The sequence below is a fragment of the Rhodococcus sp. SJ-2 genome (genome assembly GCF_053750035.1).
Genome location: NZ_CM132340.1, coordinates 2,746,723 through 2,804,099 on the forward strand (window position 1 = coordinate 2,746,723; position 57,377 = coordinate 2,804,099).

Sequence of the window (57,377 nt, forward strand, 5' to 3'; positions counted from 1 at the left end):
ACCGGAGTTGTTCACCCGAGTGGTCGAGGCGCTCCGGGGTGGGCGGCGCGCAGTGATTCCCGTCCTGCCGGTCGCCGACACCATCAAGAGCGTCGACTCCGACGGGGTCGTCACCGGCACCCCTGAGCGGGCGTCCCTGCGAGCGGTGCAGACACCGCAGGGGTTCGATGCAGACCTGCTCGATCGCGCCAATCGCGATACGGGCGACGCGACCGACGATGCCGGGCTGGTGGAACGGCTCGGCGAGCTCGTGCAGACCGTGGCGGGCGACCCGCTCGCCTTCAAGATCACCACACCGCTGGATCTGGTGCTGGCCCGAGCTTTGCTCGCTGCCGGCGAACGGACACAAGAGGGGAACTGAACACACGTGCGTGTCGGAATCGGAACAGATGTGCACCCGGTCGAACCGGGGCGTCCGTGCTGGATGGCCGGTCTGCTGTTCGACGATGCGGACGGTTGCTCGGGGCACTCCGACGGCGACGTCGCCGCACACGCATTGTGCGATGCGTTGTTGTCGGCGTCCGGCCTCGGCGACCTGGGTTCGGTGTTCGGGACCGATCGTCCCGAGATGTCGGGAGCGTCGGGGGCCTCGATGCTCACCGAGGTACGGCGGCTGCTGACCGAAGAAGGCTGGACCATCGGCAACGCGGCCGTGCAGGTGATCGGGAACCGCCCGAAGATCGGGCCGCGACGCGACGAGGCGGTGCGTGTGCTGTCCGATCTGCTCGGCGCACCCGTGTCGGTGTCGGCCACAACCACCGACGGACTCGGGCTGACCGGCCGCGGGGAAGGTGTGGCGGCTATCGCCACCGCACTCGTATTACCTGACGTCGATCAACGGTAGGATGGTCTGTCGTGACTTTGCGCCTTTTCGACACCGAAACACGAGCCGTGCGGGATTTCGAACCGCTGGTGCCCGGACACGCCTCGGTGTATCTGTGTGGCGCCACTGTTCAGGGTGAGCCGCATATCGGCCACGTGCGCAGCGGCGTCGCGTTCGACGTTCTGCGACGATGGCTCGCAGCGAAGGGACTCGACGTCGCGTTTGTGAGAAACGTCACCGATATCGACGACAAGATTCTCCGCAAGGCAGGCGAGGCGGGCCGCCCCTGGTGGGAATGGAAGACGACCTACGAACGCGCTTTCACCCGCGCCTACGACGCTCTCGGTGTATTGCCGCCCTCCGTGGAGCCTCGCGCGACCGGGCACATCACCCAGATGGTCGAGCTCATGCGTCGTCTCATCGACGCGGGTCATGCTTACGCATCCGGCGGCAACGTCTACTTCGACGTGATGAGTTTCCCCGAGTACGGCGCGTTGTCGGGGCACAAACTCGACGACGTCCATCAGGGTGAGAGCGCCGGACAGGGCAAGCGCGACCCTCGCGACTTCACCTTGTGGAAGGCCGAGAAGGCCGGCGAGCCGTCGTGGCCTACGCCGTGGGGCCGTGGCCGTCCGGGCTGGCATCTCGAATGCTCCGCGATGGCGGAGTTCTATCTCGGTTCCGCGTTCGATATCCATTGTGGCGGCATGGATCTGGTTTTTCCGCATCACGAGAACGAGATCGCGCAGGCCCGCGCCGCGGGCGACGGCTTCGCTCGTTACTGGTTGCACAACGGCTGGGTGACCATGGGCGGCGAGAAGATGTCCAAGTCGCTCGGCAACGTGCTGTCCATCCCCAACGTCCTCACCCGCGTGCGCGCCCAGGAGCTGCGTTATTACCTCGGCAGCGCCCACTACCGGTCGATGCTCGAATACTCCGACACGGCGCTGGCCGAGGCGGCCGCGGCCTACCGGGGACTCGAGTCGTTCGTGACCAAGACCCGTGACCGCGCCGGCGACGTTCCCGTCGGAACGTGGACCGACGCGTTCGCCGAAGCACTCGACGACGATCTCGGGGTACCCAAGGCGCTCGCCGAGATCCACGGTCGACGCAGCGAGGGCAACAAAGCGCTCGACAACGGAGACCTGACCGAAGCGGTGCGCATCGCGTCCCAGATCCGTGCGATGCTTTCTGTCCTCGGCGTCGATCCACTCGATGCACACTGGCAGGAGAGCTCCGGCGACGAGTCGGGTGCGCTCGCCGCCTTGGATGTGCTGGTGGGAGCAGAACTCGATCGTCGACAGAGCGCCCGCGCCGAGAAGAACTGGGCGGTCGCCGACGAAGTACGTGACCGGCTGACAGCGGCGGGGATCGAAGTAACGGATACGCCGAACGGACCCGAGTGGTCCCTGAAAGCAGGGCAGTGATGGCAGGCAATTCCCAGCGACGCGGAGCGATTCGCAAGGGCGGAACGAAGAAAGGCCAGGTCGTCGGCTCGGGCGGTCAGCGTCGGCGCGGTCTCGAAGCCCGTGGCGCGACCCCGAAGGCCGAGGATCGTTCGTACCATCCTGCGGCCCGGCGCGCTCGCGCAGCGGCGAAGGCCGCCGACAACCGAGGCCGCCGTCCGGGGGGACGCAAGCCGGAGGACGGGCCGGAAATGGTCCTCGGCCGCAACCCCGTAGTCGAGTGCTTGCGGGCCGAGGTCCCGGCGACCGCGCTCTACGTCGCGGTCGGTGCGGAAGCCGACGACCGGCTCAAGGAAGCAGTGCAGCGCGCCGCTGATGCCGGCATTTCGATTCTAGAAGTGCAGCGCAGCGAACTCGACCGGCTCACCGCGAACGGTATGCATCAGGGCATCGGCCTGCAGGTGCCGCCGTACCGCTACGCGCATCCCGACGATCTGATCGTGCGCGCCAAGGAGAGGCACGAGCGACCTCTGCTGGTGGCGCTCGACAACATTTCCGATCCGCGCAACCTCGGTGCGATCATCCGGTCCGTCGCGGCGTTCGGTGGCCACGGCGTGGTGATTCCGCAGCGTCGGAGTGCGTCGGTGACCGCTGTCGCATGGCGTACCAGCGCGGGTGCCGCGGCACGGCTTCCAGTTGCCCGGGCGACCAACCTGACACGCACGCTCAAGGACTGGCAGTCTCAGGGCGTCCGCGTCGTGGGACTCGATGCCGGTGGTGATACCGACCTCGACACTTTCGACGGCACCGATCCCGTCGTCGTGGTGGTGGGGTCCGAGGGTAAGGGACTCTCGCGGCTCGTCCGGGAGACGTGCGATTCGATCCTGTCCATCCCGATGGCCGGCGATGTGGAATCGCTCAACGCGTCGGTCGCGGCAGGCGTCGTGCTCGCCGACATCGCGCGTCGCCGCCGGTCCTGAAGGCCAAGTCCTGAAGGCCAAGGGCGTACCCGCGGGAACCGATCGGGTCCTCGCTGCGTCTGTACCGGTAGGGCCGGACGGAAGCGGAGGCACACAGTGGCATACACAACGGCGTTCGACGGGCGTTTCGAGATCACACCGCCGTTGAGTCGGCCCGACATCGACTTCCTCACCGGGTTCGCGGGTGCTGCGAGTGGTCCGCACAACGCGGGCCGCGACGGTCTGCCGACAGAGGGACGGCCGCTGTCGAGGTGTCAGTGGGTCCCGAGCAGTGACGGATGCGCCCTCGAGTGGGACGGCGACCCGGTCTTCTACCGGTACTCCGAATGGCTTCAGTACCTGATCGCCGCGTTCCTGGCATCCCGGGGCCATGAGGTGTCGGAGACGGTGGAGGTGCGCACCAGCGCCGGCGACCACGGCCTGATCACTGTGCGTGACAACGACGTCACAGTTCAGATCAGCCGGACGAACCGCACACGCCGTCCCGGACGTAATTGCGCCGCAGTGGGAAGGTCCGCTGTCGTCACCACCGCGATCACCGGATAACCGCCGGTGACGGGATGATCGGCGAGGAACAACACCGGATGACCCTCCGGTGGCACCTGGACGGACCCGGCAACCATACCCTCGCTGGGTAGTTCGTCATTGCGTGAGCGGTGTAGCGGTCCGGGGCCTCGGAGCCGAATCCCCACCCGATCGAGTTGCGGAGTCACCGTCCACGATTCGTGTAGGAGGGCGCGGACCGAGGCGGGAGTGAACCAGTCGTCGCGGGGCCCTGTTCGCACGCGGAGCTCGACTGGATCGCCCGCGGGCGCAGGCGGAGGGATCTGCTCTTCGCAGGGGAGTTCGTCGGCGAGTGCGCCGACAAGCAGCCGGTCACCGGTGTGCACCGGCGCTGGGCCCGTGCCCGACAACGTGTCGGTCGAACGGCTTCCCAGTACCTCCGGAACGTCGATGCCGCCGCGGACTGCCAGATACGACCGCAATCCCTCGGACGGCGCTGAGACCGAGACGACGTCCTGATCACGGAGACGCACCCTCGCGTAATCACCCACGGAGCGGCCGTTGACCGTCACGTCGACGCGCGCTCCGGTGATCGCGACGATCGTGTCGCCGACGCTTCGGACCGAGAGTCCGCCACCGGTCACCTCGAGGGCCGCGGCGTCCGGGTGATTGCCGACGAGGCGATTCGCAGCGTCGTGCGCCGTGCGGTCCGCAGCGCCGGATGCGGTCACGCCGTCGGCCCCGTATCCGATGCGTCCGTGATCCTGCACAGTTGTGAAGATTCCAGGGTTGACCACCTCGAGCCATGCCATGGATCCATGGTCTCGCAATCCGGGGCGGCGGTGAGGACTGTTCGGTGAGCGCAGCCGGCGCGCGTTAGGTTGAAGTGCCGCAGTTCGAGGGAGACACGATGAGCCGGAACGATCCGACCACCAGTATCGAGGCCACCCGGGTGGAGGCGACCCGGGCAGTCGAGGGTGCGTTGGACGACGGCGATCTGGCTGCGGCGCACGCCGCAGTAGCCGACCTGAGCGTGGAACTGCTCGTCGACGTGCTCGAGCGGTTGGACCACACCGATCGCGCGGTGCTCTATCGGTTGCTTCCCAAGGATCAGGCGATGGAGGTGTTCGAGCAGCTGGATCCGAGTCTGCAGAGCGCCCTCGTCGGCGGCCTGCAAGACGATCAGGTCGCGTCGATCTTTGCTGATCTCGAGCCCGACGATCGAGTCGAACTGCTCGACGAGTTGCCGGCCACCGTTGCGGCGAAGCTCATGCGCGGCCTCCCGTACGACGAACGTGAGATGACAGCGACGATCCTCGGCTACAGGCAGGGCGCTCTCGGACGGCGCATGAGCCCGGAGTTCGTCTCGCTGCGCCAAGACATGCCGATCGAGCGAGCCCTCGCGATGGTCCGTAGCCGCCTCCACGATGCCGAGACGGTCTACACCCTGCCGGTTGTCGACAGGAATCGGATCCTCGTGGGTGTGGTGGGCTTGCGAGATCTGATGGGCGCCCCGAAGGACGGCGCAGTCGGCGACATCATGAGCGAACCGTATTTCGCGCGGGCCACCGACGACGCAGAGGAAGCTGCCCGCCGCTGTGCCGAGCTGAAATTGCTGGCGTTGATCGTCGTGGACAGCGAAACACGACTGGTGGGCATCCTCACTGTCGACGATGCGTTGCGCATCCTGGAGTCGGCCGAGAGCGAGGACCAGGCCCGGATCGGCGGCACCGAGCCGCTACGCCAGCCCTATCTCGCCACGCCGGCGAGACAATTGGTGCGTTCGCGGGTCGTGTGGCTGCTCGTGCTGGCGATCGGAGCGACATTGACCGTGCAGGTGCTCGAGGTATTCGAATCGACCTTGGAACAGGCCGTGACGTTGGCGTTGTTCGTGCCGCTGCTCATCGGCACCGGTGGCAATACGGGAAATCAGGCGGCGACCACCGTCACGCGGGCATTGGCTCTCGACGACGTGAGTCCCCGAGATGTCGGCCGTGTCGTCGTCCGTGAACTCAGGGTGGGGTTCTCGCTCGGGGTGCTGCTCGGTTCCGTGGCGTTCGTCCTCGCAACTGCCGTCTACGACATGTCGGTGGGCGCGGTGATCGGGCTGACCCTGGTCACCGTGTGCACCCTCGCAGCCACTGTCGGTGGAGCGATGCCGTTGGTCGCCAAGGCTATCCGCGTGGATCCCGCAGTGTTCTCCAATCCGTTCATCACGACGTTCGTCGATTCGACGGGATTGGTACTGTATTTTCTCATTGCGAAAGCCGTGCTGGGAATTTGACGAGACCGCTTGGTGTTCAGTAGGACTCGAATCGGACTGCGGCACCGGGGTGCAACAATGCAGGGGGAGTCCGATCCGGTTGCCACAGAACTTGTTCGGTGGTGCCGATCAGCTGCCAGCCTCCCGGAGAGCTTCGCGGATAGATCCCGGAGAACTCGCCTGCCAATCCCACGGCGCCCGCGGGCACCGAGGTCCGCGGGGAGTCTCGACGCGGTACCTGCAATCGGCTGTCGCCACCCGTGAGATAGGCGAAGCCGGGAGCGAAGCCGCCGAACGCCACCGTCCAGGCGCGTCCGGTGTGCGCGGCGATCACACCGCTGACCCCCAGTCCGGTTCGTTCACCGACCTCTTCGAGATCGGGACCGTCGTACCGCACGCCGATCACCACTTCGGCCCCCGGGGCGGTGTCGGTGCGCATCGGCTGCGTCTCGACGAGCCAGCGGCGCACCGTGTCGGCGTGGGTCGTTCGCGTGTCGAAACGGACGAGCAGTGTGCGGGCAGCGGGCACCAGATCGACGACACCGTGTATCCGATTCGCGTCGAGTGCGCGAAAATGCGCGAGTACGTCGTCGAGTGAATCGAACTCCGCGAGTACTGCGGAGTCGCCGTTGCGCAGAATCCTCACGTGCCGCCGCCTAGACGAAAGCGCGGACGTCGATGTTCTCGGCATCCAGCAGGGCCCGGACGGCTACGGCCATGGCGGTGGCGTCGGGGGAGTCGCCGTGGATGCACACGGACTGAGGGTCCACACGAACATCGGTGCCGTCGATTGCTGTGACCACGCCTTCGGTGACCATGCGCAACACGCGCTGGGCCACCAGATCCGGATCGTGCAGCACGGCACCCGGTTCGCGCCGCGACACGAGGGCCCCGCCGGGGGTGTACGCGCGGTCGGCGAACGCCTCGGTCACCACGATCAAACCCGCGCGTTCGGCCTCCTCGAGGAACGCCGATCCGGGAAGCCCGAGAACAGGTAGTGAGGCGTTGTACGAGCGGATCGCCGCCACGACCGCGCGGGCCTGCTCGCGGTGGTGAACGATCGCGTTGTACAAAGCGCCGTGCGGTTTGACGTATCCGACCGTTGAGCCCGCAGCCCGGGCGAGGCCGTCGAGGGCGCCGATCTGGTAGATGACCTCGGCGGTGAGCTCTGCCGGCTCGACATCGATGAACCGTCGACCGAACCCCGCCAGATCGTGGTACCCCACCTGGGCTCCGATGCGTACGGTGTGATCCACTGCGCCCCTGCAGGTTTCGAGCAGATTCGACGGATCACCCGCGTGGAACCCGCACGCGATGTTGGCGCTCGTGACAAGCGAGAGCATGGCCTTGTCGTCGCCGAGTCGCCACTGCCCGTAGCTCTCGCCGAGGTCGCTGTTCAGGTCGATGCGTGTCACGTGTCCGATTCTAGGCGTGCGTCGGATGGTCGCCTCGAAGGCGCATGTCAGATTACTGCCCCCACGTCCTTCGCGACGATATTGTCGAGCGCGCGTTCGGCGACAGCGGCGATGGTCATCGACGGGTTGCACGCACCCGACTGGCCGGGAAGCAGTGCACCATCGAGCACGTACAGGCCGCGCTGGCCGTGCACTCGTCCGTCGAGGTCGCAGACGCCGCCCATGCTCGCACCGCCGAGCGGGTGCCACGTGGACGGCACGATGGCGTTGGTGTCGGTGGCGATACCTGTGTTGCCGACGATCCTGCGCACCGTGGGATCGATGTGACCGTTCTGGATCGCGACGTCGCCGTCCTTCGGCCAGTGCAGAATCGCGTCGTCGTTCGCGGAATCGTAGACGAACGAACCGCGGCTGTCGCTGATGCCGTAGCCCACGAGCACGGTGCTGTGGGCGTCGAGTCCCATCGCCGGAATCGACGCCTGGATCACCGTGAAGGCGGCGTTGGGGTCGTCCCAATTCTTGCTGCCGTAGACGACCGGACCGCCCTGCAGTGCACCGAAGTCCTCACGCATGTCGGACCAGAGGTAGATACGGTCGGCGTTGCTCCCCCAGTTGCGTCCGAGATCGTCGGGGAGATCCGGGATCTGCCCCTTCTGCGCCGCCCGGACCAGCAGCCGGGTCGTGTTGAGGCTACCGGCGGCCAGGATGAGCGTGTCGGTGGTGAGGATCTTGTTCTCGAGGAGCTGCCCGGAAGTGTCGATCCGGTCGACGTACACGGTCCACCGGCCGTCGGACGCTCGTTCGATGTCCTTGACTTCATGCTGGGCCTGGACGGTCACCAGACCGGTCGCCTCGGCAGCGGCGATGTAGGTGACGTCGACGGAATGCTTGCCGCCGTTGTTGACACCGAGAGCGCCGGAGCCGTCCGTGTACGACGGAGCCATCTCGCCGCGCAGTTCGGCGAGCGCGTAGTCCCAGTCGATCGGCATGGGAATCTTCTCGAGTGGAAGCCCCGCCTGTTTCACGCGCTCGGCGAATATCCGCGCGGCGGCGTAGTTGGGGTGGGAGACGAGTTCGTCGGGGGCGGTCGCGAGTCCCAGCATCCGCGACACACGTGGGTAGTGGACGCGATTCATCGTGGCCCAGTCGAGCTCGTTCGGGAAGTGGGTGTTGAACACTTCCTCGCTGGGCTGCAATGACATTCCCTGGTAGACCAGCGAGCCTCCGCCGACGCCTGCGGCACACAGGGCGGTCATGTTCTGTCCGACGACCGCCTCGACCAGGCCGGTGTGCGGCTCGACCATGACGGGCCTGCCGAAGAGTTCGGGTGCGGAGCGGAACCACAGCATGCGCCCGTCGGGTGCGTCGACTCGCGGGAAGGTCGTCGCGTCGGGTCCGGTGGGCCAGCGTTTTCCCCGCTCGAGGATGGTGACGGGCACCCCGGCTTCGGCCAGACGGAGTGCGCTCACCCCGCCGCCGAACCCGGAGCCGATGACGACGACGCGATGTTCTTCGCGTGTCAGCGGAACCTTGTTCGTTCGGGCAGCGATGCCCGACGAAGCGGCAATACCGCTGGATGCATGGGCGACGGCCGGCCCCGCCAACGCGGCGCCGACGGTGGCTGCTCCTGCGAGAAAAGTGCGTCTGGTGATGCTCGACAAGATCTCGACCCCCCAAGAGTCTGCTCCGGCCCGGTCTTCTCCGGGCCGCGTGCAAAACTAGACAGAAGGGTGTCGAGTGTCAAGGTTTAGGCATCGTAGGACCCAGCCATCTGGTGAGAAATCGCCGCAATTCGTCGTCCGAATGCATCTGCGGATCGTCGAACAGAACTACCGACAAACCGAGAAAGAGCGTGAGATCGGCGATGTCGTCGAAGAACGGAATCACCTCGGGGTGCCTGTCGGTCATGGGCGTAAGCAGTTGGTGGACGACCGGTTTCGCGCGGCTCACCATGCCTCTGTCGAAGAACGGATGCTCGCGACCCGAGCGGTGCAACGCGGAGAGCACCGGGTTGCTACGCACCGCCATCCGCCCCGCGACCAGAAGTTCGACCACGTACTCGCACGGCGTCGTGGTCCCGGCCAAGCGCGTGCGGATGTCGTCGAGGCCCCCAAGGGCAGCGCTCGCGACCGCCTGCGACACCAGATCTTCCCGGCTGCCGAATATCGAGTACACGGTCTGCCGGGAAACACCTGCGGCCTTCGCGACCCCCGCGATGGTGACGGCATCGAACCCCTCGTGGGTGATGAGCGCGAGCGTCGCGTCGAGGACCTTCGTACGGGAGCGCATTCGATGATTGTCCCGCACCGAGTGGACGTCAGGCCGCCGGTGTGAGAACCCGCCCCGCGCCCCGGCGGCGCTGCACCGACCCGATAGCCCGGCACACGAGGTAGATGACGAAGGCGATCGTCGTGATGAAACTCGACACCGGGACTCCGGGTGCGAGCGCGAGCAGGATGCCGCCGACGGCCGCGACCTCAGCGAAGATCACCGACAGGATCGTCGCGGCGAGTGGTCCGCGCGTGACCCGCGCTGCTGCTGCGGCAGGCGTGATGAGCAGGGCCATCACGAGCAGTGCGCCGACGATCTGCACACCGAGCGCCGCGGTGATGCCGACGAGCACCGCAAAGACCATCGACAGTGCTCGCACCGGGACGCCGCGTGCGGCGGCAACCTCTGGGTCGGTGCTCGCGAACAGTAGCGGACGGTACATCAGGAGCAGTGCGCCGATCACGAGGACCGCGCAGCCTGCGAGCAGCGAGATGCCGGTTCCGCCCGGCGCCACGATCTGGCCGGTCAACAGTGAGAACGCGGCGCCGGTTCGTCCGTCGTACGCCCACAGCAGCAATACCGCGAGGCCGAGGCCGAACGCCATGACGACGCCGATCACCGAGTCCCGTTCGCGGGCACGAGTTCCGAGCAGCCCGAACAGGATCGCGGCGACCACGGCGCCGACGACCGCTCCGAGCCCGACGGACACTCCGACCAGGAGCGCAGCGGCAGCGCCGGTGAGCGACAACTCGGAGGTGCCGTGCACCGAGAACGCCATCTGGCGACTGATGATCAGGGGGCCGATGACACCGGCGAGAAGGCCGAGGATGGCGCCGGAGATCAGCGCCTGCTGCACGAAGTCGTACTGCAGCAGCTCGGCAGTGGCCTGAAAATCGAACAGCCGTGCCATAGCGTCCGTGAACTTGCTGCTCATGACTGGTCCTCCGGGTGGTGATGGTGGACGCCTTCGCCGGGGCGGAGCCCGCCCGCGCTGCCGAGCGCATCGATGGCGTCACCGGTCCCGACGACGACGAGCCGCCCCCGCATCTCGAGCACCTCGACCTCGGTGCGGTACAGCTCGGAGAGCACCTCGGAGGTCATGACCTCCGAGGGTGTACCGATGCGGAACTGGCCGTCGACGAGATAGAGCACCCGGTCGACGAGGGGAAGGATCGGATTGATCTCGTGGGTGACGAACAGCACGGCGGTGTCGTGGTCCTTGCGCCGCTGGTCGATGAGCGCCGACACGAGATGCTGATTGGCGAGGTCGAGGCTGAGTAGCGGTTCGTCGCACAGCAGCACTTGCGGATCACCGACGAGTGCCTGCGCCACCCGGAGCCGTTGCTGTTCACCTCCGGACAGGTCGCCGACCAACGCGTTCGCGTACGACTGCGCACCGACCTGGGTGATCGCGGCGTTCACGGCGGCTTTGCGGCGCTTGAAATGTCGAATGCCGGTGCCCCACAGGTGTCCGTCCACGCCGAGTCCGACAAGGTCGCGGCCACGCAACGGGACACCTACGTCGAGGGTCTTCTGTTGCGGTACGTATCCGACATGAGGGCTGCCGGTATGGACCGGTGTGCCCGCGATGGTCGCCGTTCCAGCGCTGAGCGCTAGCTGACCGAGCAGGACTTTGAGGAGGGAGGTCTTTCCGGCGCCGTTCGGCCCGAGGACCGCGACGAACTCTCCGGGGTGCACCGCGAGGTCGAGGTGGTCCCAGAGGATGCGTTCGCCGAATGCCAGGCGGGCGCCGCTCAGCTCGACCGCGTGAGGTTCGACCGCGCGGGGATGGTCGGAGGGGGAAGATGTCACCGGAGTTCGCGTTCTCGAGCTGTGGTCAGGGACTGTGGTGAGGATTTACGACGCAGAATCGAGTCCGGTGGCGAGCGACTCGGCGGTCGTGGTCTGCCACTGAATGTAATCGACGCCCTCGGGCAGGGTCTCGAAAACCTCGACGACGGGAATGCCCGAAGACTCGGCAGCCGAGCGCATCTCCCTGCTCACCTTGTCCTCGGTCTGCGGGTTGTAGAGCAGGACTCCGACCTTCTTGTCGAGCAGCAGTTGCCGAGTCTCGGCGATGCTCGCGGGCGACGGGTCGGTGCCGTTCTCGATCGCGTTGGTGAAATCGGTGGGAGTCACGTCGTCGAGACCGGCCGCCAGCACGAGGTATTGGCCGATGGTCTCGGTCTGGACGATGGGCGCGTCGGCGTGGGTCTCCGCGATCCGAGCCGTGACGTCCGAGATGCCGTGCAGGCTCTCGTGGAACGCCGCGGCGTTGTCGCGGTACACCTGCGCGCCGTCGGGGTCGAGGCCTGCGAGCTGCTCGGCGACGGCGTGCGCGACCGCGTCCGCGGTCGCGAGGTCGTACCAGACGTGTTCGTTGATGCCGCTGTGATCGTGGCCGTCATGATCGTGGCCGTCATGACCGGGGGCGGCCTCGTCCGTCGCCGGAGCATCCGAGGCGGGGGCGTCGTGGTCCGTGCCGTGGTCGTGGCCTGCGTGCAGGTCGCTGTATTCACCCGACTCGAACAGTGCGAACGCCTCGACGGTGGGGACGTCGCCACCGACGGACTCGAGGATGTCATCGACGAAGTGGTCGTATCCGCCGCCGTTGTAGACCACCAGCGACGCGTCGCTGATGGCAGCGGCATCGAGTGGACTGGCCTCGTAGGAGTGTGGATCTGCGCTCGGTTCGGAGATCAGCGACTCGACCTCGATCCGGTCGCCCGCGACGGCCTGGGCGATCGAGCCCCACACGTTCGTCGACGCGACCACGCTCAGTTCGTCGTCCGAGCCCGAGTCGCCGGTCGTGCCGGAGCCACACGCTGCGAGGACGGTGGCACACGACAGGGTGGCCGCAGCAAGCGCGGCGCGGGAGGACATACGCACTGTTGTTCTCTCCTGAATCGGGGCGCGGGGGAAGGTGATGAGGCCACCCTAACGCTATTGGAAACCGTTACCGTTCCACTTTAGCGGACGATTCCGCGCATTCCGCCCAACCCGCCTGGTCGTGAGCATCGACACAGGACTACGGTCCGATCATGTCCAGGTCCCGTCAGCCGCGCCGACAGGCAACCCTGGCGTCGATCGCCGCCGAGCTGAAAATCTCTCGCACCACGGTCTCGAACGCGTACAACCGGCCCGACCAACTGTCCACTGAACTGCGCGAACGAGTCTTCGAGGTCGCCAAACGCCGGGGCTACGCCGGCCCCGACCCGATGGCCCGATCCCTGCGTACCCGCAAGGCAGGCGCGGTCGGAGTACTACTCACCGAAGCGCTGAGCTATTCGTTCCGCGACCCGGCAGCGATGAGTTTTCTCTCCGGCCTCTCCGAAGCCTGTGAGGCTGCCGGGCAGGGCCTGCTGCTCATTCCGGCGGGGCCGGGCCTCACCGACACCGAGGCCGCGCAGGTCGTGCATCGCTCGTCCGTCGACGGGTTCGTCGTCTATTCCGTGCCGCCCGAGGATCCGTATCTGGCCGCTGTGCTCGAACGACACCTGCCGATCGTTGCATGCGACCAGCCTCGCGGTATCGGGGCGGCGCCCGTCGTGGGCATCGACGACCGCTCGCCCATGCGTGACCTCGCCGCCCACCTGATCGAGCTCGGTCACTGCGAGTTCGGGATCGTCTGCATGCGGCTCGGTCGCGAACGACACGACGGTGTCGTGGACCTCGCTGCGCTCGAAGACACGGGCTTCCACGTCCAACATGAGCGGATACTCGGCGTGCGCGACGCCATGCGCGACGCCGGGCTCGACGATTCCGCGCTCACCGTCGTCGAGCGTTTCACCCACACCTCCGGCGACGGGCAGTCTGCTGCGGCGCAGATCATGAGCGTCAATCCGCGGATCACTGCGCTGATGTGCACCACCGACGTGCTGGCGCTCGGTGCGCTCGCATGGGCCGACCAGGCGGGGCTCGACGTCCCCGGACACCTGTCGATCACCGGGTTCGACGGCGTCGACGAGGCACTGCGCGAAGGTCTGACCACGGTGAGCCAGCCTCAGAAGGACAAGGGACGTCGCGCGGGTGAGCTCCTGCTGGCCTCGCCCGTGCACTCGGGCATCCCCGAGATCGAGACCCTCGACACCCAGCTCGTCTTCGGTAAGACCTCTGGGCCGGTCGAGAGCACCGGCTGGTACGCCGAGTAGGCCGGCTCAGGCGGGGTTGGCGGCGAGCAGCTGCGCGCAGCGCAAGAGGCCGATGTGGCTGTAGGCCTGCGGGTGATTGCCCAGCGACCGCTCGGCGACCGGATCGTACTCCTCGCTGAGCAGTCCGGTCGGGCCTGCCGCGGCGACGAGTTGTGCGAACAGTGCCTCCGCGTCGTTGCGCTGCCCGATGAGCAGATACGCCTCGACGAGCCACGCCGCGCACAGGTGGAAGCCGCCTTCGATGCCCGGTAGCCCGTCCTCATGGCGATACCGGTACACCGTCGAACCGCTTCGCAGTTCCGCTTCGGTGGCGCGGACCGTCTCGCGGAACCGCTCGTCCGTGGGATCGATCAGTCCGGTCAGCCCGATGAACAGAGTTGCCGCATCGAGGTCGGAGCCGTCGTATGCGGCGGTGTAGGAGCGGACGTCGTCGTTCCAGCCCTTCTCGAGGACCTCCTCCGCGATTTCGTCGCGCAGGGATTCCCACCCTTCACCGGCGGGGCGGGAGAACGTATCGGCGAGAGTGAGGGCCCGGTCGACGGTGAGCCAGCCCATCACCTTCGAATAGACGTGGTGTCGAGGGTTGTCGCGGATCTCCCAGATGCCGTGATCAGGTTCGAACCAGCGGCGCTCGACCGCTGTGACCATCGAGCAGACCAGCTCCCAGTCGCGATCGGTGAGCGCAGAGATCCGGTCGGCGCCGAGTGCATCACGCCGGTGAGCGATTGCGGCGATCAGGTTCACGATGGGACCGAACACATCGAGCTGAACCTGCTGGTTGGCCGCGTTACCGACGCGCACCGGTCGTGAACCGGCGTATCCGGGAAGGGAATCGAGAACGGCCTCCGGTGGCAACGGGCCACCCGCAAGCGTGTAGAGCGGGTGCAGGCGCTCGGGCCCGGGTAGGGTCTCGAGGACGTCGTGCACCCAGTCGAGGTAGTTCTCCGCCTCGACGAGGGAGCCCACGTCGACGAGCGCATGCGACGTCAGTGCCGCATCTCGCAGCCAGCAGTACCGATAGTCCCAGTTGCGTACCCCGCCGATCTCCTCGGGCAGTGAGGTGGTCACCGCAGCGAGAATCGACCCGGTCGGCTCGTGAACGAGGCCGCGCAACGTCAGTGCCGACCGCTTGGCGAGATCCGGCTTGAGTGTGGGGAGGTCGAGTTCGGCGGCCCACTGCCACCAGTACGCTTCCGCGTGTGCCCGCCGTTCCACCTCCGATGTCGGGTGCTTCTCGAGATCATCTGTACCGCAACGTAATTCCAAGACTATGTCGCCGTCGGCAGGATCGACGACAGCGTGGGCGGTCTGGTGGACGCCCTCGCTGGTGATGTCCCAGCGGACTCCCGGCGACCGCAGGACGAACGGTTCGTTGAAGCCGTGCACCCGTAGGCCTTCGTCGACGGCTTCGAGGACCACCTGGCCCTGGCCGAATTCGGGACGCGGTGCAAATGTCACGACCGCCGTTGCCCGGCCGGAGATGACCCGTGTCAGGTCGGTGCGGCCGGCCTCGACGTCGTGCGGCAGGTAGTCGATCACCGCGAGGCTCGCCCAGCGGGTCACGACCGTCATCGTCGAGTCGATGTACCGCTGACTCAGCGGAAGTGCTTCGCGCGTCGGTCCGATAGTGAAATGACCAGCAGCGTCGCCGCCGAGGAGATGCGCGAAGATCGCGGCCGAATCGGGCTCGGGATGACACAGCCAGGTGATGGTGCCATCGGGGGTGACCAGCGCCTTCGAACGCGGGCTTGCGAGCATGGTGAGTCGCTCGATCGGGCTGGCATGCGCACCCGAGAGCCACGTGCGGCGTTCTTCGAGAAGGAATGCCAGCGCCGCGATCACGTCCTCGGAGCGGTCCACCCGGTACTCGGCGACCGTCGCGCCTTCGCCCACCTTGATGCCGACGTCGGGTCCGCGCAAGGAAGCGAATGCCTTCTCGTCGGTGACGTCGTCGCCGAAGAACACGGCGGCGCTGGAGGCTTCCTGGTGCCGGATGATGTCGAGTGCGCTGCCCTTGTCGGTCGGGACGACGGACAGCTCGATGACGGCCTTGCCTTCGGTGACCTGGATGCCGGGCAGCAACGCGAGGTCGCCGCGTACCGCAGTCAGGGCGTGTTCGGCGTCCCCGCACTCGGCGTTGCGTACGTGGAGGGCGGCGCTGGCGGGTTTCGCCTCCACCCTGGTACCGGGGAATCGGCTCGCGATGGCCTCGAGTCCCGTGACGATGTAACGGAGCCGGCTCTTGGATTCGTCGTCGATCGCGTGCACGAATCCGACATCGAACTCGGAGCCGTGACTTCCGACGAGCTTGACCTCCACCGGCAGACGTGAAAGCGCTGCCAGATCCTTGAGCGCGCGCCCCGAGATCACCGCCGCGGACGTCGCAGGCAGAACCGCGAGGCCCCGCATGGCGCGGACTGCTTCGGCGTGCGGATGAGCGTTGTCGGGATCGGACACGATGGGAGACAAGGTGCCGTCGTAGTCGCTCGCAACCAGCAACCGGGGCGCGCGTGCGACGGCGGCCAGCGCCCGGCGCAGCTCGATGGGGAGGTCTAGTGCGCTCACCTGTCCCAAGGTAGGCGAAAAAGCCGGTGCACCCACCCGTGTGGAGGCAATCGCGGGGGTGTTTCGCGTTACACCCGCGAAGTGCTGGATGAAAGAGTCGTTCTGCTCAGGAATCGCTGCGCGACTCGGCGCCACCCGGCGTGGAGTAGACCTCGCGGGGGGAATCGCCGAGCAGCAGGTCGACGGTCAGTTCCAGGCGGCGTGCAACGTCGGTGGCCGAAGACCGGCGAGTCAGCCACGCCACGAGGTTGGACAGCCACACATCGCTGATGACGCGCGCTATCGCGAGTTCTTCCTCGGTGGGTTCGCCTTCGTTCATCGCCTTGGCGAAGAGTCGGTCCATGAGCTTGCCCACCTGGTCGACCTCGGCGGCTGCCGACGCGTCGGCGAACATGAACGCCCGTGTCATTGCCTCGGTGAGCAGCGGGTCGCGTTGCATGGCCTTGGTGATCAGGCTGAGGATCAGGTGCATGCGTTCGAGTGGACTGTGTCCGGGCGGGATCTTCCCCCTGCCCTCGATGCGGGCGAACTCACGTCCGAGTGCCGAGACCAGCAGGTGCACCTTCGACGGGAAGTACCGGTACAGCGTGCCCACCGCGACATCTGCGCGTTCCGCCACGGCGCGCATCTGCACGGCCTCGTATCCACCCTTGGACGCGAGCGTCAGGGTGGCATCGAGTATCCGCTTGCGCCGTTCCTTCTGGGCGTTGGAACTGAGATCGTCCTCGGTGAGGGCGGCCAGGGTTCCGTTGCCGTTGGAACGCGAGCGGGACGGGGTGACCATAGATCGTTTCCTCACACCTTGACTCTGGACCGGTGTCATATTAGAACACGTTCTAGGTAATGATGTCATTTCGAAAGGTCGGAGTCCCGCTGTGAGTATTGCCATGACAGAGGAGCAGCGGGCCGTTCAGGCCTCTGTTCGGGCCTGGTCACGAGGCGTGGAGCCGGTGTCGAGGATACGTCGCGACCCCGGTGACGCCTGGCGCGAGGGCTGGGCATCGCTCGCCGAACTCGGCCTGTTCGGTGTTGCTGTTCCGGAAGAGGCCGGCGGGCTCGGTGCCACTGTGGTCGACCTGGCCGTCATGCTCGAACAGGCCGCGCACGAACTTGCCCCAGGACCCGTCGTGACCACCGCGGTCGCAGCGCTCGTGTTCGGTCGCGGTGGGGACGCAGTAGGGAAGACGGCCACCCTGCTCGCCGAAGGCGCACTGCCCACGGCCCTCGCACTCGACCCGGTCGCCGCGGAACTCACTGCCGACGGGGCTGTGCTCACCGGCGGAGCCGGTGCCGTGATTGCGGCGGAGTCCGGTGTCGCAGTTCTCGTCCGCCTCGACACCGATGCCGATGGGGCCGAGTGCTGGGCGTTGGTGGACTCCGATGCGCCGGGCCTGCATCTGGACGCGCTCGAGACGATCGACAAGTCTCGACCCCTCGCACGGGTACGACTCGGCGGGACGGTTGTTCCCGCCGAGCGAATGGTGCAAACCCCACCGGGATTCGTCCGCGATCTCATCGTTGCGCTCTCGGTAGCCGAACTCGCCGGTGTCGCAGGCTGGGCACTGACCACCGCCGTCGAATACGCCAAGATCCGCGAGCAGTTCGGCAAGCCCATCGGCTCGTTCCAGGCCATCAAGCACTTGTGCGCGGAAATGCTTTGCCGCACAGAGAAGATCCGAACCCTCGCCTGGGATGCGGCTGTCGCCGCGGATTCAGATGCGGCAGAGCTGCCTGTTGCGGCTGCTGTCGCTGCCGCGGTGTCACTGGACGCTGCCGTGGAGACCGCCAAGGATGCGATCCAGGTACTCGGCGGAATCGGTTTCACGTGGGAGCACGACGCGCACTTCTACCTGCGGCGTGCGGTCGCCACGCGGCAGCTGCTCGGGGGTTCGACCACGTGGCGCGCACGCCTGACCGATCTGACCCGCGGAGGTGCGCGCCGTCATCTCGGCATCGATCTGTCGGGGCATGCCGCCGATCGTGAACGCATCCGCGGCGAGATTGCGGCGATCGCTTCGCGTCCTGAATCCGAGCACCGGGTAGCACTTGCCGAATCAGGTTGTCTCGCACCGCATTGGCCGGCTCCGTACGGGCGCGGGGCCGGGCCGGCCGAACAGCTGCTGATTCAGGAAGAGCTCGCTGCCGCGGGTATCTCGCGTCCGGACCTCGTGATCGGCTGGTGGGCGGTGCCGACCATTCTGGAACACGGAACCGCCGAGCAGATCGAACGTTTCGCGATGCCCACCCTCCGCGGCGACATCGTGTGGTGCCAGCTGTTCTCCGAGCCCGGTGCCGGATCGGACCTCGCGGCACTGCGTACCACAGCGGAGAAGGTCGACGGCGGTTGGAAACTGCAGGGGCAGAAGGTATGGACTTCGCTCGCGCACCAGGCGGACTGGGCCATCTGCCTGGCTCGCACCGACCGGGACGTTCCGAAGCACAAGGGCATCACATACTTCCTCGTCGATATGAGATCTGCGGGCATCGCCGTCGCACCGCTTCGGGAGATCACCGGCGACGCGTTGTTCAACGAGGTGTTCCTCGACTCGGTGTTCGTGCCCGACGACTGTGTCGTCGGTTCACTCGGCGGCGGCTGGAAACTTGCTCGGACCACATTGGCGAACGAGCGGGTCGCGATGGGCGGAAAATCGTCGCTCGGTCCCGCGATCGAAGAGCTCCTCAGCCTGGCTGCACCGGGCGACGCGGTGGCCGACGACCGCATCGGCGTCCAGATCGGTGAGGCGCTGGTCGGTTCGCTGCTGGACCTGCGCACTACGCTCGCGCAACTCGAGGGACAGGACCCGGGGCCTGCGTCGAGCGTGCGGAAGCTGATCGGAGTGCGTCAGCGGCAGGACACCGCGGAGCTCGCGATGGATCTTGCGGGGGAGGCCGGGTGGGTGGAGGGCCCCCTGACCCGCGAGTTCCTCAATCTGCGCTGCCTGAGCATCGCGGGCGGCACGGAGCAGATTCTGCTCACCGTCGCCGCTGAACGCCTCCTGGGGCTACCCAGGAGCTGACGGAACGGAGTCCCGAAGGTCGGGACGAGCTCGACGGTGACTCCCCGAGGCGTGCACGATACGGGCAGATGGCGGTTTCGCCGACACCGGAATGGTGCTACAACTAGAACACGTTCTAACTAGAAGGCGGTTACGGTGGATTTCGCACGTGACGAGACGCAGGAGGAAGTGGCCGGAGTTGCCGCCGACCTGCTCGGTCGGGGGCTCGACTCCGACGAATTGTGGTCTGCGCTCGCGGGCGCGGATCTCCTTTCGCTGGCACTACCCGAACGACTCGGGGGTTCCGGACTCGGAGTCGCCGAGGCCCTCACCGTCCTCACCGAGGTCGGCCGCGCTGCGGCACTGGTCCCGGCGCTACCCACCATCGGGTTCGGTGTGCTCCCGGTACTCGCACTCGCGACCGAAGAGCAGCAGGACGCGCTGCTGGGCGAGGTTGCCTCCGGAGGAGTCCTCACCGCAGCACTCGCCGAACCGGGCCGGCCCTTCCCGCAGACGCCCTCCGCCACAGTCGTCGAGGTCGACGGTGGTATCGCAGTCACCGGTTCGTTCGTCGCGGTGCCCTACGCGGATCGCGCGCAGAGCATCCTCGTTCCCACCAACGCCGGAGTCGTCGCAGTAGCGCCGGACGCCGACGGAGTGACCCTGCTCGAGAGCCCCACCTCGGCGCACACCCCCGAATTCTCCGTCCGGCTCGAGTCCGCAGTCGGTACGCGGCTCGGCGGCGGCGACGCAGCGTCCGACGTCCAGACCCTGTACAGCCTCGCGACAACGGGGATCGCCGCGTATTCCGATGGACTACTCACCGGAGCCACCGAACTCACCGCGAAGCACGTGAGCGAACGCCACCAATTCGGCAAGCCGCTCGCGGCCTTCCAGGCCGTCGCACAGCAGATTGCCGACGTCTACGTCACCGCCCGTACCCTGCACGTTGCGGCACTGTCGACGATCTGGCGGATCTCCGAGAATCTCGACGCTGCAGATGATCTCGACGTCACTGCCTACTGGATCGCCGCGGAACTGCTCCCGGCGATGCGCGTGCTGCATCACCTGCACGGCGGCATCGGCGTCGACGAAACCTATCCGATGCACAGGTATTCGTCTCTGGCCAAGGATATTGCGCGCCTGCTCGGCGGCGCTTCGTACCGACTCGACCTCGTGGGGGCCCGGTGTTCATCGAACTGACCGAAGACCAGCGCGCACTGCAGACCGAACTGCGCGGCTACTTCTCCAACCTGATCTCGCCCGAGGAGGCCGAGATCATGCGCACCGAGCGGCACGGACCCACCTACCGAGATGTGATCCGGCGCATGGGCAAGGACCGCTGGCTGGGCGTCGGCTGGCCCAAGGAATTCGGCGGCCACGGTTTCGGTGATGTCGAGCAGCAGATCTTCGCCAACGAAGCCGTCCGGGCCGACGTGCCCCTGCCCAGCGTCACTCTGCAGACCGTAGGCCCGACCCTGCAGGTGTACGGCACCGACGAGCAGAAACAGAAGTTCCTGCCTGCAATCCTCGCCGGTGAAGTCCATTTCGCCATCGGCTACTCCGAGCCCGAAGCGGGAACCGACCTCGCGGCGCTGCGCACCACTGCCGTCCGCGACGGCGACGAGTATGTGATCAACGGCCAGAAGATCTTCACCACCGGCGGTCACGACGCCGACTACATCTGGCTCGCCGCTCGCACCGGTTCCGCGGATTCCCGCCACCGGGGTATCTCGGTGTTCATCGTCGACACCAGCGATCCCGGCTTCAGCTGGACCCCGATCATCACCGCCGATGGCGCCCACCACGTCAACGCCACGTACTACAGCGACGTGCGAGTGCCCGCGAGCATGCTCGTCGGCGAAGAGAACAAGGGCTGGCGCCTGATCACGACGCAGCTCAACCACGAGCGCGTCATGCTCGGACCGGCAGGCAAGGTTGCGGGCATCTACGAGCACCTCGTCGAGTGGGTGCGCGAACACAAGCTCACCGACGAACCCGAGGTGCGCCGCGCACTCGGTGAGATCCACGCGACGTACCGGCTCAACGAACTGCTCAATTGGCAGGTGGCGTCGAGCGACGGAGACGCCGTGGACATCGCCGACGCGTCGGCCACCAAGGTTTTCGCCACCGAGCGCATCCAGCGGGTCGGCATGCTCGCCGAAGAGATCGTCGGACGCTACGGGGATCCCGCCGACCCGGATACCGGTGCGCTGCTCAGCTGGCTCGACATGCAGGCCAAGCGGAACGTCGTCATCACCTTCGGCGGCGGCGTCAACGAGGTGATGCGGGAACTGATCGCAACAGCCGGTCTCGGGATGCCCCGGGTGCCGCGATGACGGAGGCGAACACGATGAGCACAGCCGAAGAGATCCTCGCCTCAGCCGACGCGGTTCGTGCCGATGGGGCCTCCTCCCCCCGCTGGGGGCGCGACCCGGTGAACATGCCGATGGTCCGAAACTGGGTGGAGGCGCTGGGCGACGACAACCCCATCTACACCGACGAAGCCGCGGCCATTGCGGCCGGTCACGAAGGTCTCGTCGCACCTCCCGCGATGGCGCAGGTGTGGACGATGCGCGGCCTCGGCGCCGAACGGGAGAAGGATGATCCACTCGGCCGGATGACCGCCATCCTCGACGAGGCCGGTTACACATCGGTGGTCGCGACCAATTGCGACCAGATCTACCACCGCTACCTTCGCCCGGGTGAAGAGGTGACGATCGAGTCCACGCTCGAGGACGTCGTCGGACCCAAGAAGACCGGACTCGGTGAGGGGTGGTTCTTCACCACCCGCAACATCTGGAAGGTCGGCGACGAAGCGGTCGCCGAGATGATCTTCCGCATTCTGAAGTTCGCGCCCCCCGCCTCAGATGGTGGAGCATCGAAGACGGTTGCAGCGCAGCAGGTACCGGAGGATCTCGACCCGACCCGCATGCTCCGCCCGTCCGCGTCGCACGATACGAAGTTCTTCTGGGACGGTGTCGCCGAGCACGAGCTGCGGATCCAGCGCCGGCCCGACGGGTCACTGCAGCATCCGCCGGTGCCCGCGCTGTGGCTCGACAAGAACGAGACGACCGACTACCTGGTTTCGAGCGGTCGCGGCACCGTGTTCAGCTTCGTGGTGCACCACGCGCCGAAGGCCCCCGGAAGGCAACTCCCGTTCGTGGTGGCGCTGGTCGAACTCGAGGAGGGGGACAGGGGCGAGCGAAGCGACGGGGGAGGAATCCGCATGCTCGGCGAGCTGCGCGACGTCGACCCATCCGACGTGAAGATCGGAATGCCCGTACAGGTCACCTATCTCGACTTCCCCGGCGACGACGAGACCGGCGGAAGCCCCTGGACTCTCTACGCATGGCAACCCCGTGAGGAGGACGCGTGAGCACACCCGCGACGACGGTGGGGGAGAAGCTCCCACCTCTGTCCATCCACGGCGACCCGACCTTCGTCATCTCGACGGCATTGGCCACCAGGGATTTCCAGGACGTCCACCACGACCGTGACCTGGCTCAGCAGCGCGGCTCGAAGGACATCTTCGTCAACATCCTCACCGACACCGGACTGGTCCAGCGGTACCTGACCGACTGGGCCGGACCGCGTGCCGTCGTGAAGTCCATCTCGCTGCGCCTCGGTGTCCCGTGGTACGCGTACGACACGCTCACGCTGAACGGCACCGTCGCCGGCATCGCCGACGACGGAGTCATCACCGTCGATATCGTGGGCAGCAACTCACTCGGCAACCACATCGTCGCGAAAGCCACGTTCCTCGCAGGTGAGGGCGCATCCGAAGGGGGAACCGCATGAGCGGGCTGTCGCGTAAGGCTGCGATCGCCGGAATCGGCGCGACCGATTTCTCCAAGGACTCCGGGCGCAGCGAACTGCGCCTCGCCGCTGAAGCGGTGACCGATGCCCTCGACGACGCCGGACTCACGCCGGCCGACGTCGACGGACTCGTCTCCTTCACGATGGACACCAACACCGAGGTGGCAGTCGCGCGGTCGGTCGGTATCCCGAGCCTGAAGTTCTTCTCCCGCATCCACTACGGCGGCGGGGCTGCGGCCGCGACTGTGCAGCAGGCCGCGATGGCCGTCGCGACCGGTGTCGCCGACGTCGTCGTCGCCTACCGTGCTTTCAACGAACGCTCCGGTGCCCGCTACGGGCAGGTGAACGGTGCCCTTGCAACCCAGGTGAATTCATCGGGTACCGACAACGCTTTCTCCTACCCGCACGGCCTGAGCACCCCCGCCTCGTTCGTCGCGATGACCGCGCAGCGCTACATGCACGTCACGGGCGCCACCAGTGCAGACTTCGGTGCCGTCGCGGTCGCCGACCGCAAACACGCGGCGACGAACCCCAAGGCGTTCTTCCACGGTAAGCCGATCACGATCGAGGATCACCAGAGTTCCCGGTGCATCGCAGAGCCGCTGCACCTGCTCGACTGCTGCCAGGAATCCGATGGTGGTGTGGCGCTTGTGATCACGACTCCGGAGCGTGCCGAAGACCTGAAGCACGCGCCGGCGATCATCACGGCGGCTGCGCAGGGCAGCGGGCCGGATCAGTACATCATGACCAGCTACTACCGGGACGGCCTGACGGGACTGCCCGAGATGGGCATCGTCGGCAATCAGCTGTGGGAGCAGTCGGGTTTGACTCCGCAGGACGTGCAGACCGCGGTGCTCTACGACCACTTCACCCCGTATGTGCTGATGCAGCTCGAGGAACTCGGCTTCTGCAAACCCGGCGAAGCGAAGGACTTCATCGCCGACGGCGGAATCGAACTCGGCGGGCACCTGCCGCTCAACACCCACGGTGGCCAGCTCGGTGAGGCCTACATCCACGGCATGAACGGCATCGCCGAGGGCGTCCGCCAGATTCGCGGGACGTCCGTGAACCAGGTGGAGACCGTCGAAAATGTACTCGTCACCGCGGGGACCGGTGTCCCGACGTCGGGTCTGATGCTGTCCCGGTCCTGACCCGGCGTACTCCCGGTCGGCGGGAGAATTCCGGGCGCGACACCGGACTGTGGTGTAGACCGGGTCAGTAGCCAGGAATCGAGAAGGGAACGGCATGAGCAACTTCGAGGGCAAGGTCGCGTTCGTCACGGGAGCCGCTCGCGGCCAGGGGCGCTCGCACGCACTGGCATTCGCGGAGGCGGGAGCGAATCTCGTCCTGTGCGACCGTTGCGAGGATTCGCCCGTCGTGCGCTACCCTCTCGCCACCGAGGACGACCTCGCGGAAACGGTGCGTCTGGCCGAAGCCGCAGGTGCGAAGGTCGTCTCGGAGAAGCTCGACACCGCGGATCGCGCCGCGATGGACCGGCTCGTCGCACGCGCCCACGACGAGTTCGGCCGCATCGACATCGCGGTCGCCAACGCCGGGGTGTCGACGGCGGCGCCGGTCCAGTCGATGCCGCAGGCCATGTGGGACGAGACGATCTCGTCGAACCTCACGGGTGTGTTCAACACGATCGCGTCCGTTGCCCCGGGGATGATCGAGCGCGGATACGGGCGGATCGTGACGATCTCGTCGATGCTCGGGCGCGCCGGAAACACCAACATGGTGGCCTACGGTGCATCCAAGTGGGGTGTCATCGGCCTGACCAAGAGCGCCGCGCTGGATCTCGCGCAGAACGGGATCACCGTCAATGCCATCGCACCCGGCAATATCTCCACTCCGATGATCCACAACGACGCGCTCTACGGCATGCTCCGGCCCGATCTGGAGAATCCCACCGCCGACGATGTCGCTCCGGTCTTCACGTCGCTGCACGCGCAGCCCGTGCCGTGGCTCGAACCTGCCGAGATCACGCGCGCGGTGTTGTTCTTCTGCGACGAGGCGTCCGCACACATCAGCGGAACCGTGCTCCCGATCGACGCGGGGAACGCCGCGCGCGTCACCGGATAGGTCTGCTCACGGCTCCGACCCGACGGCTCGGGTCGGTAGTCGACCCGTCCCGAACAGTGCCGCGACCGCAATCAACGCTGTCACGGCGAACGCCACCTGCAGGGCCTCGAGGCGCGCGTCGCTGTTCACGGCAACGACGGCGTCGCGCGTCGGCTCGTCCAGGCCCGTGGTCACCAGCGCGTTGTCGAGTTCGGTGTTCGACAAGAACGGCACTCCGTTCGTGATCTGCGTGGTGGCCTGTTGCTGGACGGATGCCGGGATCTCCGGGTTGTCCTCGATGCCTCCGGCGACCGAGGTGGTCAGCGTCGCGATGAGGATCGAACCGATCAGTGCCGTGCCGAGCGAAGCGCCGAGGTTGGTGGCGGTGTTCTGCACACCGCCGACCTCTGCGCTCTGCGCATCGGGCACCGCGGACACCGTGATCGCCCCGAGCTGTGAGGACAGGGCCCCGAGGCCCAGGCCCATGAACAGCATCGGAATCGCGACGACCGCGGCGTTCGCGCCGGGATCCATTCCGGCGGTGAGGATCGTGATTCCCACGATCATCGACGCGAGTCCGAGTCGTACCACCCGTCGAGGGTTCGCGTGTGGCCGGAGTTTGGGGATACCGGCCGCAGCCAGGACGAGTGCGATCGAGAGCGGAAGGATTCGCACGCCGGTCTCGAGTGCGCTCAATTCCAGCACCACCGACAGGAACAGCGGGACTGCGAAGAACACCCCGGCCTGTACTGCGAACTGTGCGAAGAACATCGTCACTCCACCGGTGAGCTGGCGGTTCTCGAACAGCGCCGGATCGACGAGTGGATCGCGGCCCTTGCCGATCAGCGCGTGCTGCCGTCGCATGAGCAGATAGAGCACGAGCAACCCGCCGAGCACCAGCCAGATCACCGGTGACATGCCGATGACCTGCGGACCGGAGGGCGATGCGAGCACCCATCCCCATTCGCTCGACCGCAGCACGCCGTACACGATCATCGCGAGCCCCGCGACGGACAGGATCGCGCTGGGCACATCGATCGAGACCGGCGACGGCGGGACATCTCGAACCCGCCGCAGCACGAGCAGGATCAGCGCCACCACCACGACCTCACCGAAGAATACGTACCGCCACGAAGCGAAGGTCGTCACGGCGCCGCCGAGCAGGGGACCGACGGCGACGGCCATCGCGCCGGCCGCCGCGACGAGACCGTAGGCTGCGGCGCGACGTTCCGGTGGGAAGTTCGCGGCGACGAGCGAGACGATCGCCGGCATGATCAGGGCCGCGCCGATGCCTTCGAGGAGCGACCATCCCACCAGCAGGATCGGAAGATTCGGGGCGAGCCCGGTGACGAGCGAGCCGACGCCGTAGATCACGAGACCGATGCCGAAAGCGCGGCGTCGCCCGAGTGCCGCGCCGATCTTGCCGCCCGTGATCATCAGGGACGCCATCACCAGCGTGTACAACGTGATCGCGGTCTGGATACCGGTGATCGTCGTATCCAGGTCCTGCGCGACAGTCGCCATCGATACGTTCATCACCGAACTGTCGAGCGTCATCAGGAATTGGCCGGACGCCAACACGGCCAGGATCAGAGCGGAGCCGGATCGACTGTCCGGCGCCGAATCGACACCACCCGAATCGCGACCAGTACTCATGGTGAACCGGCTTCCGAGTCCAGAAGTGAATCCCGCAGTGCACACAAAGTACAGCAGCCCGGCGCGGCAAAGGAGTGACTCGATCGAACTCCACGCCGGGCTCGCGGGCAAAAATCGGTCGCACGTGTCGGTGCCCTGGTGCACACTGGGCGAGCACCCGAAATCCAGGGGAGAACATATGGCCGACGCCATTGTCGTAGAAGGATTGATCAAGCGGTTCGGGAACTTCACCGCGCTGGACGGAATCGATCTCCGTGTTCCGGAGGGCACGATCACGGCGCTGCTCGGTCCCAACGGCGCCGGGAAGACCACCGCGGTCCGCGTACTGACCACACTGCTCGTCCCCGACGGTGGCCGCGCCGAGGTCGCCGGATTCGATGTGGTCGCCGAGGCCGCCGCTCTGCGGACCCAGATCGGGGCGTCCGGTCAGTACGCCGCGGTCGACGAATACCTCACCGGATACGAGAACCTCGAAATGGTCGGCCGTCTCTACCATCTCGGTGTCAAACGAAGCCGTGAGCGGGCACGCGAGTTGCTCGGCCAATTCGACCTCGTCGAAGCAGGCGATCGTCCCGTGAAGACCTATTCGGGTGGAATGCGGCGCCGGCTCGACCTCGCCGGCGCACTGGTCGCCGAGCCTCCCGTCCTGTTCCTCGACGAGCCCACCACGGGCCTCGATCCCCGCGCCCGCCTCGATTTGTGGGACATCATCGAGAAACTCGTCGAACGTGGCACCACTCTGCTGCTCACCACGCAGTACATGGACGAGGCGGAACGTCTGGCCGACCGCATCGTCGTGATCGATCGGGGCACCATCATCGCCCGGGGGACCGCAGACGAACTCAAATCGCTCGTCGGCGGTGAACGTATCGAGCTGGCAATTCCCGACGCCCGGCAGATCGAGACCGCTCGTGAAGCTCTGGCGGAGCTTGCTGCCGGAGATATCCGCATCGAATCGGGCCGGGTGATCGTGCCCTCCACCGGCGGCACCGAACTGCTCGTCGCCGCGCTCGGGCGGGTCGCGGAGGCCGGTGTCCAGGTCACCGATGTCACGTTGCGTCGGCCCACCCTGGACGACGTGTTCCTCACCCTGACAGGTCACGAGGCGGAGGAGAAAATCGAGGAGAGCGCGACGTGAACACTCTGCAGATGACCGCATCCGACGGTCTGACCATCGCCAAACGCAACATGATCAAGATCAAACGTGTACCCGACCTGATCGTCTTCACGACGCTGTCGCCGATCATGTTCGTACTGCTGTTCGCGTACGTGTTCGGCAGCGCGATTCAAATCCCCGGTACGTCGTACCGGGAGTTCCTCATTGCGGGCGTGTTCACGCAGACGGTCATCTTCGGCGCGACATGGACGGGCCTCGGCATGGTCGAAGACCTCCAGAAGGGCATCATCGACCGATTCCGGACGTTGCCGATGGCGCCGTCGGCGGTGCTGATCGGCCGCACCTCCACCGACGTGCTCATCAACATCGTGAGCTTGGTCGTCATGTCGCTGACCGGTCTGATCGTGGGCTGGCGCATCACCTCGTCGCCGCTCGAGGCGCTCGGTGGTTACGTGTTGCTGCTGCTGTTCGCGTACGCCCTGTCCTGGCTCATGGCGGTGGTGGGCATGTGGATTCGCACGCCCGAGGTGTTCAACAATGCCAGCTTCATGGTGATCTTCCCGCTGTCGTTCATCGCCAACACATTTGTCGACACCTCACAGATGCCGACCGTCCTGCGCACGTTCGCCGAATGGAACCCGGTGTCAGCGGTGACCCAGGCCGTCCGCGAGTTGTTCGGCAACACGAACCCGATGATGCCCGTGCCGGAGGTGTGGCCCCTGCAGAACCCCATCATTGCGTCGCTGTTGTGGACCGCGCTGATGCTGGTTGTGTTCGTGCCGTTCGCGATCCGTCGCTACAAGAAGGCGGTGAGTCGGTGATCAGCCGCGCTGTGCGGCCCATCCGTTGATCGCGGTCGCGAACTCGGTCGATGCGGGCAGCAGCACCGGGCCGTCGGCGCCGCCGGCGGGCAGCGGGCCGAGCTCTTCGAGCGTGTGATTGGCAGTCGTGAAGTGCCCGAACTGCAGATCCGTGTGTTCGAGCGAGACCCGCAGCGGCTCGATCTGATCGCAACTGATGTTGAGGTCCTTGTCGGAGCACGTCAGCAGGACGGGGGTGCCGTCCGGGAGTGACGCGGCCAGCTCCGGGGGATCGAGTGCGTCGGCCTCGGCCAGGAACGTCGCGGTGAAATCATTGAATCCGAACTGCGCCATGATCGGGCTCAAGCCCTCCGGGACGGTGCCGGTGGTGCGGAGCGACTCGATCGCGCGGGGAATGTCGGTGCGCAGTGCGTCGGCGTCGGACTCGGGGAGCTGCCCCGAATTTGCGAGCGACTCGAGCTGGCCGCGCAGCAGGTCGAGGTAGCGCATCGACAGCGGTGCAAGTAGCCCGTAGCCGTCGCCGACACCGCGTTGTGCCAGTGCGAGCGCGGTGAGACCGCCTTCGCTGTGACCCAGCACCAGGATGTCGTCGGTCGTAAATCCGGTGCGCTCCGAGAGCAACTCGGCAGCGGCCTGAGCGTGATCGACCTGATCGGTGAACCCGTACACCTTTCCGGTCTCGGGAGCGTACGACCCGAGACCGGTGGCGCCCGCACCGATCTTGTCGAAGCGGAGGCTCGCGATCCCGTGGGCGGCGAGCGAGTCGGAGACACGAAGCAGGGTGTCTGCCACCATCAACGGTGCCTGGTTGCCGTTCCGGTCGGTGACTCCGCTGCCCGGCAACAACAGCGCTGCGCCCTTGATCTCACCGTCGGGGTTGCGCAGGCTGCCGTGGAAGGTCGTCCCCGACGCATCGAACGTGACCTCGGTGTCGGTGCCTGCCGGGGCGATCACGGATCCGGTGTCGGGCAGCGCCGACGCGGTACCCGCAAATGTCGCACCACCCGCGACTACGAGCAGGGGAATCGTCGCTGCACCGATCACACTTCGAAGACCTCGCATGATTGCGAACCCTAACAAACCTCGCGCACCTTCACCGGGCAGGGCCGAGTCCGGTCAGGGAAGCAGCCGGTCGATGAAGGTGTTGCTGTAGACCCGGTGTGGGTCGAGCCGGTTGTACACCGTCCGCGCACTATCCCAATTCTCATCGTTGGGAACACCTTCGCGATAGGTATCGGGCAGGCCCTGGGTGATGATGTGGTCGTCCGTATACGGCAGTTCGGGTCCGAACGCCCAGCCCTTCGACCACTCGGGACGGAAGGTCGAATCACCGCCGTTGTAGCGCTGGCGCATCCACTGCTCCATCTCGCGATAGAACGCGAACATGCCCGGTGTGCCTGGAACACCCAGCACATTCAGCCAGATCGCGGTGTCCCACTCGGGCTTGTCGGGACGTGGACGCGTCGCGGAAATGGTCGGCGGACCGGCAGAGGGCACGCGCACGTCGGAGGGCTGGTCGAGACCACAGCAACGAATCTCGACGGGACCGTTGAGCGGGAACTGGCCGAGGCCGCGATAGTGCTCGATCCGTTCGTTGAACCACTGGGTGAAGTCATGGATGACGTTGGCGATGTTGGCGCGGTTGGTCAGCACTGCGCCACCGCCCTCGGTCAGACGCAGAGTGGTGGCTTTGATGTAGAACTGCAGGTCTTTGGACCAGCCCCAGATGTCCGACGACGCAGTCGCTGCGAGCCCCGCAACGGTCACCCCGTAGTACGTCTGACCGAAAAGTGGCGCGATCTGCGGGTTTCCGCCCGTCAGCTGGCCGAGCAGATCGGTGATCGGCTCGGGGACGTTGTCGGAGAACGGGTAGTTGTAGGGCCCCGTGACCTCGCGCGACTCGGCAGGTTTGTCCGGCGCGAGTGACCACACCTTCATCCACGGCTTCTCCGTGAACGGATACCAGATTGCTTCCGCCCGGCCGGTGCTGCTCACGAACGATTCGAACGTACGACCCGAAGCGCCTGCAGGCGAGAACAGTTCGCGCCAGTCGATATCGGTGAAGCTCTGGCACCGCATCCGGTAGTTGGGTCCGGCCTGGAGCGTGACCGACGTCAGGAACGTTCTACCGAGGTGCGTCAGAAGCGCAGTGATATCGGGGTCTGCGCGGGTGAAGGTGCGCAACGCATACTTGCTGCCGTCCCACACGACGGCGGTCAGTTCGGTGACGAGATTGCTCAGCGAACCGAAAGTATGTCCCGGAACATTGTTTTCGCCGTCGGCCGGAAGCGCTGCCCCGTGGGCGTTGACTGCGAGCGACCCGGCAATCGACAGCACACCGGGTGCGGGAAGATTCGCGAACCCGAGTCCGTGGGCCTGCAATGCCGACGTGATCGCATCGAGTGTGGCGCCGGGTCCTGCCGTCACCGTGGCCGGATCGCCACCCGGGTTCACGCTCACCGAATTCAGGTGAAGCATGGTGTCGGCGAGGATCACTCGGTCGACCGGAGCGCCGTTGACGATCGTAAGCGGCGTCCAGCCGTGCATTGCACCCCGCGGCCGGATGGTGTAGCCGTTCTCGTGGGCCCAATTGGTCAGCCGCACCACGTCATCGGCATTGTTCGGTGCGCACGTCCAGATCGAGTCGAGCATGATCTCTTTGGACCAGTTCTGGTACGCCTGCTGGTACAGATCGATTCCCTCCGGGAACGACGGCGGCGCTGGAAGCGTCGCATCGGACGATCCGAATGGAATCGCGTGCGCGGGTGTCCAGCCGCCGACAGCGGTCGCGGCCAGTGCGCCGGCGCCGACGGCGAGGAATCCCCGCCGGGAAAAGCGCGGTGCAGAATCTCGAATCGTCATTTATCGGACAGCTTTCCACGAGGGTGGACTCACGCGACGGTGAGGACCACATCGGCCAGGGCTGGTGCAAGATCTCGGTCTGCGACGGTGACAGTGGCGAGTAGCTGGTTGCCGCTCTTCCACACGCGTACGCGCAGTGTCTCACCCGGGAACACGACGCCGGCGAACTTTGCGCGGAACCCGGCGACACGTGTCGCGTCGGAATCGAGGAGGTGGTCGGTGATCGATTTGCAGACGGTCCCGTAGGTGCACAGGCCGTGAAGAATCGGCGCCGGGAACCCTGCAGCCTTCGCGAATTCCGGATCCGAGTGGAGGGGGTTACGGTCGCCGCAGAGGCGGTACAGGAGTGCCTGCTGGGGCAGCGTCGGGACGTCGAACTCGGCATCCGGATCGCGGTCGGGCAGGGCGAGCGCTTCCGACGGTCCGCGCTCACCGCCGAAACCACCTTCTCCGCGCGCGAAGATCGACGACCGCGCGGTCCACAGCGGGTTTCCGTCGAGGTCCTCGGTGACGGATTCCTGCACGATGACCGCGGCCTTGCCCTTGTCCCACACCTCGGCGATGCGCGTGGTGGTGCGGGCTTTGCCGGACGCGGGGATCGGCGCGTGGACCTGCACTTCCTGGCTACCGTGCACGACCTTCGCCAGATCGATCTCGATACCCGGGAAGGATACCTTCGGGGGTTCGGTGTCGTGGAATGTCGCGGCCACCGTCGCGAAGGTGGGGAGCACCTGAGGATCACCGTCGCGCAGGTAGCGCAGCTCACCGGCTTCGGTGGGGCGGCCGCCTGCACCGAGTCCGAGATTGTAGAGCTGGACGTCGCTGCTGCTCCACGAGAATTCTTGGGCGGGGAGTGTTGCGCCGATGGCGACTGAGGGGTCGATGGGCACAGGGGTCCTTTCTCGCTGCCGGGCCGCACTTCGGCGCCGGGTGGGCGCAGCCTAAGCGTGATCGGCGGTGTCGGCGACGGTGTCTTCCGCTGAATGGGCCCCGTTCCTGCGGAGGATGTCGAGCACGGCCAGGTAGCCGAAGGTCATCGCGGGGCCGATAGTGGCGCCTGGGCCGGCGTAGGTGTGGCCCATCACGGGGGAGCTCACGTTGCCGGTCGCGTACAGCCCGTCGATGACCGTGCCGTCCTCCTTCAGGACGCGTGCGTCGACGTCGGTGACGAGACCACCCTTGGTGCCGAGGTCGCCCGGAACCACCTTGATCGCGTAATACGGCGGTTTGCCGATCACCGCGAGGCTGGGGTTGGGCTTGTTGCGGGGATCGCCGTAGTAGTGGTCGTATTTCGACTCGCCGCGACCGAAGTCCTCGTCCTTGCCCGAGCGGGCGAAACCGTTGAATCGCTCGACGGTCTCGGAGAGCGCAGACGCCGGAACGCCGATCTTCTCGGCAAGTTCACTGACGGTGTCGGCCTTGACGATCACTCCCGCCTTGAACCATCGCTTCGGGAACGGCTGACCGGGCGTGATGCCTGCGAAGGTGTACCGGTTGCGGTAGCGCTGGTCGAGGACGAGCCACGCGGGGATGTTCTCTCCGGGCCCGTCGCCGCGGCCGTGCTCTCCGCCGTACATGGCGTGGGTGGCCTCGACATACGGGGCGGATTCGTTGACGAACCGCTTGCCTGCGCTGTTGACCATCATGCAGCCGGGAAGGCTGCGCTCGGACAGCGCGAACCACGGGCCGCCGGTGAGAGGGAACGACGGACCCCACCAGGCATCGTCCATGAAATCGACTGCGCCCCCAACAGATTGGCCCGCGCGGATGCCGTCGCCGGTGTTGGCTTTCGCGCCCACCGACCACTCGGTGCCGATCGGCTGACGCTGGTACTGCTCACGCATCTCGAGGTTGTGTTCAAATCCGCCGGTCGCGAGGACGACGCCCTTGCGCGCGTGGATGGTTCGCTGCTCACCGTCGGATTCGACGCGAACTCCGCTCACGACTCCGTCTTCGACGACGAGTTCGACAAGGGCGGTGTCGAGCAGCACGGGAACACCCGCGTCGCGCAGGCCGATGCGCAGCCCCGCCATCAGGGCCTGCCCACGGACCAGCAGATTCTTCTTGGTGATCTTGGCCCAGACGAATCGTGCGCCGACCTTCGCTGCGCGCAGTGGGCCGCGCGGGTTGCGCATCAGGAGGTTGAGCCACTTGTAGTCGGCCTGGGTGATGACGAAGTTCGGTGGTGCCTTGACGTAGTCGGGTTCGAGGAGCTTCAGGTCGTCGCCGAGACGATTGCCGTCGAACGGCTTCGGTTCCACCGAGCGGCCACCGGCACGTCCGCCGGGCGCTTCGGGGTAGTAGTCGGAATACCCTGGAACCCAAGCGAGTTCGAGTGCGCTGTTCTTCTGGATGAACGACAGCATCTCGGGTCCGCGGTCGATGTAGGTGTCGATCCGCTCGGCCGGAACGACGTCGCCGATGATGCTGTGGAGGTAGGTGCGTGCGGCTTCCGGGGTGTCCTCTATGCCCGCGGCCTTCAGGGCGTCGTTGTTGGGGATCCACACGCCGCCACCGGAGCGCGCGCTCGAGCCGCCGTAGTGGGGTGCCTTTTCGATCAGGACGACGCTTGCGCCCTTGCGGGCAGCGGTGATCGCGGCGGTCATGCCGCCGGCGCCGCTGCCGACGACGACGATGTCGTACTCCTGCTCACTCATGTAGAACACGTTATAGAATGAGGGTGTCCGGAGTCCATCCCCTCCTTGTGAATCGCGTATATCTTTCGAGCGTGCCACACCGGAACTTGTTTCAGGGCGTGACGGGTCTGCGCGGTGCCCGGAACCGACATCTCGAGGTAACTCGCTCGACTTGCGCACTCCGACGACGACGTTGCCGCGGCGTTCGAGGCCGCGGCAACGTCGGTGGTGGAAGTGTGGGTGCGATCCGTCCCTGCACGATGTCGCGGGGCGGAACGAATCTCAATTCGGGACGGGGACCGTTCCGTCGATCACGGCCTGTTCGATGCTGGCGCGCAGATTCGGGCAGCCTTCGCGGGGGGTGATCGATGTGCCCGCGGCGGCTGCGTCGGCGCGGAAGACCGGGCACACCGCGGCCGGGTCGTCCTGCCACTGCACGCTTGTATGCCGGTAGCTGTTCTTGCGTACGAGGACGCACGTGCCGCACTCGCGACACGCGACTTCGTTCAGACCCGAGTCGAGGTAGTTGATCTTGTCTATCGCGGTCTGGGCTGCGATGGCCTCGACCCGGTCGGGGCGATCGGCGAAATCCGGGGACTTCGCCCATTTGGCTTCTCGGGTCGAGGCGCTCATGTCAGACCTCCGCTTCCTGCTTACGCTTTTCCTCTTCGGCTGCCTTGCGCTCGAGGTTCTCGGCGACTTCCTTTTCCCACGCTTCGTTGGCCTTGGCGGTGTCGACCTCGAATTCGAAGCGCCCGGTCATCTTGTCGGTGACGTCGGCGACGTCGACGTAGAACTGCTCGTACCAGCGACGCAGCTGGTACACCGGACCGTCCTCTTCGCACAGCAGTGGATTTTCGATCTTCGTCTTGTTCTTCCAGATCTCGACGTCCTGAAGGAATCCCTCGCCCACGCCCTCGGTGAGTTTGGCCGCCAGTATGTCGGTCTGCTCTGCGTTCATGCCCGTCGGCTTCTTGACGATGATGCCGTACTGCAGCATGAACGAGTCGTGCGTGATCGGGTAATGACAGTTGATGAGCACCGATTCGGTCTCGTATCCGCCGTAGTTGTTCTTCAGCGGGTTGATCATGTAGGACGGGCCGTAGTACGCCGCGTACGACTCGAGTTTCGATTCCATGCCGTACTGGGTGGCCATGCCCTTGTCCGGGCGGCCGCGGGTGTTGAGGTACTGCTCCGCGACGTGTCCTTCGAACACATTCTTGAAGAACGTGGGGAAGGCGTAGTGGATGTAGAAGAAGTGCGCCATGTCGACGACGTTGTCGATGATCTCGCGGCAATTGGACCCCTCGATGAGGATCTGATGCCACGTCCAGTCGGTCCACTCGTCGGTCCCGTACTGCTCGAGTTCGGGGATGGTGACGTTCTCCGGCGGCTTGTTGCCTTCCGGGTCGTTCCACACGAACAGCTGGCCGTGCTTCTCCATCGTGGTCCACGCGCGAGTGCGGGCGAGCGGGGGGACGCGACGCGCGTAGGGGATGTCGGTGCATTTGCCGTTGCCGCCCCAGCGCCAGTCGTGGAAAGGGCATGCGATCGAGTCGCCCTTGATCTCTCCCTGGGACAGGTCGCCACCCATGTGCCTGCAGTAGCCGTCGAGGACCTTGATCTCGCCGTTGCTGTCGGCCCAGACCACGAGTTTGGTGCCGAAGGCCTCGACGGAGTGTGGCTTGCCATCTTTGAAACTGCGACTCAGTCCGAGGCAGTGCCAACCCCGCGCGAACCGGGTCCGCGCCTCTCCGACGTCGATCTCGCGAATCTGTGCCATGTCCGCTCACTTCCTTCCGGATCTCTCAGTAGAACACGTTATAGAATTTCACCCGCGACCGAAAGGGAACGGGGACTTTGGTCCCCGTTGAACCGGTGATGCCGCCGAACGCCTTCGGTCTCGACACAAATAAGAACATGTTCTAGTCTCGAAGCAAGTGATCAATTCCTGACCAGACGGGAGCGTCCAGTGGGCGACCACGACAGCCACGAGGTACTGCAGCGGATCGACGCTCTGCTGCCCAGCCTGCGGGAACGCGCGCAGGAAGCCGAGGACCTTCGCCGCATACCCGATAGTTCGATCAAGGCGCTTCAGGAGTCCGGATTCTTCAAGCTTCTGCAACCGGCCCAGTGGGGGGGATACGAAGCAGACCCCGTCACCTTCTACACCGCGGTACGCACCATCGCGAGTGCCTGCGGGTCCACCGGATGGGTGTCCGGAATCATCGGAGTCCACAATTGGCACCTCGCATTGTTCGATCAGCAGGCGCAGGAAGACGTCTGGGGCGAGGACGCCGACGTACGGATCTCCTCGTCCTATGCCCCGATGGGAGCCGGCGAGGTCGTCGACGGCGGTTACAAGGTCAACGGTGCCTGGGCCTGGTCGTCGGGCAGTGATCATGCTTCCTGGGTGGTCGTCGGGGGCCCGGTCATCAAGGACGGGCGTCCCGTCGACTTCGGCAGCTTCCTGATTCCGCGATCCGAATACGAGATCGACGACGTGTGGAATGTGGTCGGACTGCGTGGCACAGGTTCGAACACCATCGTCGTCAAGGACGTGTTCGTTCCGCGACATCGCTTCCTCAGCTTCAAGACGATGAACGATCTCGCCTCGCCCGGGCTGGAGCGCAACACGGCTCCCGTCTACAAGATGCCGTGGGGAACCATCCACCCCACGACCATCTCCGCACCGATCGTCGGCATGGCCTACGGTGCCTACGACGCCCACGTCGAACATCAGGGCAAACGGGTACGTGCCGCCTACGCGGGGGAGAAGGCCAAGGACGATCCGTTCGCGAAGATCCGCATTGCCGAGGCATCCAGCGACATCGACGCCGCGTGGCGTCAGCTGTCGGGCAATGTCGCCGACGAATACGCATGTCTCCTCGACGGTAAGGACGTTCCCATCGAACTCCGCCTGCGTGCGCGCCGCGACCAGGTGCGCGCGACGGGTCGCGCCATCGCCTCGATCGACCTGCTCTTCGAGAACTCGGGCGCTACCGCTCTCGCCAATGGCACACCCATCCAGCGCTTCTGGCGAGACGCGCACGCCGGCCGCGTGCATGCTGCCAACGATGCCGAGCGTGCGTACGTGATGTTCGGCGGCGCAGAGTTCGGTCTTCCGCTCACCGACACGATGGTGTGAGGTTTCCCGTGACTGCAACGCAAGAGATCACCTACGAATCGACGTCCCGATTTGCGCAGGTCCGCGACGATCTGCGCCTGCACTACCACGAGGCCGGCGTCGGGAACGCCACCACCATCGTGTTGCTGCACGGCGGAGGCCCCGGCGCCTCGGGCTGGTCGAACTTCTCCCGCAACATCCCGGTGCTCGCCGAGAAGTTCCACGTCATCTGCGTCGACCAGCCCGGATACGGCAAGTCCGACAAGCCCACCGAGCACCCGCAGTACTTCGTGCACAGCTCGACCGCGTTGAAGGATCTGCTCGATCACCTCGGTATCGAGCGGGTGCACCTGCTCGGAAATTCCCTCGGTGGCGGCGCGGCTGTGCGTTTCGCCCTCGATTTCCCCGACCGCGCGGGCCGACTCGTCCTCATGGGCCCGGGCGGCCTCAGCGTCAACCTGTTCGCCCCCGACCCGACCGAGGGGGTGCGCAATCTCGGCAAGTTCAGTTATCAGCCGACGCGGCAGAATCTCGAAGCCTTCCTGCGGATCATGGTGTTCGACCAGTCGCTCGTCACCGAGGAGCTGATCGACGAGCGATTCGAAGCCGCCAGCGCCCCCGAATCGCTCGCCGCTGCCAAAGCAATGGGGAAGTCGTTCTCCAGCAGCGACTTCGAGCTCGGTATGCTCTGGCGCGACGCCTACAAGCTCCGGCAGCGCGTCCTGCTCATCTGGGGGCGTGAAGACCGCGTCAATCCACTCGACGGTGCGCTCGTGGCACTCAAGATGATCCCGCGCGCACAACTGCACGTCTTCGGTGGCTGCGGACACTGGGCGCAACTCGAGAAGTTCGAGGAATTCAACCGGATCACGGCGGATTTCCTCACGGACGGAGGTAAGTGATGTCGATCCGGTCCCTCGCGTATCTGCGTATCGGCGCGACCGACGTCGCTGCGTGGCGTGACTACGGTCTCAAAGTGCTCGGCATGGTGGAGGGCAAGGGTACGAACCCCGACGCCCTGTACCTGCGCATGGACGATTTCCCGGCTCGTCTCGTCATCGAGCCGCACGACACCGACCACCTGCTGGTGTCGGGCTGGGAGACCGCGAATGCCGGCGACCTGCAGTCGGTGCGCGACAGCCTGTCGGCCGCCGGGGTCCCGTTCAAGGAAGGCACTGCGGAGCAGATCGCCGACCGCCGCGTCGACGAGATGATCGTGTTCCAGGATCCGTCCGGCAATACGCTGGAGGCGTTCCACGGAGCCGCGCTCGAACACCGTCGTGTCGTCAGTCCGTACGGGCACAAGTTCGTGACCGGCGAACAGGGTCTCGGACATGTCGTGCTCTCCACTCGGGACGACGAGGAGTCGCTGCGCTTCTACCGCGATGTCCTCGGCTTCCGCCTGCGCGACTCGATGCGGCTGCCCCCGCAGATGGTGGGCCGACCCGCCGACGGCAAGCCGGCATGGCTGCGATTCTTCGGATGCAACCCGCGCCACCACAGCCTCGCGTTCATGCCGATGCCCACACCCAGCGGCATCGTGCACCTGATGATCGAGGTCGAGAATTCCGACGACGTCGGTCTCGGGCTCGACCGGGCGCTACGCAAGAAGGTCAAGATGTCGGCAACCCTCGGCCGCCATGTCAACGACAAGATGCTCTCGTTCTACATGAAGACACCGGGCGGGTTCGACGTCGAATTCGGTTGTGAAGGATTGCAGGTCGAAGACGAGGGCTGGATCGCTCGGGAATCGACTGCCGTGAGCCTGTGGGGGCATGACTTCTCGGTGGGGTTCACGCAATGAGTGCCCCCACAGACGGTGGCGCCGGTGCGTTCGAGCCGCAGGGGGTCGCGCCCCTCGACCCGAGGACGTTCCGCACCGTCCTCGGGCAGTTCTGCACCGGCGTCACCATCATCACCACCGTCGACGACGACGCGCCCGTCGGATTCGCCTGCCAGTCGTTCGCGGCACTGTCGCTCGACCCGCCGCTCGTCCTGTTCTGCCCCACGAAGCAATCCCGCTCGTGGGGAGCGATCGAGCGTAGTGGCCGATTCTGTGTGAACGTGCTCGGCGAGGAGCAGCAGGACGTGTGCGCCCGATTCGGGTCGCGAGAACCGGACAAGTTCGACGGCGTCGACTGGACCGCGTCGCCTCTCGGGTCGCCGATCCTCGCCGGATCTCTCGCGCATATCGACTGCACTGTCGAGACCGTGCACGACGGCGGCGACCACTGGGTCGTCTTCGGACGTGTCGCCTCGTTGAGCGAGGTCCACGACGACACCGAGCGGCCGTTGCTCTTCTACCGCGGTCAGTACACGGGTATCGAACCGGAGAAGACCACCCCGGCGCCGTGGCGCGATGATCTCGAAGCGTTCCTCACCACCGCGTCCGAGGACACCTGGTTGTAGGGGCTGCAATTCGGTCCGGAAATCTTCCTCATGTGATCGGGCATAAATCCTCCCCTGAGCGTGTTGTGCTCTACCATCGGTCAACCAAGACCTGGTACAGCCGCCAGACGTGCATGAATGGGAGGAGCCCATGGCAACCGACTACGACCGCCCCAGGGTCGAACAGAACAATGATGAGCCGCTCGACATTTTGGGTCCGGGCCGCAACACCGCACAGGCGGCGGTGGCGGACGTCGAGGAAGCCGACACCGCCGAATCGTTCGAGCTTCCCGGTGCGGATCTGTCGGGTGAGGAACTGACCGTCCGCGTCGTTCCTCGACAGGCCGACGAATTCACCTGCACTCGTTGCTTTCTCGTCCAGCATCGCAATCGCATGGCCGACCAGGAGGAGAACGTCTGCCTGGATTGCGCCTGAAAACGCCGTTCTCGCAGTGGTCGAACGCCGTTCGACGTCTGCGGTCAGCGTTGCAAGATCCGTGACATCAGCTGCCGTCCCTGCCCGAACGACATGTTCGGCAGGTACGCGTGGCCGACCGCGAGCCCGATCCGAGGCAATGCCGTCGAGTCGGGAAACACCATGTACATGGGTCGATGGCGGGGCTGGAACTTGGCTTTGAACGACAAGAGCGACCGGAACCCGTACACGGGCTCGAGAACCTGACCGAGCAGGTTCAGGAGGTCGTCGAGTGCACCCCGCTCATCGGCACCGGACTCGTCCGCCGCACTGGCGAGCGGGGCGCCGGACAGGCTGAGGAACTCGAGCCCGTCCTCGCGGGCAGACAGCGCAGCCGACGCGATGAGGAACTCCATCACCGGTGGAAACCCGTCGGAATGTCGTCGCATGAAATCGAGTGTGAGCCCCACGAGCCTGCCGTCGCGGAACACCGGCATCCACGACGTGACACCGTGCACGTGGCCGCCGGTATCGACTGCCACCAGCAGACGGATCTCCGGGTCCTTCAGTTCCTCGAGCCCTCCGAGGGTGAAACCCATTTCGGGAAGCCCCTTGTCGGAGACCCACTCTTCCGAGATCTCGACGATCTGTGAAACCACCGACAGGGGAGCGTCGGTGAACGTGGTCCAGCGGGCTTCGATGCCCTGTTTGGTCGCGCGATTCAGGGAGGTCCGTACGTCCTGGAACTTCTTGCCCTTGAATGCGAGTTCCGGCAGGTCGAGGAGTGTCTCCTCGGCGACCTGCACACAACTCCAGCCGTGGTTGCGCGCAATGACTGCGAGATCCTCGCCGACCGAATAGAAGCACGGCGTCCATCCGTTGCGCAGACAGTACGAAGCAAACGCATCGACGGCGTCGGCGCGTGTCGACGGATCGCCAACGGGGTCGCCTGTGGTCAGAGCGATACCCGAGTGCACCCGATACGCGACTGTGTGTGCACCGTCGTCACTGAACCAATAGCTGTTTCCCGGCCACGTGATCATCCATGACAGTGATTCGCCTCCTGGTGATCGCAACAGCGCGCGAACCCTCTGCTCGTCGGTAGTGGAGTGCCCGAGTGCGGGAATCGTGAAGCTGCGGAACATCAATACAGCGAAGACGACCCAGACCGCGATGCCCACCCATTCGAACAGCACCGTCGCGGGAATCGTCGCAGGCAATATCGGTGGGTCGAACAACTGCAGATACACCGGCGGCACGAGCCGGCGCGGAAAGTCGCGTAGCAGCGTCACCGGACCGGGGTCGCGATCGAAGCTCCCGGCGAGAATCATTCCTGCTGCAACGTAGAGGACCAGAGCCGCCGCGGTCACGGCGGCAGTACCGAGCCACACGCGCCGGTAGGTTCCGCGTGGCGCCCGTACCTGGAACAACCGGCGCGTCGCCAGAAGCACCACGAGGACCGCGAGGAGCACGGACAACGGCGCCAGTTCCTGGTACAACGATCCGTGCCGGTGATATCCGTACACCAGCGAACGCGTCTCGGTCGCCCGGACGACGGCACTTGCCGTCGCTGCAGCGATGAGTGCGAGATGCCCCCATACCGTGAGCAACCACGCGGCGCGGCGTCCTCGCCGCAGACCCTCCGCGCCCACCAGCAACACTGCAGCGGGCATCAGATTCGCGACCAGCGGACCGAACCCCGAGAGTCGGAGGGCTTGGTGCCCTTTACGGCACTCGCCTGCCAGAGCCGGATCGTCACACACGTCCACGAGTTCGCGAGCCGTGTAGGGGACCTGGCCGAACAATTCACGCAGGGCCGACAGCGGACCGATGGCGTGTGGTGAGAAGGCAGCGAGCGCAGGGCCGAGCACACTGGCCGCAACCACGAGAGCGATGAGTGTGCGTTGTTCTCTGATCGTGCCGCCGAGCGTTGCGGCGCGCGGACGCCCGCGGAAGACGAGGGGTCCCAGCATCAACCCGGCGACAGCAGCGCCGAGGCGAGTCAGGTCTTGCAGGTGACCGGCAAACAGCGTGGTGGTGATCAGGAAGACGAGCACGACCATGCGGATTCGTCGTCGCCACAGCGTCGACATCGCAGCGGTGGCGGTCAGCAGCGTGCCGATGATCCAGGGAAGTGGATCCTCGATCAGATGGCCGTGGAGGGCGATTCCCCACGAGTTCGGAAACGTGGAGGCGAGCTGTGCTACCGCCAATGCTGCGGCTGCGCCCACGCCCTGAGTGACGGCCGCGCCGATCGCGAACCGCTTGCTACCGCAGAGGTTCTCGACCGGAACGGCAACTGCCAGAACGGCGGCGGTGACGAGAAGGTAATCCGCGAGCCTCGACGCGAACAACCCGGACGTCCAGAGCACCCACACATGCCCGTCCGAGAAGCTCGAGACTCCGAGCGAGACGTCGTGGGCGAGATCTCGCGACGGGCCGCGCAGGACGCTTCCTGTGGCCACCCCGAGAATCCAGAGTCCAGCAAGCAGCGTGAGCGAGACGGGAGCGCTTCGCAGCATCGACGTGTAGCGCGCGATCACCGGCCGAACGTGTGTCACGGGTGTGTCAGGCCTAGTCGCTGACTGAGCCACGGCAACTCCTTCTCCAGTCCGGCCGACCACACCTCGAAACTGTGCCCGCCGGGTAGCTCGGTGAGATGGACATCCATACCCGCAGCCTGCGCGGCAGCGGTGAGTTGTTCGATGCCGGAACGGTATTCGCTGTCGTCACTTCCGACGACGAATGCACCGGCCGAATCCGGGAAGCGTTCGTGGACAAGCAGGTACGCGGGGTTGATTCGATCGAACGCCGCTTCGTCGCCCCCGAACACCTCGTTGATCGTGCTGGCTCGGTCGCCGAGGGTCGGTTCGGCCTGCCCGGACATGTCGAGGAAGGTTGGATAGACGTCCGGTCGAAGTGTCGCGAGTTGGAGTGCGCAGGTGCCGCCGTACGACAGGCCTCCGATCGCCCACGCTCGCGGGTCGGTGTCGACTTGGAGGTTGCTGCGCACCCACTCCGGGACGTCGACCGACAGGTATGTTGCGACGTTGCCGAGATGCGAGTCGACGCACATCGGGTTTGCGAACTCGCTGCCGGTTCCATCGGCGAGCACCACGATCGGTGCGAGTCCGCTGTGTTCGGCGGCAAATGCATCCATGGTCTGGGTGAGCCGGCCCCCGATGAGCCAGTCCTCGGTACTGCCGGGCTGCCCTGCCAACAGCACCAGGACGGGCAGCTCCGGACGAGGATCGGTGAAATAAGCGGGCGGAAGGTAGATGTTCGCGGCGCGGGCCTCGAACCCTGAGGCTGCGCCCGGTATCGGAGCGGTGATCACCGCGCCGCTGGTCGGCAGACGAGGCGGTGGAGTCCACGTGTCGATCGGGACCGTCCTCGCGGGCTCCAGTGAATCGAGCGACACGGTGCGGAAGCTGCTCACACCCAAGGCCGCGCGGACGGTCGGGTACGCGTCGTACACGGTGTTGATTTGACCTGCGGCGGCCAGCGTGATGACCAGCCACGCCGCGATCAACCCGCATGCCGCGGGAAGATGGCGCCGGGTCCGATCACGGGACAGCAGACGGCCCACGAGGAGAGCGAGAGCCAGAACCGCAGTCCCCGCCCACACATAGACCGTCGTCGGAAGGGGATCGGGAAACGGCCGCCACAGTTTCTCGACCACAACCGCGGCCGCCACCGTGACCACCAGCGCACATGATGCAAGCACTGGTAAGAGGACGAGCCACCGCCTGCTTCGCCTGGCGGCGAGTATGCCGAGACCGACGACCGCAGCCGCGGTGAAGACGATCGCCGCTGCACTCGTCGTCAGCGGTAGATCCAGCACAGGGTCGGCGATCCCGGACAAGGACACCGACTCAGTATGGATCGGCCTCGACGTCTCCGGAGTCGTTGTCGCCGATGAGCGCTTGGACGATCACCGGAGATGCAACGAGCGCGACAGCGACGACGAACAGATATCCAACGATGGTGAAGACGATCCCGAGTGTCCCGAAATGCGCTTCGGAACTGGCGGTGACATGGGGGAGTGTGATTCGTCCTCCGATGCTGACAGCGGTCAGCAGCGTCGCGGTGAGAATACCGGTGGCGACCAGGACACGGGTGGGAACGAGGCCTGCTGTGAGCAGTGTCGGGCACGCCGTCCACACGCAGACCCACATGCACCATTGGGCGACCAGCGCGAGGATCGGTGCCCCCAGCTGGTGGATCAGTCCGGTGACCAACGCGGAGGTCGCCACCAGCAATAGAACAGCACACCACCGCCACGCATGGGACAGGCGCAATACCGGCGTATCCCAGATCCTGCCGTACACCCTGCCGAGCGCACGCGCGAACGATGTGCCACTGATGAGGACCATCAACAGTCCCACTGCGCCGAACGCCGCCGCTTCCGACGTCACCTCGAATCCGTCCTGGAGGAGTGCGCTCGGATCGACTCCGAACGGAGCGAGCAGGGTCTCCCGAATTGCGGACGTGTCGACGAGGAGCGACGCCGCCATGATGACGGGCAGTACCGAAGTGAACAGCTGCGCGGCGAGCGTCATCGAGCGGTCGACGAGCTCGATCCGCCCGAGCCCCACCAGGATGCGCTCGAGAGCGCGACCCACCGGGTGGGTATTCAACTCGGCGCGGAACCGCGCCACCGTCGCCGCCAGCATGGACCGATCCTGTCAGGGACCCGTTCTTCATGTGCGCCGAACGACTGCGTCTCCGCGTGACTACAAGGCCACACCGATGTACTTGGTTTCGAGGAACTCGTCGATTCCGGTGAAGCCACCTTCGCGTCCGAGCCCGGATTCCTTGATGCCGCCGAACGGTGCGGCGGGGTTGGAGACCACGCCCTGATTGAGCCCCACCATCCCGGCTTCGAGGGCCTCGCACACGCGCAGACCTCGTCGAAGGTTCTCGGTGTAGACGTAGGACACCAACCCGAAGGGAGTATCGTTGGCGCGCCGGATCGCTTCGTCCTCGGTTTCGAAGGTGCTGATCGCCGCGACCGGACCGAAGATCTCCGTATGGCACATCTGCGCGTCGTCGGCGACGTCGGTGAGCACCGATGCCGGATAGAAGAATCCGGGTCGGTCGACGGGGGTGCCGCCGAGGGCGACCGTCGCGCCGCGGGCGACGGCGTCGTCGATGAGCTCGCCGACCTTGTCGACGGCGGCGCGGTTGATGAGCGGTCCGACGACGACGCCGTCTTCGACACCGCGGCCCATCGGCAGTGCGGACATGCGCTCGGTGAGGCGCTTCGTGAAGTCCGCGGCGATGCCTTGCTGGACGAGGATACGGTTGGCGGCGGTGCAGGCCTGCCCGATGTTGCGCATCTTCGCGGCCATTGCGCCGTCGACGGCGGCGTCGAGATCCGCGTCGTCGAACACGAGGAACGGCGCGTTGCCGCCGAGTTCCATGGACGTGCGCATGACAGTGCGCGCGCACAGTTCGAGCAGGTGTTTGCCCACTCCGGTCGATCCCGTGAACGAGAGCTTGCGCGAACGCGAATCGAGGATCAGCGGGGCCATCACCTCGTCGGACTGTGACGTGGTGACGACATTGACGACCCCGGGCGGGAGTCCCGCCTCGCTGAGCAGATCGGCAAGGGCGAGTATCGACAGGGGGGTCTGGGACGCCGGTTTGATCACGCTCGTGCAACCGGCGGCGATGGCCGGACCGATCTTGCGTGTGCCCATCGCCATCGGGAAGTTCCATGGGGTGATGAGCAGGCACGGGCCCACCGGCTGCTTGGTCACGAGAAATCTCGATTCGCCGGCGGGCGCCTGCATGTAACCGCCGTCGATGCGGACGGCCTCCTCGGCGAACCAGCGGAAGAACTCGGCTGCGTAGCTGACTTCACCGCGTGCCTCGGCAAGCGGCTTACCCATTTCGAGCGTCATGACGAGCGCGAGCCGATCGACGTTCTCGATCATGAGCCGATAGACGTCCGAGAGGATCGTCGAGCGTTCACGCGGTGATGTCTGCGCCCACGAATCCTGCGCTGCAGCTGCAGCATCGAGCGCGCGCATTCCGTCGGCGGGGCTCGCGTCGGCGACCGCACACAATTCGCGTTCGGTGGAGGGGTCGACGACGGGCATCGTGTTGTCGGCCTCCTGCCATCGCCCGTCGATGAACAGGCCCGTCGGGACAGTGCGGATGGCCGCCTCCTCGTTCGGGCTGAGCGTGTCGTTGCGACTGACCGTCTGATCGGGCATGGCGTGCCTTTCGTCCGTTGCCTTCGGCCTTCGCCCATGTTATGCATATTGTCAACAATCCAACAATAGGATTGGGATTCGAATCGGTCGCCGAACCCGGGAGGGTTGTCATGACTCGACTGTCTCCACTGCTTCAACAAGCCACGCCCGTCACCGTCGACCACGCCGCGGGCAGTTACATCTACGGCACCGACGGACGAAGATATCTCGACTTCACGGCGGGGATCGGTGTGACCAGCACCGGCCACTGTCACCCGCACGTCGTCGAAGCGGCGCAGCGTCAGATCGGATCGTTGATCCATGGCCAGTACACGACAGTCATGCACAAACCGCTGCTCGAGCTCACCGAACGGCTCGGCGCCGTCCTGCCCGAGGGCCTCGACTCACTGTTCTTCGCGAACTCGGGGAGTGAGGCGGTCGAGGCGTCGTTGCGTCTCGCTCGCCAAGCGACCGGACGCCCCAACGTGATCGTCTTCCACGGCGGATTCCACGGCCGCACTGTCGCCGCCGCATCGATGACCACCTCGGGCACCCGATTCTCCGCGGGCTTCAGTCCGCTGATGGGCGGTGTGCACATCGCGCCGTTCCCCAACGCCTACCGCTACGGCTGGACCGAAGAGCAGGCCACCGACTTCGCGCTGAAGGAACTCGACTACCTGTTCGCGACGGTCACATCGCCCGCCGAAACCGCGGCGTTCATCGTCGAACCCGTTCTCGGCGAGGGCGGATACGTCCCGGGTAACACCCGGTTCTTCCAGGGCCTGCGCGAGCGCGCCGACCGGCACGGAATCCTCCTCGTGTTCGACGAGATCCAAACCGGATTCGGCCGAACAGGAAAGTTCTTCGGACACCAGCATTTCGACACCAGGCCCGACGTGATCACGATCGCGAAGGGCCTGGCGAGTGGGTTTCCGCTGTCGGGCATCGCGGCCTCCGAAGAGCTCATGTCCAAGGCGTGGCCGGGCTCCCAGGGCGGCACCTACGGTGCCAATGCCGTGTCGTGTGCGGCAGCGGTGGCGACCCTCGACGTCATCGAGAAGGAAGGCCTCGTCGACAATGCCGCGGCCCGCGGCACCGAACTGCTCGAAGGGGCGCGTTCACGCGCTACCGACGCAGTGGGTGACGTGCGGGGGCTCGGCTTGCTGGTGGGCAGTGAGTTCGTCACTGCCGAGGGTGGCCCGGATCGCGAACGCGCCACGGCCGCACAGAAACTTGCAGCGAGCAAAGGACTGCTCCTTCTGACGTGCGGCGCGTATATGAATGTCGTCCGGATGATTCCGCCGCTGATCGTCACGTCCGAGCAGGTCGAGGATGCCCTCGGCATCTGGTCCGAGGTGCTCGCCGAAGTCTGACCAGGAGTTCCTGTGGCCCGCTATATCACGATCGCACTCGACAAGAGACGAATCTCCTGTCGTGCACGACTACTCGACATCGAAGCGCCACTCACGTGCGAAGCAGTGTGGAATGCCCTTCCTCAGAGCGGTGCGGCGTTCCACGCGAAGTACGCCCGCAACGAGGTGTACACGCTGGTGCCACGGATCACCGCGGCGCCACATCGGGAAAACCCCACCGTGACGCCCATTCCGGGTGATGTGTGCCTGTTCGATTTCGAACCGTGGGAGATCGGCAACCCGGCGTATGGGTACGAGCCGGGGTCCGAAGCGCACCACGAACAGGGCGCCACCGATCTGGCGCTATTCTACGGCCGCAACAATCTGCTGATCAACGGTGATGTCGGGTGGGTGCCGGGAAATGTGTTCGCGACCATCGAGGATGGCTTACCTGAGCTCGCCGCGGCATGCAACGACCTGTGGATGCAGGGAGTAGTGGGGGAGACACTGAGTTTCACACGAGCGAGGTGAGCGGGCAGGATGGGCCCATGCAGACCTTGCCTCTCACGTTCCAGTCCTCCGTCGTCGTGCGCGCCACCCCGGAGGAGGTGTACGCATTGGTGTCGGATGTGACCCGGACCGGCGAGTGGTCGCCGGTGTGCACGGGGTGCTGGTGGGACAACGGCGACGGTCCCGAGGTCGGTGCCGTTTTCGTCGGCCGGAACGTGACTCCGGAGCGCACCTGGGAGACACGCTCGGAGGTTGTCGTCGCCGATCGGGGCCGGGAGTTCGCGTGGTCGGTCGGGCCCGGCGTGGTGCGCTGGGGTTATCTCATCGAGCCGACGGACGGCGGCGCGGAGCTGACGGAGACGTGGGAGTTCGGCGACGCAGGAAAGAAATTCTTCGACGAGCGCTTCGGGGCGGAGGCTCCGCGCGAAATCGCCGCGCGTGAGCAGGCCGCTCGCGAGGGCATCCCCACGACACTCGCCGCGATCAAACGAATCCTGGAGAGCTGACGCGCAGCGTCGGCTGCTCGTCCCATTCCGTGATCGGCAGCCGTTTCGATGCGGCGTGCCGGGGTATGACCCACGCGTCTACCGCTCCCGGAAGTGAGGGATAACCATGAGCTCTTCCGATTCGACTTCGACAACCGGACGTCCGCTGGCGCTGATCACCGGCGCCTCTACAGGGATCGGCTATCAACTCGCGCGTCAGCTTGCTCGTCGTCGCTACGATCTTGTTCTCGTGGCCGACGAGCCGTCGATCTATCGAGTCGCGGAGGAGTTTGCGCCTCAGGGCGTCACTGCCCACGCCATCGAGGCCGACCTCGGTACCAGGGAAGGTCTCGACGAGGTGCAACGTTCACTCGACGCGCTCGAGCGGCCCATCGAGGTTGCTGCTCTCAACGCAGGGGTGGGCGCGTACGGTCTCTTCCACGAAATTCCACTCGAAGACGATCTGGCAGTGGTGGCCGTGAACATCACCGCCAATGTGACATTGGCCAAGAGCCTGACGAGGGCGATGGTGGAGCGTGGTCGCGGACGGGTGATGATCACTTCGTCGGTAGCAGCAACCATGCCGGGCCCCTTGTATGCGACATATGCGGCGAGCAAAGCGTTCCTCCAGTCGTTCGCCGTAGCGATTCGCAACGAACTCGCCGATACCGGTGTCACAGTCACCGCATTGATTCCAGGGCCCACGGACACCGAATTCTTCGACCGTGCGGATATGAACGAAGCGAAGGTGACCAGCACCGATCTGGACGATCCCGAGCAGGTCGCGGCGGAGGCCGTCGAGGGACTGCTCGACGGTAAGGAGCACGTCGTCACCGGCAAGGCCATGAATCGTGTGCAAGCGGCGGTAGGCCGGCTGTTGCCGGATGGCATTGCAGCGGCTCTGCACCGGACGCAAACCAAGCCGGGTTCGAAGTGAGCGTGAGTCAGGACTGCCGCGCTGATGGTCCTCCGCCGACGCTTGTGTCGGGACTACGAGCTTACGGCGCTCGGCATCGACGCTCCGATACCGTTGTACTGCAGTCCTATCGGACGGAGAAGCTGATCCCGAAGTTGTTCAGCGTGGCGGGAAGCGGACGGTCCGGGTCGGGAGTGGTGCGCGAGGTGAGGGTGAAACCGGCGCGGGTGAAGAGGTTGGCCAGTACTGTGCTGGCCACCAGCAGGACCACGTTGCGTCCGGGGCACGCTGCGGGCCCGGCGCTGAAAGGAACGAGTCCCCGATACTGTTCCGCGCGTCCGTCCACCCATATTTCGGGCTCGAATCGGTCGGCGAACGGAAGAGTGTCGCGATCCCGGTGGAACGCCGCCGCCAGGATGACGAAAGCAGAACCTGCCGGGATGGAATACCGGCCGTGATCGTCCTCCCACTCGGTCGCAACCAGGGAATCTCGAAGGATCGCGGGCGTGGTCGGCCACAACCGGGTGCTGTCGAGGACACACCCGCGTAGATAGTCGTAGGGTTGCGGCGCGTCCAGTGTGGACTCGTCGATCAGCTCGAGTGCTCTGGTGCGCTGGAGTGGGTGAGTGGACAGCAGCGCCATTGTTCGGAAGGTGACCATGCCCGCGGCGTCGAAGGCGAACAACCAGTGCGGGATCTGGCCGACGGGGTCGATCGGTGCAACCGTGGAAACCTCTCGGAGCGCACCGGCGAGACTCTCGGCCGGTGCTGATTCGACGTACCGTTGCAGGCGCTGGGTGAACTTGTCCCGGAGAGCATGCCGGGTCGGATGGGCGAACGACCAATTCCCGTTGGACCGGAGCGTCCACAGCTGATCGGTCAGTTCGTGGTCGTCTCGTGCGGTGTCTCCCAACACGACACGTCGGACCATCCGCCACCACCACCGGGTGAACACGGCCGCATCGAGGGTGCCTGAAGTGCGGGCAGTGCGCAGCAACTCGTCCGATTCGTCGCGAATCAGGTCGGTGATCGGGCCCGCTAGGCGGTGCATCGCGTGCCCGGTGTCGAGGGCTTGCTCGTTCACGTCCCGGCGGTGAGCCCGGAGGTCACCGCGTGAGATCAGGACACCGTTGGGCTGAAACGGGCTGAGCGCTGCCACCTTCTCGCGGTTCGCCGCCGTGAACGAGTCGGCATTGCGCGTCAGCACGGTATCGACGTCATCGGCCGACAGGACCAGGGCGAGGTCGCGGCCGAATACCCGTAACGGCAACGGCCCGTGCCCATAGCGCTCACCGAGCACGGGAATCTGCCGCACAGTGGCCGAGTCGGCCTGCAGCCGTTCGAGCAGACCCATGACGGGACGGCGCCGGGCGATAGCGCCCGCCGCGACGAACGGCAGCGCGACCTGACCGAACAGGCGTGCCGTATCAGCGGGAGTTGCACGGCGCTGCTGTGCGGTCGCGGCCGGTCCTGTGGCGGTCAGTGTCATCGATACCTCCGGGTGGATGTCCTCGGGCGAGCACTTCTCGCGCGTTACCGGGGTCTACCCGTATCGAGCACGGTCGAATCGTGTGTCGCCCCGGGAGGGCAGATCCGACCGGGCGGAGTTCGTACAGTGCAGCGGAGCGACGATCCCTACTCGGCCAGCGCGTACTCCGCGAATCGCGCGACGGCGAGTACCAGATCATCCGAGTGGCGCGGTCCCACGATCTGGAGCCCGACGGGAAGCCCGGCCGACGTAGTGCCTGCCGGAATACTGATCGCCGGTTGCTGCGAGAGATTGAACGGGTAGCTGAACGGTGTCCATTGTGGCCAGCTCGTTGCCGACGAACCCGGAGGTACGTCGTAGCCCGCCTCGAATGCGGGAATCGGCATCGTCGGCGTCAGCAGCACGTTGTGCGTCAGATGGAATTCCCCCATCGTGATGCCGAGAGCTGCGGCGACCGCGCGCGCATCGAGATACTCTACGGCGCTCAGTGTTTCGCCGCGCTCCCACACTCGGGCCAGGCCCGGATCGACCTTGTCGCGGGCGCCGTCGGGAAAGTTCTTCAGCATTGCGGCAGCACCGGATGCCCACAGCACTTCGAAGGCTTCGAGCGGGTCGCCGAATCCGGGATCGGCTTCGGTGACGGCGAGGCCGGCATCAGCGAGTCGACGCACGGCGCGGTCGATGATGTCGCCCACCTCGGGGTCGACCGACACGTAGCCGAGCGTTTTCGAGTACGCGACACCGAGACCGACGACCTCTCGGTCCAGTGAGCCGCGGAACGTCATCACGGGAGGCGCGAGCGCGGTCGGGTCACGGGGGTCGGGCAGCGACAGGATGTCGGTGAGCAGGGCCGCGTCCTCCACCGTTCGGGTGATGGGCCCGGCGTGAGCAAGCGGACCGAACGGGCTGGCAGGGAACAGCGGGATCCGCCCGTGCGTCGGTTTGAATCCGACGACACCGCAGAACGACGCGGGAATGCGGATGCTGCCACCTCCGTCGGTGCCCACCGAACATGGCCCGAACCCCGCTGCAACGGCGGCGGCACTGCCGCCGGAAGATCCGCCCGCGGTCTTCGTTGTATCGTGAGGGTTTCGGGTGATCCCGTACAACGCGGAGTCTGTCACGGCTTTCCAGGCGATCTCCGGTGTTGTCGTCTTGCCGACGAACACCATCCCGTCCTCACGGAGCCGTGCGGTGACGGGGCTGTCGACATCCCACACCTGATCGGCGTCGACGGCCTGAGAGCCGCGCAGTGTCGGCCAGCCCTTCGTGAGGAAGATGTCCTTGATCGAAATGGGGACTCCGTCGAGCAGTCCCTTTGCATACCCTGTGCGCCAGCGTTCCTCGGATAGGCGGGCCTGTTCCAGGGCTCGGTCTTCGTCGACCAGGCAGAACGCGTTGATGTCGCGGTCGCGCTCGGCGATGTCGTCGAGAACTGCCCGAGTGGCCTCGACCGGGGAAAGCTCACCCGCGGAGAAGGCAGTCACCATGTCGACCGCGGTCATGTCGGTGGGCTTCATGCGTTGCCTCCCTGGTGTTCGGGCCCGCTCCCTGGCGTCAGGCCTCAGGTACTCGGCACGTAGCCGAGGCGCTTGTCGACGACATTCTCGAGCTCGCTGCCGGAGCGCCACCGCTGGAAGTTGTCGACGAACACGTCGACAAGTGCGTCCCTCCATCCTGCGAAGTCGCCGGAATTATGCGGTGTGATCATCACATTCGGAATATCCCACAGGGGGTGTTCCGGCGGGAGTGGTTCGATGTCGACGACGTCGAGTGCGGCGCCGGCAACCTCCCCGGAACGCAGGGCCTCGACCAGATCGTCGGTGCGGACGAGGTCGCCGCGTCCGACGTTGATGAACCGCGCACTCGGTTTCATCGCGCGGAACAATGCCGTGTCGAACATGCCTCGCGTCTGCTCGGTGAGCGGAGCGGCGACGACCACGAAGTCGGCGACGGAGAGTTCGTCGGGCAGGTCTTCGGTGGCGGTCACGATACCGAAATCGGGGTCGTCGTCGCCTGCGCGCCGTCCCGACCCCCGGACCTTCATGCCGACTGCGGTGAGCAGGCGTGCGATCGCGCGGCCGATGGGGCCGGTGCCGACGACGAGAGCGGTTCGTCCTGCGATACGTTCGGATTCGCGGTGCCGCCACGTGTGCTCGCTCTGGAGCCGGAGGGATTGCGGGAGATCCTTTGCGAACGAGAGGATCTGCGCTAGAACGTATTCTGCGATCGGCTGATCGAACACACCCCGAGAGTTGGTGACGGTGACGTCGCTGTCGCGAAGGGCCGGGAACATGATCGGATCCACTCCCGCTGCGGCCACGTGGACCCAGCGCAGCGTCTCGGCGGCATGCCATGCACGGGGGAGTGAATCGGTGAGGAAGTCGTAGACGAAGAGCACCTCGGCTCCGGCGAGCGCGGTCGCGAGGCCGTCGCTGTCGGTGTAGCGAATGTCTGCGTGCTCGGCGACCGGGGCAAGGAGTGTCTCGTCCGGCACGGACTCGGCATGTAGCACTGCCACCACAGGGTTCGCTGTCACGATTGACACCGTATGAGCCTATCGTATTATTGTCAACAATCCTCGTACGGTGGTGTCAGCGGGTAGAAGCAGAGGGCCCTATGGAATTGAACATCCCCGAATTCGAGGGGCCTCTCGTGCAGCGGGGCATCGGTATCATCGCACCGTTCGATCTCGCACTCGAACGTGAACTGTGGCGCTGGGCCCCGCTCGAAGTGAGCCTGCACCTTGCGCGCACACCTTTCGAACCCATTGCGGTGAGCAAGGAGATGGCCGAACTCGTCTCCGATCGTCGTCACCTCATGGCCGCAACCCGAGACATCATGCAGGTCGAGCCCGAGGTGGTCGCCTATCTCTGCAGCTCCGGCTCGTTCGTCAAAGGCGTGGCGTACGAAAAGACCCTGTGCGACGCGATCTGCGAGGCCGGCGCACCCGTGGCGGTGACGACGTCGGGAGCGCTGCTCGAGGCACTTCACCGATTGAACCTGACCAAGATCTCGGTGCTCACCCCGTACGACGAGGAACTCACCTTGCTCTTGCGCGATTTCCTCGCCGAAGCCGGAACCGAGGTACTGCGGTCCGAATATCTCGGACTCGGCGGCGGCATCTGGAGGGTCAACTACCGCACCATTGCCGAACGCATCATCGGTGCCGATACGTCCGAATCCGAGGCGGTCTTCGTCAGTTGTACCAATCTGCCGACCTACGACCTGATCGCACCCCTCGAACGTGAATTGGGCAAACCGATACTCACGGCCAATCAACTCACGATCTGGGCGTGTCTCGGAAGGATGAAGCTGCCGATGACAGGACCGGGACAGTGGTTGAGAGGTGTCTTCTGATGCGAGGTGTTTCAAGTGCGTGAGAGTCCGACGATCGGAATCATCTACCCCGATCACGCGGCCGAGGACGACTACGCGTTCGCCGAAGATCTTCTCGGAGTGCGGATTCCCGTCGTTCACATCTACGGGACCGACCTGCATGCGGTGCCCGAGCTTCTCGACCTCGGCAGCCCCGGGAAACTCGCCGCTGGGGCAGCGAAGCTCACGCCGGAGCAACCCGATGCCGTCGTCTGGGCCTGCACGTCCGGGAGCTTCGTGTACGGATGGGACGGTGCGCGTAACCAGGTCGATCAGCTTTCGGCGGCCATCGGCGGCATTCCCGCGTCGAGCACGAGCTTCGCGTTCGTCGAAGCAGTGCGAGCCCTCGGCGCAAGCCGCGTCGCGGTCGCCGCAAGCTACCCGCGCGACGTGAGTGAGCTTTTCGTCGACTTCCTGAACGGTGCGGAGATCGACGTCATCTCGTTCACCGGTGCGGGCATCGAGACCGCAGCCCAGGTGGGCACCCTCACCTCCGGTGAGGTGCTCGAGCTCGCCGCAGCCAACGATCACTCCGATGCGCAGGCGCTTCTCGTCCCCGACACCGCCATGCACACGCTGCGCTTCCTGCGCGATATCGAAGCACACGTCGGCAAGCCGGTCCTCACCGCCAACCAGGTGACGGTGTGGGAAGGCCTCCGGCTCACGGGTTATAACCTAGGACGCCCGGAACTGGGCACACTGTTCGAGGAAGGTGTCGATCATGGCGCTCGGTGATCTCGGGGATCTGCAACCCGTTGCCCAACCGTCGACGGCGGAACTGATCGCTGATCAACTGCGGTCGGCCATCGTCCGCGGTGCTATCGAGCCGGGCGCGCAACTCGGTGAGGCCGAACTCGCGACACGTTTCGCCGTGTCGCGCGGACCGTTGCGCGAAGCCATGCAACGCCTCGTCTCCGAAGGGCTCCTCTACAGCATCCGTAACCGCGGGATCTTCGTCACCGAACTGACCTTCGACGACGTCGTCGACATCTACAACAATCGCCGCGTCATCGAGGGCGGTGCACTCGACCTCGTGCTCGACGGGCGCCGCGAGCAGACGTGGCAGGATCTCGGGACGGCGATCGATGCGATGCGCGCGGCAGCGGACAGGGGTGACGCCGGCGGTGTCTCCGACGGCGACCAGATGTTCCATGAGATCCTCGTCGCCGGTGCGTCGAGCCCGCGGCTGATCCGGTCGGCGCGCACGCTACTCGTCGAGACCCGTATGTGCCTCGGGGCGCTGCACACGACCTATCCGGATCTGCACGTGCAGGTCGACGAGCACGTCGCGCTGCGCGAGGCGATCCGCACCGCCGAACCCGACGTGGTGCGCAAGCTTCTCGGCGAGCACCTGCACGACACCGTCGATCGCCTCAGGGATCAGGGCCTCAGAGGCCAGGGGTGACGACCTCGGCATTGCCGAAGGTCATCTGCAGGTCGGGGATCGACGACGTGACCAGTGCACGTCGGGGCAGACCCAGGCGGCGTAACTCCTCGGCGATCGGATGGGTGCCCAGCCGCAGCGTCGCACCGCCGATCCGGGTGCGTACGCCGCTGGGATTCATGTTCCACGTGGTCCGACGCGTGACGCCGTCGAGGTGCGAGTATGCGGCCAACGATGCCGCGATGCCTTTGCCGGGAACGGGCAGGCCGGGAGCCACGGACATCTCCGCGATCAGCGCGCCGTCGCAGCTCACAGTTCCTCGCTTGGTGGCGCTGCGGTGGTCGGCGTCGAAATCCGCGAAGATCTTCGGGAAGCCCCAGATTCCGCGACCCGCCGCGCGCGTGAATTCTCCGTCGACCGGCAGCTGATGGATCAGAGCGCCGGCTCCGCCGGTCGCGAGGTCGCGCAGATCCTGCGGCACGCCACCGCCTCGCTGCGTGTGGTCGCGCACGAGAAAGCAGACTCCGAACTCGTTGTAGGGCCCGAGGTCGCCGTCCACGTAGTCGACGAACACGAGCGTGCACAAGCCGCGACCCGGCCGGTACTGAAGGATCTCCAGACCGGTGTGGTCGATCAGCACTTGTGCAGGCGTCGTCGGAACTGGGAACACCGCCATGAATGCCGTGGCCGCGCGAACCTGCACGGGCATCTCGACGGGTGTACCCAACACCATGTGAGTGTCGCTCATGGCAATAATGAGAACACGTTACAGAAATTATGGGAACAGGTCAGCTGGGCGCACCGACGTTCATCTCGTCCGGGTGTGCGCCCACACGATTGCCGTTGTCGAGGGTGTCGATCTCACTGAGGTCGAGGTCGGACAGCTCGAAATCGAACACGTCGATATTCTGGGCGATGCGCTCGTCGTGCACCGACTTCGGGATCACGATCAGACCGTTCTGCAGATGCCACCGAATCAGCACCTGTGCCGCGCTCTTGCTGTGACGGTCGGCGATCCGGTCGATGACCGGGTCGGTGAGCAGGGTGTTGGGCTTCGAATTCGGGCCCCAGCCGGAGTTGCTGGTGCCGCCGAGCGGACTCCACGACTCGACCGCGATGCCGTGCTCTGCAGCGGTCGAGCGGATCGCCTGTTGCGGCAGGTTCGGGTGCAGTTCCACCTGATCGACGGCGGGCAACAGACCACCGCGGTCGACGAGCAACTGCAGGTGGTGCGGCTCGAAGTTGCACACCCCCACGGCTTTTGCCCGGCCGGATTCGACAATCTTCTCGAGTGCGTCCCACGTGCGCAGCAGGCGATCGTTGTCGCGTAGCGGCCAGTGGATCAGATACAGGTCGACGTAGTCGGTGCCGAGCTTCGCCAGGC

54 protein-coding genes (2 of these 54 only partly in view) are annotated in these 57,377 nt (G+C 65.7%); 28 read left to right on the forward strand and 26 right to left on the reverse strand.

Annotated features, from left to right (window positions below; all coding sequences use genetic code 11):
• From ispD to ACSYG9_RS12890, 5 genes are all read left to right on the forward strand, one after another.
• Positions 1-361 carry the 3' portion of a 2-C-methyl-D-erythritol 4-phosphate cytidylyltransferase gene (gene ispD / locus ACSYG9_RS12870; protein ID WP_440127644.1) on the forward strand. 356 nt of this gene lie to the left of the window's left edge, so only the last 361 of its 717 coding nucleotides appear in the window; its start codon lies off the left edge, out of view; it ends in the stop codon at positions 359-361.
• A gap of 6 nt (positions 362-367) precedes the next feature.
• A complete protein-coding gene (gene ispF, locus ACSYG9_RS12875) occupies positions 368-844 on the forward strand; it encodes a 2-C-methyl-D-erythritol 2,4-cyclodiphosphate synthase (RefSeq protein WP_247274578.1) in 477 nt (158 codons plus the stop codon).
• An 11-nt stretch (positions 845-855) separates the two neighbouring features.
• Complete coding sequence (gene cysS / locus ACSYG9_RS12880; protein WP_454842730.1) at positions 856-2,250, forward strand: cysteine--tRNA ligase; 1,395 nt, start codon at positions 856-858, stop codon at positions 2,248-2,250.
• Positions 2,250-3,209, forward strand: a complete 960-nt coding sequence (gene rlmB / locus ACSYG9_RS12885; protein ID WP_440122903.1) for a 23S rRNA (guanosine(2251)-2'-O)-methyltransferase RlmB — start codon at positions 2,250-2,252, stop codon at positions 3,207-3,209. The genes cysS and rlmB overlap by 1 nt, the downstream gene beginning before the upstream one ends.
• Before the next feature lie 96 nt (positions 3,210-3,305).
• On the forward strand, positions 3,306-3,755 hold the full coding sequence (locus tag ACSYG9_RS12890; RefSeq protein ID WP_454842731.1) for a hypothetical protein: 450 nt from the start codon (positions 3,306-3,308) through the stop codon (positions 3,753-3,755).
• Here ACSYG9_RS12890 and ACSYG9_RS12895 read toward each other — a convergent pair.
• Positions 3,662-4,525 (reverse strand): 5-oxoprolinase subunit C family protein, encoded by an 864-nt coding sequence (locus ACSYG9_RS12895; RefSeq protein ID WP_454842733.1) that lies wholly within the window; start codon positions 4,523-4,525, stop codon positions 3,662-3,664. The two genes, ACSYG9_RS12890 and ACSYG9_RS12895, sit on opposite strands and share 94 nt — an antisense overlap.
• A 98-nt stretch (positions 4,526-4,623) precedes the next feature.
• Between ACSYG9_RS12895 and mgtE the strand changes: the two genes are divergently transcribed.
• Positions 4,624-5,997, forward strand: coding sequence for a magnesium transporter (gene mgtE, locus ACSYG9_RS12900; RefSeq protein ID WP_169688075.1), 1,374 nt, complete (start codon positions 4,624-4,626; stop codon positions 5,995-5,997).
• A 16-nt stretch (positions 5,998-6,013) separates the two neighbouring features.
• Here the strand turns inward: mgtE and ACSYG9_RS12905 are convergent, their stop codons facing one another.
• The 7 genes from ACSYG9_RS12905 to ACSYG9_RS12935 all read right to left on the reverse strand — a co-directional run bounded on the left by ACSYG9_RS12905 (position 6,014) and on the right by ACSYG9_RS12935 (position 12,551).
• Complete coding sequence (locus ACSYG9_RS12905; RefSeq protein WP_454842735.1) at positions 6,014-6,622, reverse strand: 5-oxoprolinase subunit B family protein; 609 nt, start codon at positions 6,620-6,622, stop codon at positions 6,014-6,016.
• 10 nt (positions 6,623-6,632) lie between these two features.
• Positions 6,633-7,391 (reverse strand): 5-oxoprolinase subunit PxpA, encoded by a 759-nt coding sequence (locus tag ACSYG9_RS12910; protein ID WP_440122908.1) that lies wholly within the window; start codon positions 7,389-7,391, stop codon positions 6,633-6,635.
• A 47-nt stretch (positions 7,392-7,438) separates the two neighbouring features.
• Entirely contained in the window at positions 7,439-9,052 is a 1,614-nt protein-coding gene (locus ACSYG9_RS12915) for a GMC oxidoreductase (RefSeq protein ID WP_440122909.1), read from the reverse strand.
• A gap of 79 nt (positions 9,053-9,131) precedes the next feature.
• Complete coding sequence (locus tag ACSYG9_RS12920) at positions 9,132-9,680, reverse strand: TetR/AcrR family transcriptional regulator (RefSeq protein ID WP_454842737.1); 549 nt, start codon at positions 9,678-9,680, stop codon at positions 9,132-9,134.
• A 28-nt stretch (positions 9,681-9,708) separates the two neighbouring features.
• Positions 9,709-10,596: a metal ABC transporter permease gene (locus ACSYG9_RS12925; protein ID WP_440122911.1), complete on the reverse strand. Its 888-nt coding sequence runs from the start codon at positions 10,594-10,596 to the stop codon at positions 9,709-9,711.
• Positions 10,593-11,474: an ATP-binding cassette domain-containing protein gene (locus ACSYG9_RS12930; protein WP_440122912.1), complete on the reverse strand. Its 882-nt coding sequence runs from the start codon at positions 11,472-11,474 to the stop codon at positions 10,593-10,595. The genes ACSYG9_RS12925 and ACSYG9_RS12930 overlap by 4 nt, the downstream gene beginning before the upstream one ends.
• A gap of 45 nt (positions 11,475-11,519) precedes the next feature.
• Positions 11,520-12,551 carry a metal ABC transporter solute-binding protein, Zn/Mn family gene (locus ACSYG9_RS12935; protein WP_440122913.1) on the reverse strand — a complete coding sequence of 344 codons (1,032 nt, stop codon included), beginning with the start codon at positions 12,549-12,551 and terminating at the stop codon, positions 11,520-11,522.
• Positions 12,552-12,703: 152 nt separating this feature from the next.
• On the opposite strand from ACSYG9_RS12935, the gene ACSYG9_RS12940 reads away from it, so the two are divergent.
• Positions 12,704-13,813, forward strand: a complete 1,110-nt coding sequence (locus tag ACSYG9_RS12940; protein ID WP_454842738.1) for a LacI family DNA-binding transcriptional regulator — start codon at positions 12,704-12,706, stop codon at positions 13,811-13,813.
• Positions 13,814-13,819: 6 nt separating this feature from the next.
• Here ACSYG9_RS12940 and otsB read toward each other — a convergent pair whose 3' ends face one another.
• A complete protein-coding gene (otsB, locus tag ACSYG9_RS12945) occupies positions 13,820-16,378 on the reverse strand; it encodes a trehalose-phosphatase (protein ID WP_440122915.1) in 2,559 nt (852 codons plus the stop codon).
• 106 nt (positions 16,379-16,484) lie between these two features.
• Positions 16,485-17,162, reverse strand: coding sequence for a cholesterol catabolism transcriptional regulator KstR (gene kstR, locus ACSYG9_RS12950; protein WP_440122916.1), 678 nt, complete (start codon positions 17,160-17,162; stop codon positions 16,485-16,487).
• A 91-nt stretch (positions 17,163-17,253) separates the two neighbouring features.
• Between kstR and ACSYG9_RS12955 the strand changes: the two genes are divergently transcribed.
• From ACSYG9_RS12955 to ACSYG9_RS12985, 7 genes are all read left to right on the forward strand, one after another.
• Positions 17,254-19,395, forward strand: a complete 2,142-nt coding sequence (locus tag ACSYG9_RS12955; protein ID WP_454842740.1) for an acyl-CoA dehydrogenase — start codon at positions 17,254-17,256, stop codon at positions 19,393-19,395.
• A gap of 135 nt (positions 19,396-19,530) precedes the next feature.
• A complete protein-coding gene (locus tag ACSYG9_RS12960) occupies positions 19,531-20,577 on the forward strand; it encodes an acyl-CoA dehydrogenase family protein (RefSeq protein WP_454842742.1) in 1,047 nt (348 codons plus the stop codon).
• Entirely contained in the window at positions 20,562-21,713 is a 1,152-nt protein-coding gene (locus ACSYG9_RS12965; RefSeq protein ID WP_454842743.1) for an acyl-CoA dehydrogenase family protein, read from the forward strand. The genes ACSYG9_RS12960 and ACSYG9_RS12965 overlap by 16 nt, the downstream gene beginning before the upstream one ends.
• Entirely contained in the window at positions 21,710-22,753 is a 1,044-nt protein-coding gene (locus tag ACSYG9_RS12970) for a bifunctional MaoC family dehydratase N-terminal/OB-fold nucleic acid binding domain-containing protein (protein ID WP_454842744.1), read from the forward strand. Before ACSYG9_RS12965 ends, ACSYG9_RS12970 begins: the two co-directional genes overlap by 4 nt.
• On the forward strand, positions 22,750-23,175 hold the full coding sequence (locus ACSYG9_RS12975) for a MaoC family dehydratase (RefSeq protein WP_454842746.1): 426 nt from the start codon (positions 22,750-22,752) through the stop codon (positions 23,173-23,175). The genes ACSYG9_RS12970 and ACSYG9_RS12975 overlap by 4 nt, the downstream gene beginning before the upstream one ends.
• Positions 23,172-24,344, forward strand: coding sequence for a lipid-transfer protein (locus tag ACSYG9_RS12980; protein ID WP_454842747.1), 1,173 nt, complete (start codon positions 23,172-23,174; stop codon positions 24,342-24,344). The genes ACSYG9_RS12975 and ACSYG9_RS12980 overlap by 4 nt, the downstream gene beginning before the upstream one ends.
• Positions 24,345-24,438: 94 nt before the next feature.
• Positions 24,439-25,275, forward strand: a complete 837-nt coding sequence (locus ACSYG9_RS12985; RefSeq protein ID WP_440122923.1) for a mycofactocin-coupled SDR family oxidoreductase — start codon at positions 24,439-24,441, stop codon at positions 25,273-25,275.
• 6 nt (positions 25,276-25,281) lie between these two features.
• Here the strand turns inward: ACSYG9_RS12985 and ACSYG9_RS12990 are convergent, their stop codons facing one another.
• Positions 25,282-26,910 (reverse strand): MFS transporter, encoded by a 1,629-nt coding sequence (locus ACSYG9_RS12990; RefSeq protein WP_454842749.1) that lies wholly within the window; start codon positions 26,908-26,910, stop codon positions 25,282-25,284.
• Positions 26,911-27,088: 178 nt separating this feature from the next.
• On the opposite strand from ACSYG9_RS12990, the gene ACSYG9_RS12995 reads away from it, so the two are divergent.
• Entirely contained in the window at positions 27,089-28,048 is a 960-nt protein-coding gene (locus ACSYG9_RS12995; protein ID WP_440122925.1) for an ATP-binding cassette domain-containing protein, read from the forward strand.
• The gene (locus ACSYG9_RS13000) at positions 28,045-28,848 is read left to right on the forward strand and encodes an ABC transporter permease (protein ID WP_440122926.1); all 804 of its coding nucleotides are present in this window, start codon (positions 28,045-28,047) and stop codon (positions 28,846-28,848) included. The genes ACSYG9_RS12995 and ACSYG9_RS13000 overlap by 4 nt, the downstream gene beginning before the upstream one ends.
• On the opposite strand, the gene ACSYG9_RS13005 is transcribed toward ACSYG9_RS13000, so the two are convergent.
• The 6 genes from ACSYG9_RS13005 to ACSYG9_RS13030 form a co-directional block, all read right to left on the reverse strand.
• Positions 28,849-29,910 (reverse strand): alpha/beta hydrolase, encoded by a 1,062-nt coding sequence (locus ACSYG9_RS13005; RefSeq protein ID WP_454842751.1) that lies wholly within the window; start codon positions 29,908-29,910, stop codon positions 28,849-28,851. It abuts the gene before it with no gap.
• A gap of 54 nt (positions 29,911-29,964) precedes the next feature.
• On the reverse strand, positions 29,965-31,710 hold the full coding sequence (locus ACSYG9_RS13010) for a cholesterol oxidase substrate-binding domain-containing protein (RefSeq protein WP_454842753.1): 1,746 nt from the start codon (positions 31,708-31,710) through the stop codon (positions 29,965-29,967).
• A 29-nt stretch (positions 31,711-31,739) separates the two neighbouring features.
• Positions 31,740-32,600, reverse strand: a complete 861-nt coding sequence (locus ACSYG9_RS13015) for a MaoC/PaaZ C-terminal domain-containing protein (RefSeq protein WP_454842755.1) — start codon at positions 32,598-32,600, stop codon at positions 31,740-31,742.
• A gap of 51 nt (positions 32,601-32,651) precedes the next feature.
• The gene (gene kstD, locus ACSYG9_RS13020; RefSeq protein ID WP_440122930.1) at positions 32,652-34,367 is read right to left on the reverse strand and encodes a 3-oxosteroid 1-dehydrogenase; all 1,716 of its coding nucleotides are present in this window, start codon (positions 34,365-34,367) and stop codon (positions 32,652-32,654) included.
• Positions 34,368-34,628: 261 nt separating this feature from the next.
• The gene (locus ACSYG9_RS13025; RefSeq protein WP_440122931.1) at positions 34,629-34,979 is read right to left on the reverse strand and encodes a hypothetical protein; all 351 of its coding nucleotides are present in this window, start codon (positions 34,977-34,979) and stop codon (positions 34,629-34,631) included.
• 1 nt (position 34,980) lies between these two features.
• Positions 34,981-36,129, reverse strand: a complete 1,149-nt coding sequence (locus ACSYG9_RS13030) for a Rieske 2Fe-2S domain-containing protein (RefSeq protein WP_440122932.1) — start codon at positions 36,127-36,129, stop codon at positions 34,981-34,983.
• A gap of 189 nt (positions 36,130-36,318) precedes the next feature.
• Between ACSYG9_RS13030 and hsaA the strand changes: the two genes are divergently transcribed.
• The 5 genes from hsaA (at position 36,319) to ACSYG9_RS13055 (ending at position 40,297) form a co-directional block, all read left to right on the forward strand.
• Positions 36,319-37,494, forward strand: a complete 1,176-nt coding sequence (hsaA, locus tag ACSYG9_RS13035) for a 3-hydroxy-9,10-secoandrosta-1,3,5(10)-triene-9,17-dione monooxygenase oxygenase subunit (RefSeq protein ID WP_440122933.1) — start codon at positions 36,319-36,321, stop codon at positions 37,492-37,494.
• An 8-nt stretch (positions 37,495-37,502) separates the two neighbouring features.
• Positions 37,503-38,375, forward strand: coding sequence for a 4,5:9,10-diseco-3-hydroxy-5,9,17-trioxoandrosta-1(10),2-diene-4-oate hydrolase (hsaD, locus tag ACSYG9_RS13040; RefSeq protein ID WP_440122934.1), 873 nt, complete (start codon positions 37,503-37,505; stop codon positions 38,373-38,375).
• A complete protein-coding gene (hsaC, locus tag ACSYG9_RS13045; protein ID WP_440122935.1) occupies positions 38,375-39,277 on the forward strand; it encodes an iron-dependent extradiol dioxygenase HsaC in 903 nt (300 codons plus the stop codon). The genes hsaD and hsaC overlap by 1 nt, the downstream gene beginning before the upstream one ends.
• The gene (gene hsaB, locus ACSYG9_RS13050) at positions 39,274-39,882 is read left to right on the forward strand and encodes a 3-hydroxy-9,10-secoandrosta-1,3,5(10)-triene-9,17-dione monooxygenase reductase subunit (RefSeq protein WP_454842757.1); all 609 of its coding nucleotides are present in this window, start codon (positions 39,274-39,276) and stop codon (positions 39,880-39,882) included. Before hsaC ends, hsaB begins: the two co-directional genes overlap by 4 nt.
• Before the next feature lie 130 nt (positions 39,883-40,012).
• Positions 40,013-40,297, forward strand: coding sequence for a DUF4193 domain-containing protein (locus tag ACSYG9_RS13055; protein WP_454842758.1), 285 nt, complete (start codon positions 40,013-40,015; stop codon positions 40,295-40,297).
• Positions 40,298-40,341: 44 nt separating this feature from the next.
• Here the strand turns inward: ACSYG9_RS13055 and ACSYG9_RS13060 are convergent, their stop codons facing one another.
• The 4 genes from ACSYG9_RS13060 to ACSYG9_RS13075 are packed head-to-tail and all read right to left on the reverse strand — an operon-like array spanning position 40,342 to position 46,500.
• The gene (locus tag ACSYG9_RS13060; RefSeq protein ID WP_454842951.1) at positions 40,342-42,798 is read right to left on the reverse strand and encodes a bifunctional lysylphosphatidylglycerol flippase/synthetase MprF; all 2,457 of its coding nucleotides are present in this window, start codon (positions 42,796-42,798) and stop codon (positions 40,342-40,344) included.
• A gap of 35 nt (positions 42,799-42,833) precedes the next feature.
• A complete protein-coding gene (locus ACSYG9_RS13065) occupies positions 42,834-44,147 on the reverse strand; it encodes an alpha/beta hydrolase (RefSeq protein ID WP_454842760.1) in 1,314 nt (437 codons plus the stop codon).
• Between the two features lie 4 nt (positions 44,148-44,151).
• Positions 44,152-44,952: a hypothetical protein gene (locus ACSYG9_RS13070; protein ID WP_454842761.1), complete on the reverse strand. Its 801-nt coding sequence runs from the start codon at positions 44,950-44,952 to the stop codon at positions 44,152-44,154.
• A 60-nt stretch (positions 44,953-45,012) separates the two neighbouring features.
• Complete coding sequence (locus ACSYG9_RS13075; RefSeq protein WP_454842762.1) at positions 45,013-46,500, reverse strand: NAD-dependent succinate-semialdehyde dehydrogenase; 1,488 nt, start codon at positions 46,498-46,500, stop codon at positions 45,013-45,015.
• 110 nt (positions 46,501-46,610) lie between these two features.
• Between ACSYG9_RS13075 and ACSYG9_RS13080 the strand changes: the two genes are divergently transcribed.
• The 4 genes from ACSYG9_RS13080 to ACSYG9_RS13095 all read left to right on the forward strand — a co-directional run bounded on the left by ACSYG9_RS13080 (position 46,611) and on the right by ACSYG9_RS13095 (position 49,763).
• Positions 46,611-47,852, forward strand: coding sequence for an aspartate aminotransferase family protein (locus tag ACSYG9_RS13080; protein WP_454842763.1), 1,242 nt, complete (start codon positions 46,611-46,613; stop codon positions 47,850-47,852).
• Between the two features lie 12 nt (positions 47,853-47,864).
• A complete protein-coding gene (locus ACSYG9_RS13085; protein WP_440122942.1) occupies positions 47,865-48,362 on the forward strand; it encodes a DUF3830 family protein in 498 nt (165 codons plus the stop codon).
• 17 nt (positions 48,363-48,379) lie between these two features.
• The gene (locus ACSYG9_RS13090) at positions 48,380-48,847 is read left to right on the forward strand and encodes an SRPBCC family protein (protein WP_440122943.1); all 468 of its coding nucleotides are present in this window, start codon (positions 48,380-48,382) and stop codon (positions 48,845-48,847) included.
• Positions 48,848-48,953: 106 nt separating this feature from the next.
• Complete coding sequence (locus ACSYG9_RS13095; RefSeq protein WP_454842764.1) at positions 48,954-49,763, forward strand: SDR family NAD(P)-dependent oxidoreductase; 810 nt, start codon at positions 48,954-48,956, stop codon at positions 49,761-49,763.
• 106 nt (positions 49,764-49,869) lie between these two features.
• Here the strand turns inward: ACSYG9_RS13095 and ACSYG9_RS13100 are convergent, their stop codons facing one another.
• From ACSYG9_RS13100 to ACSYG9_RS13110, 3 genes are all read right to left on the reverse strand, one after another.
• Positions 49,870-51,231, reverse strand: a complete 1,362-nt coding sequence (locus ACSYG9_RS13100; RefSeq protein WP_454842766.1) for a cytochrome P450 — start codon at positions 51,229-51,231, stop codon at positions 49,870-49,872.
• Between the two features lie 146 nt (positions 51,232-51,377).
• Positions 51,378-52,751 (reverse strand): amidase, encoded by a 1,374-nt coding sequence (locus ACSYG9_RS13105; protein ID WP_440122946.1) that lies wholly within the window; start codon positions 52,749-52,751, stop codon positions 51,378-51,380.
• A 44-nt stretch (positions 52,752-52,795) separates the two neighbouring features.
• Complete coding sequence (locus ACSYG9_RS13110; protein WP_454842768.1) at positions 52,796-53,770, reverse strand: D-2-hydroxyacid dehydrogenase; 975 nt, start codon at positions 53,768-53,770, stop codon at positions 52,796-52,798.
• Positions 53,771-53,850: 80 nt separating this feature from the next.
• On the opposite strand from ACSYG9_RS13110, the gene ACSYG9_RS13115 reads away from it, so the two are divergent.
• From ACSYG9_RS13115 to ACSYG9_RS13125, 3 genes are read left to right on the forward strand one after another with little or no spacing between them, the layout of a single operon-like run.
• Positions 53,851-54,591, forward strand: a complete 741-nt coding sequence (locus tag ACSYG9_RS13115) for a maleate cis-trans isomerase family protein (protein ID WP_440122948.1) — start codon at positions 53,851-53,853, stop codon at positions 54,589-54,591.
• A gap of 15 nt (positions 54,592-54,606) precedes the next feature.
• Positions 54,607-55,344 carry a maleate cis-trans isomerase family protein gene (locus ACSYG9_RS13120; protein ID WP_440122949.1) on the forward strand — a complete coding sequence of 246 codons (738 nt, stop codon included), beginning with the start codon at positions 54,607-54,609 and terminating at the stop codon, positions 55,342-55,344.
• Positions 55,331-56,014 carry an FCD domain-containing protein gene (locus ACSYG9_RS13125; protein WP_440122950.1) on the forward strand — a complete coding sequence of 228 codons (684 nt, stop codon included), beginning with the start codon at positions 55,331-55,333 and terminating at the stop codon, positions 56,012-56,014. Before ACSYG9_RS13120 ends, ACSYG9_RS13125 begins: the two co-directional genes overlap by 14 nt.
• On the opposite strand, the gene ACSYG9_RS13130 is transcribed toward ACSYG9_RS13125, so the two are convergent.
• Together ACSYG9_RS13130 and ACSYG9_RS13135 are read right to left on the reverse strand one after the other, a co-directional pair.
• A complete protein-coding gene (locus tag ACSYG9_RS13130) occupies positions 55,998-56,726 on the reverse strand; it encodes an acetoacetate decarboxylase family protein (protein WP_440127646.1) in 729 nt (242 codons plus the stop codon). The genes ACSYG9_RS13125 and ACSYG9_RS13130 overlap by 17 nt on opposite strands.
• Positions 56,727-56,781: 55 nt before the next feature.
• A protein-coding gene (locus ACSYG9_RS13135; protein WP_454842771.1) for an aldo/keto reductase crosses the window boundary here: on the reverse strand, positions 56,782-57,377 show its 3' portion. 280 nt of this gene lie beyond the right edge of the window; the window shows 596 of its 876 coding nt (coding positions 281-876); the start codon falls outside the window, past its right edge; its stop codon occupies positions 56,782-56,784.

What these genes read in the sequence shown, in the direction of transcription:
- rlmB (WP_440122903.1), top strand. Translation starts at nt 2,250, where the DNA reads ATGGCAGGCAATTCCCAGCGACGCGGAGCGATTCGCAAGGGCGGAACG.
- ACSYG9_RS12895 (WP_454842733.1), bottom strand. Translation starts at nt 4,525, where the DNA reads ATGGCATGGCTCGAGGTGGTCAACCCTGGAATCTTCACAACTGTGCAG.
- mgtE (WP_169688075.1), top strand. Translation starts at nt 4,624, where the DNA reads ATGAGCCGGAACGATCCGACCACCAGTATCGAGGCCACCCGGGTGGAG.
- ACSYG9_RS12920 (WP_454842737.1), bottom strand. Translation starts at nt 9,680, where the DNA reads ATGCGCTCCCGTACGAAGGTCCTCGACGCGACGCTCGCGCTCATCACC.
- ACSYG9_RS12925 (WP_440122911.1), bottom strand. Translation starts at nt 10,596, where the DNA reads ATGAGCAGCAAGTTCACGGACGCTATGGCACGGCTGTTCGATTTTCAG.
- ACSYG9_RS12940 (WP_454842738.1), top strand. Translation starts at nt 12,704, where the DNA reads ATGTCCAGGTCCCGTCAGCCGCGCCGACAGGCAACCCTGGCGTCGATC.
- kstR (WP_440122916.1), bottom strand. Translation starts at nt 17,162, where the DNA reads ATGGTCACCCCGTCCCGCTCGCGTTCCAACGGCAACGGAACCCTGGCC.
- ACSYG9_RS12970 (WP_454842744.1), top strand. Translation starts at nt 21,710, where the DNA reads ATGACGGAGGCGAACACGATGAGCACAGCCGAAGAGATCCTCGCCTCA.
- ACSYG9_RS12980 (WP_454842747.1), top strand. Translation starts at nt 23,172, where the DNA reads ATGAGCGGGCTGTCGCGTAAGGCTGCGATCGCCGGAATCGGCGCGACC.
- ACSYG9_RS12985 (WP_440122923.1), top strand. Translation starts at nt 24,439, where the DNA reads ATGAGCAACTTCGAGGGCAAGGTCGCGTTCGTCACGGGAGCCGCTCGC.
- ACSYG9_RS12990 (WP_454842749.1), bottom strand. Translation starts at nt 26,910, where the DNA reads ATGAGTACTGGTCGCGATTCGGGTGGTGTCGATTCGGCGCCGGACAGT.
- ACSYG9_RS12995 (WP_440122925.1), top strand. Translation starts at nt 27,089, where the DNA reads ATGGCCGACGCCATTGTCGTAGAAGGATTGATCAAGCGGTTCGGGAAC.
- ACSYG9_RS13005 (WP_454842751.1), bottom strand. Translation starts at nt 29,910, where the DNA reads ATGCGAGGTCTTCGAAGTGTGATCGGTGCAGCGACGATTCCCCTGCTC.
- ACSYG9_RS13010 (WP_454842753.1), bottom strand. Translation starts at nt 31,710, where the DNA reads ATGACGATTCGAGATTCTGCACCGCGCTTTTCCCGGCGGGGATTCCTC.
- kstD (WP_440122930.1), bottom strand. Translation starts at nt 34,367, where the DNA reads ATGAGTGAGCAGGAGTACGACATCGTCGTCGTCGGCAGCGGCGCCGGC.
- ACSYG9_RS13025 (WP_440122931.1), bottom strand. Translation starts at nt 34,979, where the DNA reads ATGAGCGCCTCGACCCGAGAAGCCAAATGGGCGAAGTCCCCGGATTTC.
- ACSYG9_RS13030 (WP_440122932.1), bottom strand. Translation starts at nt 36,129, where the DNA reads ATGGCACAGATTCGCGAGATCGACGTCGGAGAGGCGCGGACCCGGTTC.
- hsaC (WP_440122935.1), top strand. Translation starts at nt 38,375, where the DNA reads ATGTCGATCCGGTCCCTCGCGTATCTGCGTATCGGCGCGACCGACGTC.
- hsaB (WP_454842757.1), top strand. Translation starts at nt 39,274, where the DNA reads ATGAGTGCCCCCACAGACGGTGGCGCCGGTGCGTTCGAGCCGCAGGGG.
- ACSYG9_RS13055 (WP_454842758.1), top strand. Translation starts at nt 40,013, where the DNA reads ATGGCAACCGACTACGACCGCCCCAGGGTCGAACAGAACAATGATGAG.
- ACSYG9_RS13060 (WP_454842951.1), bottom strand. Translation starts at nt 42,798, where the DNA reads ATGCTGCGAAGCGCTCCCGTCTCGCTCACGCTGCTTGCTGGACTCTGG.
- ACSYG9_RS13070 (WP_454842761.1), bottom strand. Translation starts at nt 44,952, where the DNA reads ATGCTGGCGGCGACGGTGGCGCGGTTCCGCGCCGAGTTGAATACCCAC.
- ACSYG9_RS13075 (WP_454842762.1), bottom strand. Translation starts at nt 46,500, where the DNA reads ATGCCCGATCAGACGGTCAGTCGCAACGACACGCTCAGCCCGAACGAG.
- ACSYG9_RS13080 (WP_454842763.1), top strand. Translation starts at nt 46,611, where the DNA reads ATGACTCGACTGTCTCCACTGCTTCAACAAGCCACGCCCGTCACCGTC.
- ACSYG9_RS13090 (WP_440122943.1), top strand. Translation starts at nt 48,380, where the DNA reads ATGCAGACCTTGCCTCTCACGTTCCAGTCCTCCGTCGTCGTGCGCGCC.
- ACSYG9_RS13095 (WP_454842764.1), top strand. Translation starts at nt 48,954, where the DNA reads ATGAGCTCTTCCGATTCGACTTCGACAACCGGACGTCCGCTGGCGCTG.
- ACSYG9_RS13100 (WP_454842766.1), bottom strand. Translation starts at nt 51,231, where the DNA reads ATGACACTGACCGCCACAGGACCGGCCGCGACCGCACAGCAGCGCCGT.
- ACSYG9_RS13105 (WP_440122946.1), bottom strand. Translation starts at nt 52,751, where the DNA reads ATGAAGCCCACCGACATGACCGCGGTCGACATGGTGACTGCCTTCTCC.
- ACSYG9_RS13115 (WP_440122948.1), top strand. Translation starts at nt 53,851, where the DNA reads ATGGAATTGAACATCCCCGAATTCGAGGGGCCTCTCGTGCAGCGGGGC.
- ACSYG9_RS13125 (WP_440122950.1), top strand. Translation starts at nt 55,331, where the DNA reads ATGGCGCTCGGTGATCTCGGGGATCTGCAACCCGTTGCCCAACCGTCG.
- ACSYG9_RS13130 (WP_440127646.1), bottom strand. Translation starts at nt 56,726, where the DNA reads ATGGTGTTGGGTACACCCGTCGAGATGCCCGTGCAGGTTCGCGCGGCC.